This is a genomic window from Amycolatopsis sp. NPDC054798 (assembly GCF_053611505.1).
Genome location: NZ_JBSHAM010000035.1, coordinates 1 through 55,523 on the forward strand (window position 1 = coordinate 1; position 55,523 = coordinate 55,523).

The window sequence follows — 55,523 nt, forward strand, 5'->3', positions numbered from 1 at the left end:
GAGGGAATCAGATTCCCTCAGGGGTCCCCTCACGGACCGCGAACTTGCGGCCGGGTCCGGGCCAGGCAGGGCAAGTCAGGTCAGGGTCGCGCGGAGGGCGAGGATCAGCTCGAACCGGTCGTCCGGATCCCACAGCCGTCCCTCGAACATCGCTTCCAGCTCCTGGGCGCGAGCGCGGACGGTCTGCGGATGGATCGCCAGCCGGTCCGCCACCTCGCGGACGTTGCCGCGCGTTTCCAGCCAGGCGAGCAACGTCCTCGCCAGCCGGCTGTGCTGCTTCGAGGTCAGCTCGGCCAGCGGGGCCAGCCGTCGGCGGGAGACGTTCGCCGGGAGCAGCGGGTCCTTGTGCAGCAACAGCGTCGAGAGATGATCCGCGCACCAGGTCAGCGGCTCGTCCGGAAGCGCGTGGGCGGCGACCAGCTGCAACGCCTCTCGCGCCGCCGTGAGCGAGCGGCCCGCCCGGGGCGGCGGCACCGGCGGCCCGACTGCCGCCCGATGACCTGACAACGCGGCGGCGAGCGCGCCCCGTTCCTCGGGCATCGCCAGCAACAGCCGTGGCGCGGCGTCGTCGAGGTCTTCGAGAGCGTCGAGCCCCGTGATGTCCGCCGGTCCTTCGAGGGCGACCGCCACCAGCCGGTGCGGCAACGGCCACGCGGCGTCCGCAGCGGCTTCTTCGAGGGTTTGGGTGGGGGTCGGCGGGTCGGAGAGCAGCAGGTCGAGCAACCGCCGACGGCGGCGTTCCCGCGCACCCGTCGCCCGGGCCCGCGCGGCCGCGTGCCCTTCCACCGACAACGCCGACAGCTCGTCGATGTAGGCGAAGATCGCTTCAGCCAGCAGGCACAGCGTCGCCGACGGCACCCCGGCGCGCGTGCCCACTTCGGCCATTCGCCGCCAGGTCACGCGCGCGCCGATCCGGTACGCCGCTTGGAGAACGTCGAGATTGCGGCCCTGCTCGAACTCGTGCACGCCCAGTTCGACGAACACCTTCCGGCGCTCGTCCGAAACCGCGCCGCCCGAAGCGATCCGTTCGACGAACTGCAGGATCGCCGTCTGCACGCCGCCGCGCAGCGCTTTGCCGAACGCGCCGTCGAGCGGCTGCGCGTAACCCGGGACGGTGCGCTGGATTTCGCGCAGCACGTCGTCGGCGACGTCCAGCAGCCGGGGCCGGAACACCGCGGCCAGCTCGCGGGGGAGCATCGCCCACAGCCGCCCCGGCCGTCCGTCTCCGCTCAGCATCGGTCCGAAGGCTGTCTCGCCGGACAGTCCTGTCACATGCCTCACCACTTCGCTGGGATGACGGCGGGGGTCAGGAGCCGAGCAGCGCTTCCGCGCGCAGCGCGATCTCCAGGTCGAGCCGGTCGTCAGCGTTGTCGAGCCGGTCGCCGAACAGTTCGGTGAGCTGGTGCATGCGGTACCGGACGGTTTGCGGGTGCACCTTGAGGATCTTCGCGATCTCGGGCGCGCTGCCGCGCGACTGCAGCCAGATCAGCAGCGTTTCGCCGAGCCGTGCGCGCTGTTTGGGGGTGAGGTCGTTGAACGGCTCCAGACTGCGCTCGCACAGTTCGCGGACCAGGAATTCGTCGGCGAGCAGCCACAGCGTCGACAGGTGGTCCGTGCAGTGCGTCACCGGTGCGTCCGGCAGCACACCGCGCTGGACGAGCCGCAGCGTCCGGCGCGCCCAGAGCAGCGAGCGGGGCGCGTCGGTGAGCCGGACGGAGGGGCCGAGCACCGCACGCCAGCCGGGCAGCCGCTCGGCGAGATCGGCCAGCTGCTCGTCCGGGGCTCCGGCGACCAGGCACGGTTCGCTGCCTTCGAGGTCGACGAGGACGTCCGGGTGCAGGTCAGGCGTGACGAGGCGGTGCTGGCCGGAGCGCGGCTCAAGAGCGACGACCGTGACCTCGTCCGGCAGCGCCCACTGCGCGGCGGCGGCCTGCGCCGCGATGGCCTGCGGCGCGGACGGCGGGTCGGCGAGCAGCAGGTCGAGCAGCCGGCGCCGGCGGCGGGCCAGGTTCCCGGCCGCCCGGGTCTGTGCCGCGGTGTAGCCCTCGATCGACAGCGCGGAGATCTCGTCCACGTAGGCGAAAATGGCTTCGGCTCCGGTGCACAGCGTCTCCGCGGGGAGCCCGGCGGTCTGCCCGAACTCCGCGATGTGCCGCCACGCCACCCGTCCGCCGACGCGGTAAGCGGTTTGCAGGCAGTCGAGGCTGCGGCCCTCGGCGAACTCGATCTTGCCGAGATTGCGGAAGATCGCGGTCCAGCCGGCCGAGGGCGCGGCGGCGGGCACGCCCACGCTGTCGAGGCACTGCAGGATCGCGTGCCGGACCCCCTGCGTGATGACCTGCCCGAACGCGCCTTCGATCGGCTGGCGGTACTCCGGCACCGCCAGCTGCACCTCGCGCAGGATGGCCTTCGCCAGCGGGTCGACCCTCGGCGCGAAACGGGTCGCCAGTTCCCGCGGGAGCGACGCCCACAGCCCGAGCGCGCTCGACGCGCGGACGGGCCGGGTTTCCGCGGAGATCCGGGGGACAGGCGGGCGGACTGGTCCGTCCGCCCCGGACTGCGGCCGGACGGACGGCCCGAAAAGGCGTTCGCTGGAATACGGCCGGTAGCCCCGCAGTGCGGGACGGGCGAATCCGGAGTCCACGTCGGTCATGTTTTTATCCTTGCTGGCAACAAAACCGGCCTCTTCGCGGTCGAAGCCGATCCAGATTTTGTGGCACAGGCAACATAATTTCACCGGAACTGCACTGTCAACGGGCCGGTGGCGGACGCATCCATCCCCCGTCAGGACTACACCCGAACGGGTGGAATGGAGTGGGCGCGGGTGATATCTCCGCGGCCGCCGGATGCTACGCGGATGACAATTTTCCGGCGGGCGTTTTCGTGTCGCCGACCGCCGCCTCGAGGCGGGCGGCCACATCGTCGAGGGTGAGCCGGGCGGGCGCGGCCCCGGTGACGAACTCGTTCAGCAGCACGCAAAAACCGTCCGGATCGGACACATGTGGAAAGTGTTTCGCGTTTTCCCGCACGATCAGCCTGCTGTCCGGCAGCAGTTCGGCGGTCCGGTGCGCGTGCGCGACCGGGATGAGCGGGTCGCGTGCGCCCCACACCAGCAGCATCGGCACCGATTCGGCCAGGTACAGCTTCTCCGCGGCGCTCGCGCGCTGGCCGCGCAGGTCGAGCAGGCTGCCCGCGATGGACAGGAACGCCCGCCGCCGCGCCGGATCGGCCAGCGACCCGAAATGCCGGGCCAATTCCCGTGTTTCAGTTTTCAACGAACCGCCCAGGAGACGGCCGAGCCGGGCCGCCCCGCGGGCGAGCGAGAGCGTCGGCCGGTTGACAGTCAGCGCGAGAACGGCGGACGCGCCGGGCAACGCGGCGGCACGGAGCGCCAAGCTCACTTCTGGGCCGAGCCCGGCACTGCTGACCAGCACCAGCCGGTCGCACATTTCCGGGAACTGGTAGGCGAACTGCATCGCGATGCCGCCGCCGAGCGAGTGGCCCGCGACGGTGGCGTGCCGGATGCCGGACACCGCGAGCACGTCGCGCACGATGCTCGCCATCGCGCCGAGGCCGTAGTCCGCGCGAGGCGCGTCCGAACCGCCGTGCCCGGGCAGGTCCAGCGCCAGCACGCGCTGATTTTCGAGTGCCGGGCAGCGCTCGAAAACCGGCGTCCAGGTTTCGATGCTGCCCGCGATCCCGTGCAGCAGCACGATCGCTTCGTCGCCGGTGTCCGCGGCGGGCCGGTATTCGCGCAGCCGGATCCGGCGGCCGTGCAGGGTGCGGAGGTAGGTGTCGAGTGTCATCGGAAGCCTTTCTCGGGAATCCGAAATTAGGGCAGCCGGCTTCTCGCGCGCGCTGTGGCAAACGCCACTTTCCGGGAATCCGGGACGCGAGTGACAGGAAAGGAAAGGAAAAAGTGGGCGCGCGTGCGAGTTTTCCGTGCGGGCGCTACGGCTTGTCGACATGGCGGTGGCACCCGGGTCATCCTCGACGCATGGTCGCAATGAAGCACCGGACGCGCTGATGTCGTGCCGCGCGACGATCCATTTCGCCCGCCTAGGGCACAGCTCGCCTCCGCCGCGACCGGCACGCGGGTCGTGGCGGAGGGTGCTGCCGATGCCGGTGAGCCAGCTGCCGTGCGGGGCGGACAGCCGGTTGCCTCGGACGGCAGCTGCGCGGCCGCTCCGTCAGGCGATCCTCCGGTACTGGCACGGCTGCGCGCGGCGGTCGTCCCGGCGCGGAGTGGCGGTGCCGGTGTCGAGCGCCGCGACGTCCATGTCAGTTCCTGGTGGTGTGGCGGCGGTGCCGGTGGGGAGCGGTGCGATGGCCGGGCCGGTTCCGAGCGCCACGGCGGCAGTTGCGGTTCCGAACGGCGCGCCAGCGGTGCCGGTTCCGAGCGCCGCGAAGGCGATGCCCGCGGTCAGTTCTCCGGCGGCCGATGCGCGCGCATGAGGCGCTGTGCGCGCAGAGCCAGCTGCATGCCGAGACGGTCGTCGGCGTCCTTGAGGCGGTCGCCGAACAGCCCCTCCAGCTGCCGCAGCCGGTTGCGCACCGTCTGCGGGTGCACGCCGAGCCGCTGGGCGATTTCCGGTGCGCCGCCGCGGGTTTCGAGCCAGGCCAGCAGGGTCTCGCTGAGCCGTTCGCGTTGTTTGGCGCTGAGCGAAGCGAACGGGTCGAGGCTCTGCCTGGCCAGTTCGGCGGCGAGGAAGTCCTCGGCGAGCAGCCAGAGCGTGGCCAGGTGGTCGCGGCACCAGATGACCGGGCCGGGCGTCTCCGGCCCGGACAGCTGCAGTGCCCGGCGCGCGGTGCGCAACGCGGCCGGTGCGTCGGCCAGCGGCACGGTCGGCGACACCGCGGCCCGCCAGCCGGCGGGCAGCGCCGCCAGCGACGTCAGGTCGGCGTCCGGATCTCTGGCGAGCAGATGCGGCTCGGCGCTGTCGAGGTCGGCCAGCACGCTGTCGCCGAGCAGGCCGGCCGGGAGGTCGCGGGCGCCGGGACCACGCTCGAGCGCGACCATCGCGGCCGTTTCGGGCAGTGCCCAGCCCGCCCCGCTCGCCAGTTCGGCGATGCTGCTCGCCGCGCCTTCGGGAGCCTGGACGATCAGCTCCAGCAGCCTTCGCCGCCGTCCCGGAACAGCGCCCGCGGCGTCGGCCTGCGCCTGCTGGTAGCCGGCGATCGCGGTGGCGCACAGCTCGTCGACGTAAGCGAAGATGGCTTCCGCGCCGACCGAGATGACGGCCGGGTCGACGCCCGCGTTGAGCACGGCGGGGTGCATCGCCCGCCAGGCGACCCTGGCCCCGGTCGTGGCGGTGTCCTGGAGTGCGTCGAGGTTGCGGCCTTCGGCGAACTCGACGCGGCCGCGCTCGCGGTAGAACTCGATCCACTGCTCGTGCGGCAGGTCCGGGGCCCCCATCGAGTCGACGCAGTGCAGCACCGCGTACTCGACGCTTTTGACCAGTACCTTTCCGAAGACGCCCTTGAGCGGCTGGCGGTAGGCCGGGACCGTGCGCTGGGTTTCCTGGATCATCGCGGCCGCGGCGTGCGCGGCGTGCGGACGCAGGCACGCGCCGAGCGCGCGCGGCAGCGAGGCCAGCAGAGCGAAGCTGCGGTACTCGACCACGAATCCCCCTTCGAGGCGCTTGGGCGGCGGTGAGCGTAGCGGAAAGCGTGCGTCACTAAAAATCAACGAACGGTACCGGAAAGAGCGACGCCAACACGCGCTTTTGACACGGACGAGTGCGAGTTCTACGCTCCGTGGCAGCTGGTACCGGTTATTCCTGAACCGTCAATTTTCGAGTAAGGGATTAAATCGTCGTGCGCAGTTCCGTCGCCTCCGGCAGCTCCGTATGGGCCCGTCTCCCGCGCCGGCTCGGCGACGCGGTGCGCCCGCGGATCCCGGAGATCGCCAGGGCCTGCGTCGACGGCATCGCGGCCGAGGTCCCGGATTATTCCCCGTGCTTCGGCAGCGACCCCGGGCGCGCGGCCGCGATCGAGCAGACGCGGCGGGGGATCGAGCGGGACATCGACCGCGTAGGCGCCCCGGCGATGTGGCAGAGCGACCGGCTGGCCGATTTCCGCGACCACGGACGGGCGGCGTTCCGCGAGGGGCTCAGCCGGGAGTCGGTGCAGGCGGCGGTGCGCGTCGCGAGCCGGGTGATGTGGCGCTGGATCGCCGACATAGCCCAGGAAACCGGTCTGTCCGGCGACGTCGTCTACGGGATGGCCGAAGGCATGCTCGGCGACGTCGAGACGGCGATGGCGGCTGTCGCGGAGGGCTACAGCGCGGCCGAGGCGGCGGCGTCCGACGGCGGCGAGCGGAATCGCCGTGTGCTTCGCGCGGTGCTCAGCGGCCGTCCGCCTTCCGAATCGGACAGTCTGGTCGCGGGGGCCGGACCGCCGGTGCCCGCGCGCGTCGCGGCGGTGGCGTTCCGGGCGCTGCCGGGTGCGCCCAAGTTCCCGCCGGGACTGCTTCCGGAGCACGTCTTCGCGGATCCGTCAGGCGACCCGCCCGCGGCGCTCGCCGCCGACCCGGATGCGGAGCTGGCCGGACTCGACGGCCTGCCCGCGGGCTGGACTGCGGCAGTCGGCCCGCTGGTGCCGTCCGGTTTGGCTCCCGAGTCGTTCCGGGTCGCGCGCCGCGCCGCCGACCTGGCGTCCCGGGGGCTGCTGGACGCGCCGGGCCCGGTGGTGTGGTGCCGCGACCACGTGCCGGCGCTCCTGCTGCTCGCGGACGAGTTCCTGGCGGCGCAGCTGGCCGAGACGACGCTGGCCCCGCTCGCCGGGCTGCCCGAGCGGCGGCGGGGGCACTTGGCGGAGACGTTGCTGGTGTTGGTTCAGACCAGGGGGAGTGCCCCTGAGCTTGCGCGGGCGCTGGACCTGCATCCGCAAACGATTCGCGCCCGGTTGAAGACGCTCGCCGAGTTGTTCGGGGAGCGTTTGACCGATCCTGGCGAGCGGTTGCGGCTGGAGTTGGCGTTGCTGGCGGAACGTGCGCTTCCGGACCGGGAGTGAGTTGAGCGGCCCCGGTCCGGAAACACGCGTTACGCGGTAGCGGAAACCTTGTCCTGCCTAGGGAACTTCGGCGACCTGCTCGCTGCGCGACCCCGGAAGCCGTTCCGCGGCAAGCCCGGCTTCGCCGGTGCAGCGGATTCCGGTCCGCTGCACCGATCGCGGGAACACCCACCGCCGGTAACCGAACCACCGGAAGGCCGTACCCGCCAACGTGCCCAGCACCATCCCCGCGACGAAGTCCGCGATTTCCTGCGTCAGGTAGCCGACATGAGGCTCTTCGATCCGCAGGACGTACCGCGACGCCAGCAGCGGCACGAGGTTCGCCGCCACAGCACCCGCGTTGACGGCAAAGAACAGTGCCGCCTCTCGCCACCGGCCATGGCCCCCTCTGTCCACAAACGACCATCGGCGGGACATCAAGTACGCGAAAGCCGTCGACGCGACAGTCGCGATCGCGAGAGCCGTCACCGGTTTCTCGTGCAACACGGTCAGTTTGAGGCTGTAGTCGACCACCATGGTCACCCCGTACGCGGCCGCTCCGACGACGGCGAAGCGAAACAGTTCTCGCGGCCGGGGCATGGTTCCTCCAGAGGACGCTGGCCGGGGAGAACCACGGTTCAGCAGTTCGACGTGGCCGGTTTGCCCGCGATCCGGTCCTTGATGAAGGACAGGACGTCGGCGTTGCCGGTGTAGACCAGCGTGATGTGGTCGGTGTCGTAGGTTTTCCACGTTTCCTGGACACCGGCGGCGCAATAAGCCTTGTGCAAGCTGTCGGCCTGCGCGAACTGCACCAGCTGATCGCCAGTGGCGTGATAGAGGAACAGCGGTGCCTTCGGCGGAGTGCCGCCGAGCTTGTTCTCGTTCAGCCGCGCGACCCACGCGGGCTGAATGTAGCCCGGACTCGTGGTGTAGTCGGAGATCTTCTGATTCGCGTACGTCGTGAGCAGTTCGAACGTGCACGCACCTTGCTTCATCTCGGCGAACTTCGCGCGGCCGTTGTCGCTGAGGAACGAGTCCAGCTTCAGCTCCGGGTACGCCTGGTCGAGGCCGAGCAGGGCGTAGGCGAAGACCCCGAAACCGAATTTGCCGTCGAGTTGCAGCGTCACCTGGACGAGGTCGGACGGCACGCCGCCGGCGGCTATCCCGGCGAGATTCAGCTCCGGTGCGTACGACGGTTGCAGCTCGCCCGCCCACGCAGCCGCGCCGCCGCCCTGGGAATAGCCGCGGAAGACGACCTTCGCGGTGCTGGACAGTCCGGCCGGGGCGAGCCGCTGGGCCGCGCGGACCGCATCGATCAGGGCCGGGCCTTCGGAGCGTCCCACGACGTACGTCGTCTTGGGGGAGCTTTGGTAGCCCTCATAGTCCGGGACAGTGACGGCGTAACCGGCGTCGAGCAGGTCGTCGAGACCGGGTTGCTCGTAGAAGGCGCCCATGTCGAGCATTTTCGACGGGGTACAGCCGAACGCCGGGCCGTGCGTGCCGGGAGCGAAGGCGACGATCGGCGCGCTCGCGCGGTTCGCGTCCTTCGGCACCAGCACGGTGCCGGTGACCGCGTCGGGCTTCCCGAGTGCGTTGGCGGACAAGTACATCACTTGCCACGCGTCGACGGATGCCTTGCGCGGACCGGCTTTCGACGGCCGCCAGCGGATGACGTCGCCCGGCTTGCCCGCGGGCAGGGGAGAGGGCGGCGTGTAGAAGGAGTCGTCGGCCGGGCCGGGGTCCGGCGCAGCCGAGGCCGCCGGGGCGAACACCGGGACGAGGACCAGGGCGACGAGTACGGCGAGCGCGCGCCGGGCGGTCATGAACTCGTCCCGTAAACGCGCTGGCAGGTCGGGGATTCGCTGAACGCCAGGTTCAGTTCGGGGTTCGCCTTGAGGTCCTTGATCGGGCCCTCCGGGTCGGCGAGCTGGCCCATGGTCGCGTCGGCATCGGCGATCGCCTGCCGCAGGCTGGCCTGGTCGTCCACCTTCGCCTGCTCCATCTTGGACTTCGTCGCGACGATCTTGTTCGTGGTCTCGGCGAGGTTGGCGGCGGCTTTGTCCACTGCGGACTGCCCGTCCGGCACCGGCGGCACGCCGGCCGCGCGGATGCCGCCCGCCATGTCGCCGAGGGCCGAACCCAGCCGGTCGAGGAAGGCGACCATCGCGTCCCGGGTCTTGCCGGGAGCGGTGCTGTCGGCGGCCGGCGGCTGCGAAAGCTTCGCTGAGCCCGCGGCCACGCTGGTGCACACCTTGCCGACCCAGGCCAGCGCGGCGGGATCGGCGTGGCGGCCGGAGGCGGCGGGGGCGTCCGAAGAGCAGGCGGTGCACGACAGGAGCACGGCCGCCGCCGTCGCGAGCACCGCGCTGTGCATTCTTTTCATGGTTTTCGAGGCTACGCAGCACGGTCGAGGGCGGGCAAGAACGGAATGCCGTATTGGCACGCGCGTCAACATTTCCGGGGCAGTGTTTGTCACCTGTGTCAGCGGTGCTTTGCTGGTTCGTGCCAGCGGAAAGTCGCCTGCGCCTGCTAGGAAACCGGGCTGCGCGGCGTGCCGAAGTGACAATTTGCCGCGCCGGCTGCGGGTTTTCCGGAAAAGCTCTTGATCGGTGCCTCCGGGGCTCGCTAGCTTGCTGATCGGTAGCGAATTCCGGTTTAACCGCTCCGCCTTTTCGTATCACTGTTGATACCCGGAAGGACCATCGTGAGTCACCCAAGAGGCAAGAAGAAGATGGCCGCCGCCGCGGCCGCGGGTGCGGCGGGGCTCGTCGCCGCCGCGCTGGTCGTCGGGGCGCAGGCCAGTGCCGCCGACCCGATCTCGCTGACGCTGAACTACCACTGCACTTTCCCGCTCGTGGGCTCGCAGTCGCTGAAGGTGGTGATCAACACCGACCTGCCGCCGGCTGTGAACGCCGGGCAGGCGACCGGGGCCTTCGACATCAAGGCCGTGTCGACCATCAACGCCGACACGGTCAGCGGTCTCGGCCTGATCGGGGCCACGACCCTGGAGGGCAGCGCGACCGCGAGCGCGAAGGTGGCCGCGCCGGGCCTCGACCTGCCGGTCAGCGTCCCGATCGCGCTGGACAAGACGAACATCCCGCCCTCGGGCGAGATGAACATCAACGCGACCGGCAAGACCCCGTCGCTGACGTTCACCCAGCCCGGCCAGGCGAAGATCACCGTGGGCGACCTGGCCCTCAAGGTGACCCCGCGCAAGGCGGACGGCTCGGTCACCGGGATCACCCCGGACGGCACCATCGACGCGCCGTGCACCCAGGACCCGGGCCAGAACAACACCCTCGCCACGATCACCATCAACGGCGGCGGGACGTCGACGCCGCCCCCGTCCTCGTCGTCCGAGACCCCTCCGCCGACCTCCGCGACGCCGCCGCCGACCTCGGACACTCCTCCGCCGACCTCGGCGACCCCGCCGCCGGGCGGAACCAAGTTCGCGTTCGGCATCGACGGCAAGACCTCGCTCAAATCGCTCGGCAGCACCGCGCCGATCAAGGGCGGGTTCGACGCCGACGTGGACATCGCGGCCAAGAAGTTCACCGGCGACCTGAAGCTCGCCCCGACCAAGACCGAGTTCAAGCTGCTCGGGTTCCTGCCGGGCAGCGCGGACGTCAAGGTCGTGCAGAACGGCACGCAGAGCGGCGAACTGGTGGGCACCGGCTTCAAGGCGCACATCAAGTTCGACGTCTTCCTGCCGACGGTCAGCCTGTTCGGCTTCCCGATCAGCACCGACCCGAAGTGCGGCACGGTCAGCCCGTCGACCAGCGAGATGACCACCGGCGACGGCTTCGACCTGCTCAAGGGCGGCAAGCTGTCGGGCACCTACGCGCTGTCGGCGTTCCAGAACTGCGGTTCGTTCAACGACTGGATCAGCGGGTTCGCCAAGAGCGACGGCAACTCCCTCGACCTGAACCTCGCCCGCCAGTAGCCCGATCTGCCGGTCCCCGTCGCGCCGCGGCGGGGACCGGCGCCATGCCCCGGAAAGGGGGAACCCGTGCGGAAAGCCCGGTCGCTCCTCGCGGCAGGTCTCGCCTGCTTCGCCGTTTCCGCGGTCGCCCCTCCCGCGTCCGCGGCGACGCAGGTCGACAAGACGCTGAGCTACACCTGCCCGTTTCCGTTGATCGGGCAGCAGAAGCTGGACGTCGAGGTGAAGGCGTCGTTCGAACTGCCGTCCGCGCCGGGCGGCACGGTCACCACCTCGGACCTCGGGGTCGCGGTGACCGTGCCGGACAAGGCCGTGCGAGGCCTGGCGCTGGTCGGTGCGGCGAGCATCGAAGGGACGGCGTCCGCAGGGGTGACGCTGGCCAACGGCCCGCTGACCCAACCGGTCGACGTGCCGCTGACCGTGCCGAAGACAGCGCTGCCGCCATCGGGGCCGTCCACCGTGCGGGCGACCGGCTCGGTGCCGCCCATCACGGTGCCGAACGCGGGCAAGGCGACGGTCACCCTCGGCGGTTTCAGCACGCGGCTCACGCCGAAGAAGGCCGACGGCTCGTTCACCGGCCTCGGCTCGTTCACCTCGGACTGCACCCTCGATCCGGGACAGGACGCGGTACTGCTGAGCTTCGACGTCGGGTCCGCGCAGAGCGCGTACAACTTCGGCTTGGCTGGAACGACGACGTTGAAGACACTGGGGACGACGGTGCCCCTCGCCGGATCTTTCGCTGTCACCACACAACCATCGTTCAGCGGCGTCCCGGCGTTCGACCCGGCTCGCGCGGAGTTCAAGCTCTTCGGGTTCGTGCCGGGCGTCGTGGATCTGCGCTTCACGCCGGACGGTCAGCAGGCCGGCGAACTCGGCGACGGCGGGTTCGTCACGCACGCGAAGCTCGCTCTCGCATTGCCGCAGGTGTCGCTGTTCGGGGTGCCGGTCGCGGACGCGGGCTGCCGGGCGAGCGCTTCGATCCCGGTCGATTTGCGCACTGGCAGCGGATTCGCGCTGACGACGGGTGGGCCGGTGACGGGGACCTACACGATCCCGCCGTTGACCGGCTGCGGGGCGCTGACCGCTTACCTCAGCTCTCTCTTTCAGGGAGAGGGCAACGCTTTCACCGTCGCGCTGACCGCGCGCTGACCGAGGTTCGCCCAGACCCGGGGGTTCGGAGGCGGGGCACGGTGCTGGCCGGTGATCCCGGCGGCACTGTGCCCCGTTGCGGGTGTTTAGCCTGCGAGGCAGGGATTCCGTCGATCGGGCTGGCTCGGCCAATGTCGCAAGTGCACTGTCTATAAAGGACTGTCTGGGGCGGCGGAAGGCTCGATTCCGAGCGCGAGCCGGGCTTGCAGCGTCCACGCGGCCAGAAAGGCTTCCTCGCCCACGTCGCCGGGAGTGTGGCCGATGAGCGCGTCGAGAATGGGGTAGTAGGTCAGCGACGCGAGCAGTACCGACCCGGTGGCTTCCGGATCCTCGACGCGGAAGTCGCCGCGCCGGACGCCGGACGCGATCCACTCCGTCGCGGCCGTGTAGACGGAGCCGAGCACTCCGTGCCACATCTGCTCCAGCAGGTCGGGAAACGGTTCCAGTTCGCGGAAAACGATGCGCAGTGCGGCCTGGTTCTGGCGCATGTTGTCCCAGACCAGCCGCGCGATCACCGGCAGCGCCTCGTGCGGCGCTTCGGGCAGCGCGGTCGCTCGTCTGCTGCTGTCCCCGACCGTCGCCAGATGCTGCCGCACGATTTCCTCCAGCAGCGCTCGCTTGGACGGGAAGTGCTTGTACAACGCCCCGGAACCAGGGTTGAGCCCGCAGGCTCGCTGGATGTCGGCGGTCGAGGTCTTGTCGAAGCCGCGTTCGGCGAACAGCCGGGCGGCTGCCTCGACAAGGTGCTGCCTGGTCACTCCGGGAGTTGAACGCGCCATAGTGAGAGAGAGTACTCTCTTTCCTATGATCGAGGTTCAGGTGACCGAGACGATCAAGTGCCCGGCCGAGCGCGTGCTCGAATTCGTGATGGATCCCCGTGCCTACGCAGCGATCGACAGCAAGATCGGCGAGATCGACTGGGTGCGTCGCGACGGCGACGTCACCGAATTCCGCTTCGCCAGCAAACTTCCGGGCATGCCCGGGCCCGCGCCCAAGGTGGTTTCGCGGATGAGCCGCACCCCGGGCGAGCGAGTGGACGTGCGGCTGCCGCCGGTCCCGGCGAACCGGCTGGCCAACCTCGTCTCCGAGTTCAGCGCCAGCTGGGTGTGCGTCCCCTCGGGCGAGCGCACCGCGGTCACCCGGACAGTGCGTTGCGGGTTCAAAGGGCCGCTGAAATGGTTCGCGGAGCCCATCCTGCGCCGCACTCTGCGGCCGGACATCGAAGACGAGATGCGGCAGGCCAAGGCGGTTCTCGAGGCCGGTCCGGAGTGAACTAGCAGCCGAAGTCCGGAAAGGACGGTCGAAAAGCGGTGCCGCCCCTAGGCAAGGGACGGCACCGCTGATCGGAAAAGGCGGAACTCAGCCGAAGACGAACCAGAAGAACGTCGCCGTGGCTTTCTTCCCGGAGGCGTCGGCGACGGTGACCGTCACCTGCCTGCTGTCAGCGCGGGTCGGCGTCCCGGACACGACCCCGGAAGCCGGGTCGAGCGTCAGCCCGGGAGCGAGGGCGGTCGACGACCACCGGTACGGGCTGGCGCCGCCGGAGGCCTGCAGCGGCAGGTTCACCGCCTTGCCGGTCCAGCTGGTCTGGTTGCCGGGGTTGGCCAGCGTCAGGTCCGACGTCTGCCCGCCGGTGACGGTCAGCTGGTAGTGGGTCGTCTGCGTCGATTTCGCGCTCTTGCCGGAGATCGTGACGTCGTACGTCCCGGACGGGGTGGCCGCGCTCGTGGAGATCGTGAGCGTCGAGTGGCCGCCGAGGTCGACGCTCGCCGGGCTGAACGCCGCCGTCGCGCCCGAGGGCAGTCCGGCGGCGGTCAGGCTGATCGCGCCGGTCGGCGGCGGGTTGTCGCCGCCGGGCAGGTGCGCGGCGAGGTCCGAGGCGTAGGTGGAGACCCTGGCGTAGACGGCGTACCAGTCGCACGAGGTCGACATCCACGAGAACACTCCGACGACAGTGTTGCCGACGAGGTACGGGCCGCCGCTGTCGCCGACGCACGCGGCCGCGTGGTGGTCGGCGTACCCGGTGCACAGCATCGCCGGGGTCTTGTACTCCTCCTGGCCTTGTGGGTCGGTGAAGCGGCCTTTGCACGCGCTGTCGTCGGCGATCGGGACATCGGCCTGACGCAGCACGTTGCTGTAGGTGTTCGCGCCGGTTTTGCCCCAGCCGATGGAAATCCCCTTGGTGCCGGGGGCGTCGAGGCTCGGGTCGGTGTTGAGCTTCGGGTACGTCATCCCGGCGGGGACCGGCATGTCCTTGTCGAGCGTCACGATCGCGACGTCCGCGCCGACGCTCCAGTCCGTGTAGTCCGGATGCACCCACTGCGAGGCGATTTCCGCGGTGGTGCCGGTGTTCTGGGTCAGATCGTCATCTCCGTAGACGAACCATTTGCGGCCGGATTTCTCCAAGAGGCAGTGCGCGGCCAGCAGCACCGTGTGCGGTCCGAAGAGCGTGCCGGTGCAGGACTGCTGCCCGGGGAAAGCCGAACCTTCGCGCCGCATCGAGATGATGAACGGGTGGTCCGCCGTCGTGGTCGGAGTACCGCCGACGACGCTCGGCGACGAGGCGGGCGAGGCGGCGGTGACGGCGTTGGCGGTGACCGTCGTGCTCGCCGAACTGCCGGCCGCGACGCTGCCCGAGGAAGGCGAGGCGGACAGCGTGAAGTCCTGCGCCGGGGGCGGGGTGTCGCCGCCGGTCAGCTTTCCGGCCAGTGCGTCGGCCTTCGGGGAACCCCAGCCGGTGCACAGGTCGTAGCCGGTGCCAGCGTTGTAGGTGCCGTTGCCGCCCGAGGTGACGTCGTGGAACGTCGAGGCGTAGTCGGCCGAGCCGGCGATTTTGTAGATGCTCGGGTTGAGCTGGCCGAGCCGGGACTTGCCGCCGCTGAGGGATTTCTGGTTCAGCATCGCCGCGTAGCCCGCCCACAGCGGGGAAGACAGGCTGGTGCCGCCGACGTCGAGCCAGCTGCCGTTCAGGTACACCGACAGCGCGCCGGCGCCGTAGTCGGCGACCATCGAGACGTCGGGAACCGAGCGGTATTTGTTCGTGCCGGGCTGCCAATCCGGCCGGTTGTAGATCTGCGAATACCCGCCCCCGGACCGGGTATTGCCGCTGCTGCCCTGGTTCCAGCACGATTCCGACTGCCAGGTGCCCGCGCTGTCGGACGTCCGCAGCTGGGTGCCGCCGACGCCGGTGAACAACGGGTCGCTCGCCGGGTAGTCGGCCTGGATGGTCTTGTTGTCGCCCTGGTAGCCGCAGCCGGTGGCGCCCCAGTCGCCGGACGCCGAGAACATCGAGACGCCCTGCGCGGCGAGCTGCGTGTAGGAATCGTGCGAAGCCGCGATCGGGCTGGATTCGCAGATCTCGCCGTTGAGCCACGATCCGGACAGGATCGTGATCTTGTTGTCCGAGGCGATCTGCGCCATTTCGTGCACCCACGCCTGGTCGGAGTTCGGCGCGGAATAGACGACCTGCTTGGCCTTCGGGGCGGTCGCCGCGACGGCCTGGACGTCGAGGGTGACCTCCATCTGGTCGTTGCCCGGAGCGGAGACCCCGCCGTCCACCTTGACGACTTCCGGCGTCACGGCGGGTTGCTTGAAGTACTGCGTCCAGGCATCGATGTCCGACTGCTTGAACGTGTCGAACTCGATCAGCCCGACCGTTTCGCCCGAACCGTCGTAGCTTCCGGAGACGCCGGTCATGCTGTAGGCGGTGCGCAGCTGCGCCGGGGTGTAGCCACCGCCCGGTCCGGACGGGCCAGCCGGTGCGCTGGCCCGGTGCGCGGCGCGCCGGTTCGTCAGGCCGGTGACTCCGCGGACGACCGCAGCGATGTCCGACGGGACCGCGGTGGCCTTGGTAGCGTTGAAAAACCGCTCGCCCGATGCTGAACGGAAGCCGGAAAGCGAGGTGCCGAAAGCGGTTTCCACTTCGCCCGGGGAGCCGGACGCGGTGACGACCTGCCGGTTGCCGGTGACGTCGTCGATGCGCAATCCCTTGCCGGTCAAGTACTTCCGCACCTGCTCGACCGCGCCGGCGGTGGGGCCGAACCGTTCGGTGTACTCCGCGGCGCTCAGATAATGGTGGTACACCGGCGAATTCGGGTCAGCAGTGTCGGCGACGTACCGCTCGGCTCCCGCTGCGTCTCGGGGTTTGAGCGCGACGGAGACGGTGACTTGGCCGGGCAGGGCGGAGCTGTCCGCGGTGGCGCCCGCGGGGACAGCGGGGGCGGCGTTCAGCGGGACCATCGGCTGTGCCGCCGAGGCTGTTGGCGGGGAAAGTGCCGCTGTCGTCAGAAAAGCGGCTACGAGGAGAGCTGGACTTCGCATGTGCTGCTCCGGAGAGGTGAGGAGGAATACAGCACTGCGCACCGTAAGAACTGTGTTCCCGCCTCGGCCACGAAAAGTGGAAACCACGCCCCGGCGCCCGGGTTTCCCCTGCTCAGCGGGTCGTGTTCACAGAATTGCTACCAGCTCCAGTCGACGCCGATGATGCCAGCGCGAACCTCCCGCGCCGCCAGGGTCACCGCGCCGCTTCCGGTCGCGTGCAGTTCTTCCACCTTTCGGCGGGGCGCGGCGAGATCGCGTTGTTCGAAACGGCGGATGCTTTCCGGAACCCGGGAACCGAATTGCACGCGGCACGTGTACAGGGGAGCGGGCCGGGTGAGCCTGCGGTGGTATCCCTGCACCGGACGGCCGCTGGGAAACACCAATTCGTATTCCGCCGCGGCCACTTCTCCGGCGCGCAGCACGCGGTCGAAGATCAATTCGGCGACCAGCAGCCCGCTGACCGCGTCGACCCGGACCCGGCCCGCCCGGCAGCAGTGCCCGGCGGCGAATCGCGGAGGCTGCCGCGCGCGGTCTTCGGTCTGGTAGTAGGTCGCCATCCGGACGACCCCGTCGACGGCGGCCTCGGCCACCACGCGGACCCTGAGCAGGCGTTCCTGGCATTCGTCGTCCACGACCAGCTCGTCGTGCACCGACCACAGCCGCACCTGGTCCTCCGGCGGCAGTTCGAACTCCAGCGAGGCCGGCCGCACCGACGGCCACAACCGGCGCCGTTCGAGCAGGGGAGCCCGCCGCGCGCGGGAGCACTGCCGGTCTTGCGGTCCGAGCAGCGAGGTGAGGCTGCCCGCGCCCAGCCCGAGCACCCGCTCGAGTTCGACGACCGCGTGCAGCGACGCCTCGCGGCCGGGCAAGGACCGCCCGCTTCGCCAGTACGCCAATGCGCTGCGCGACACCGTCACCCCTCGGGCGGCCAGATGTTCGCGCAGCCGGTCCAAGGTCAGCCCGGCGCCGCTGATCGCGGCGTCCAGTGCGCTGGCGAACGACTGCACGCCGTCCACTGTGGCGCGCGGCGACCCGGCGGACCAGCGTCGTTCGTCGGATCCCGCGAGCGAAGAGCGGACTTTCGTGGGTTCCGGAACCGCCGTCCGCTGATCATGCTGGAACCGTGACTCGGCCTTCCGCGGGCTCGTTCGCGGTCACGCTGGACACCGCGATCGAGGAATCCGGGCTGTCGCTCGATCGGCTCCAGCACCACCTCGCCGCGCGCGGGGTCCGGCTCTCGCGCTCGGCGCTGTCCTACTGGCGCCGCGGCCGGTCGCAACCGGAACGCGAGACGTCGATCGCCGCCGTCGCGCAGCTGGAGTCCGTGCTGAGCCTCGAACCGGGGACGCTGACGTCGAGGCTCGGCCCGAAAGCGCCGCGCGGGCGCTGGCTCGGCGAACCCGCGTGCCGGATCGAACGCCGCCGGTTGTGGCCGCAGCTGCGGGCGTTCGCCGACGAGCTGAAACCGCCGCCGGACGGGCAGCTGTCGTTCTGGTCGATCCACGACCGGATGCTGCTCGACGAGCACGGCAGCGAGCGCGCGCTGCAGGTCCGGATGGTCGCCGAGGCCGCCGTCGACGGCGTGGACCGCCTGATGACCTACTACCAGGCCGATTCGTTCCTGCCCGCCGATCCGGTCTACCGCTACGTGCGCTCGGCGCGGGCCGGCCGGGTCTGCGTCGACCGGGAAACCGGCATGGTCGCGGGCGAACTGCGGCTGGAGCGGACGCTGGCGCTGGGCGAGGTGACGATCGTGGAGTACGAGATCCGGTTCCCGCCCGGTTCGGCGATCGACCACTACCACCGCCGGTTCACCAGGCCGGTCCCGGAGTACGTCTGCCAGGTGAGCTTCGGCGCGCGGGTCCCGCGCCGCGTCCGGTCCTTCGAACAGCGCGGGCTCGGCGGCCCCGAACATCCCGGCAGCCCGCTGTCCGCCGGGGCCACGCACACCGCGACGCTGGCGCTGCGCGACGTCCGTCCCGGCATCTACGGCACGGGCTGGGAATGGTGACGTCAATTCTGTGAACAACCGGTGTCGACCAGGCAAGACTTTCCCCGGCAGGCCAGTTGTCCACAAAGGTCTGGTTCGGAGTCGATCAGCGACTTACCGTCACGGCGCAATCACTCCCCGAACACCGAAAGGCCTCCCCATGCGCCGACCCTCCCGTGCCATTCTGACCCTCGCCGCCGTCGCGGCCTTCGCCGTCAGCGGAACGGCCACCGCGACCGCGACCACCACCGCGGCGGCTGCGCATCCGACGTCGATGGCCGCTCACTACGGCACCGCGCCGGCCTCCTCGACGGCGGGCACCATCGGCGACATCTACCCGTCGAAGTGGCGCAACGTGCCCCAGGATTCCGTCGTCGACGACTGGAACATGTACAACCGCGAGTGCGTTTCGTGGGCGGCCTTCAACATCGCCCGCCACGGCGAAAGCGCGAACAACTACGGCGACGCGAAGTACTGGGACGACAACGCCCGCAACAACGGCTACCGCGTCGACAACACCCCGACCGCGGGCTCGATCGCCCAGACCGACAACGGCACCTACGGCCACGTCGCCATCGTCGACAGCGTGCACGGCGGGACCGTCACCGTCGAGGACTACAACTGGACCGGCGACGGGCACTATCTCGTCCACGACGTCAACGCCTCGTCGTTCCGCTACATCCACTTCTACAACTGATCCCGGAATTCGACAGGCATTCGTTCAGCCGGAAATCCCTCCTGGCGACGACCACGGCGGCGGTCGCGGTCGCGCTGGTGCCGGGGGTGGCCGTGGCGGCTCTGCCGAGCGTCACGGCCACCGCGAAGTACCTGATCGCCGAGAACTCCCGGCAGGGCAGCATTTTCCAGGACCTGTTGGTCAAGACCACATCATCGTCTCTGGGATGTCTTGCACACCAACAAATCCGCAGTCGCGAAGGGGAGCACCTTCCACCCGGGCACCGCTCACGTCGGGGCGGTGGCAAAGGCGGCGACCGCGGCGACCCCAGCAGCGCAGGGAAGCCGGTACGCCGACGACTTCCTAACGCTCCGGTACAGACGCGGCCGTGTCCTCGGATGCCGTCCGAGCCGGAATCGCGTCGGCGAGCCCGTGCTCGCCGAGCCGTTCCGCAGCGAAGTCGAGAAGGGCGGAGGCGCGCGGAGTGAGCTTCATGTCCGCGGGCCAGATCCCCACTACGTGGGAAACCGTGACCGGGGGGGCGAGAGGCCGGATGACGACCGGTCGTCCCTCGATGCTCATGGGGAGCGCGTGGGGCCGGGACATGAGCAGCCCGTAGCCGAGTCCGCGGCCCACCAGGGCCTCGACGAGGCCGATCTGGGAGACCCTGGCTTCGATCTTGGGCTCCAGGCCGCGCGCGGTGAACGCGTCCGCCACATTGCGGACGCCCGGTGTCGCGTCGTACTGGATGTAAGGCTCGTCGGCGAGATCCGCCAGGTCCACTGTTTCGGCTGCCGCGAGCGGATGCCCGGGAGGCAGGTGCGCCTCGAGTTCTGTCGCGTAGATCCTGCGGCGGCGGCATCCGGTCGGCAGCGACACGTCGTACACGAGGGCCACATCGAGACGCCCTGCGTCGAGATCGGAGAGCAGCTCTTCGTTGGTGCCCACCGTGATCCCGATGCTCACGCCGGGATGCCGCTTGGGGAAGCCCTCGAGAAGCTCCGGCACCACGTTCGCGGCGAAGCTCGAGTAGCAGCCGAGCCGCACCGGACCCCTCAGCTCCTGTTCGCGCCCGGCGCTCAGGACGAGTTCGTGCGTGTCGGCCACGATCTGACGAGCCCGTCTGGCGAAATCCTGACCGGTCGGAGTGAGCGTGAGCCCTCTGGCCTTGCGCCGCACGCACAGCTGCTCGCCGACGGCGCTCTCGAGACTCGACACGGCCTGCGACAGCGCGGACTCCGAGATGTGCAGGTGCGCCGCGGCCGCGCTGAGCGTGGGGAAGTTCGGCAGTGCCGCGAACAGTTCGAGTTGCCGCAGGCTCACCTCGGAGATGGCTGCCCTTCCCCTTCTTCAGTTCAACCGAATTACATCCTCACATTACCACGATTTACACGCAGAGGAAGTCCTCGCATCATAAGAGGAACAGCTTCCCGATCCCTCCGAATGGAGGGCTGGCAAGGACTTTGGGGACAACGGTGTGCTCCTCCACGGCCGCAGGCGACTCCGTCTCGCCACGGCGCCGCAGGCTCCGGTGCGAGCCGCGGGTGCCGCGCAAGCCAGTCAAGGAGAGGCGAAGTCAGGCAAGGAGAAGCAGTGGCAAGTGATGACACCCGAATCGCGATCATCGGCGGAGGGATGGGCGGGCTGACCGCCGCGATCGCGCTGCGGAAGATCGCCGGAGTCCGGGCCACCGTGTTCGAGCAGGCGGGCAAGCTGGGCGAAGTGGGCGCGGGGGTCACGGTCGCGCCGAACGCCGCGCGCGTTCTCGAGAGACTCGGCGTGCTCGATCGGATCAGGCGGATCGGAGCGGTCCCGGACGGGCACGGCGTCTACTTGAACGCCATGGGCGGTCTGGTGACCGACGCGGCATGGGAGGACTCGGCCAAGCAGCACCAGAACATCGGCATGTACCGCCCGGACCTGATCGACGCCTTGGCACAGGAGATCGATCCGGCGACCATTCGTCTCGGCCACCGGCTGGTTTCGGCGGAGACATTGGACTCCGGCGTTCGCGTCGAGTTCGAGAACGGCGCGGACGACGTGTTCGATGCCGTGATCGGAGCGGACGGCATCCATTCGGCGGTGCGGGGAGCCGTCGGCCAGTTCCCCGAGCCGGTCTACTCCGGGTACATCGTCTATCGCGGAGTGGTCGACGCGTCCCTCCTGCCTGGCGACTGGCCCATGATCAGCCAGGTGTGGATGGGCAACCGGAGGCACTTCATGTGCTATCCGCTGCAACAGCGGAAGCTGTTCAACTTCGTCGCCGGCATCCCGAGCGACCGGCCGCTTGACGGGGCCTGGTCCGGCCCGGCAGAGGCCGGCGAACTCGCCGCCGAGTTCGCGGGCGCGGACTGGGACCCGAAACTCCAGGAGTTCATCGGGTGCATCGAGCACACCTTCTGGTGGGGCCTCTTCGATCACGAACCTCTCGCCAACTGGTCCCGAGGGCCGATCACCTTGCTCGGCGACGCGGCGCACACGATGCTGCCGCACCAGGGGCAGGGGGTGAACCAGGCGATCGAGGACAGCATGGCGCTCGCCACGTTCCTCGCGGCAGCCGACAGCGTCGGCGACATTCCCGAGGCGTTCCGGCGCTACACCTCGGTCCGCATGCAACGCACGGCGATCCTGCAGAACGGCTCCCGCCGGGCCGGTGCCATGTTCGACGCGCAGTACGAGTTCGCGGACCTCGAGAAGCGCGACGCCGACCTCCGGGTCGGGCGCGACTTCCGGCGCAGCGCGGTATTCGACTACGACGCACAGAAGGTGGCCGAACAGGCGCTCAACCGATTTCAGGGGGTTCCGGTCGCATGACCTCGATCAGCATCATCGGCAGCGGAAAGATGAGCGGGGCGATCGCGGAGGTCGCGACGCGGGCCGGCGCGGGCGTCCAGATCATCAAGCGCAGTGCGGAAAGCAGGTCCGCGGCGCGTCCTGGCCCCGGCTACGGCGTCATGGGCGACAAGCTCACCGGCGACCTGGTCGTGCTCGCCGTTCCCTACGGGGCGTACCCGGGCATCGTCGAGCACTATCGGGACCAGCTCCGCGAAAAGGTCGTCATCGACATCAGCAACCCCATCGATTTCTCCACCTACGACCGGTTGCTCTCGCCCGCTGATTCGTCCACCGCGGCCGAACTCGTGAAGCTGCTGCCCGCGGGCACGGCCGTCGTCAAGGCGTTCAACGTCAATCTCGGAGACACGCTCGTCAGCGGCACGAACGGCACGACGCGCACGACCGTCCTGTTCGCCGGCGACTACGCCGAGGCGAAGATGGCCGTCGCGGCGTTCATCGAGGCGGCGGGAATGCGTGCGGTCGACGTCGGCCCCCTCACCCGCGCAAGGGAACTCGAGGCGATGGGATTCCTCCAGATTGTGGTGGCGGCGCTCGGCAAGACGCGGTACGAGTCGGGCTTCGCGCTGCTGGAGTGACCGGCATCGATTGCCTCCGCGTGATTCGGTGAACGGGGTTCGGCCGACCTGGCGGGGTCAGTGCCGGCAGGTCGGCCGCCCCGTCGCGAGGCGCGGGGGTGCAGGGGCTGTGCGGGGCGAAAATGGCGAGTTCCATCGCGAACGGGGTGTGGTCAGACCGTGCCGTTCTCGTTGAGGTCGTAGCCGCGCGCTCAGCCGAGTTCCTGAGCGAGCCCGACGACGATGTTCTCCGGCCCCCGCACGTAACACAGCAGGTAGATGTTCTCGTATTGCACGATCTCGCCGACCAGTTCGGCTCCGTGCTTCCGCAAGCGGGCGACAGTGTCCTCGAGGTCGTCGACCGCGAACATCATCCGGCGAATGCCCAGCGTGTTCGCCGGGGCTTTCCCCGGCTCCGGGGCGATCGCCTTCGGCTGGTGGAATTTCGCCAGTTCGATCCGGCCGGGACCGTCCGGGACGCGCAGCATGGCGATGTCCTGCCGGACGTCCTCCAGTCCGATCACCTGTTCCGCGCCGCGCCAGTCGAGCGGGCCCTTGTTTTCCAGTTCCAGCCCCAGTTCGACGAAGAACGCGATGACCGCGTCGAGATCCTCGACCACGATGAGGACGTTGTCCATCCGCTTGACCGTCATGCGCCACACCTTAGCCCCGCGCGCGGCCGCCTCCGAAATCTTAGCGGTGCTATTCTTAGTGCAAAGTTATTCACGGGGGTGCCGGATGGCGAAGCGGACCGAACCGGACGAGGTCGACGAGATGCTCGCGCAGTGGCGCGCCGAGGCGCCGGACGTCGACACGTCGCCGCTGGCGGTGTTCGGGCGGTTGCACCGTTCTTTCGACCGCTATCAGCGGCAGCTGACGCGCGTGTTCGCCCGGCACGGGATCACCGTCGCGGACTTCGGGATCCTCGCCGCGCTCCGGCGGGGCGGCGCGCCGTATCGCCGCACGGCCGGGGACCTCGCCGACACCAACCTCCTCACCACCGGCGGCATCACGCAGCGGGTCGACAAACTGGTGCAGGCCGGGCTCGTCCGCCGCGAACGCGACGAGGACGACCGGCGGGTCGTGTTCATCGGCCTCACCGAGGAAGGGCTCGCGGCCACGGACAAGGTGGTGCACGAGCATTTTCCCAACGAAAACCGCATGCTGGCCGGGTTGACCGCGGCGGAACGGGCGCAGCTGGCGAAACTGCTGGGGAAACTGGAACGGTCGCTGGACCAGGCCGAGTTCGGCGGCTGAGCGAGCGCGTTGACCGGGCGTCAATTCTCCTCGTTCCGCGGAGGCGCGTTTTTCGGGCGGCGCGGATAGCACGCGAGAATGAGCCGTTCCAGGTCTGCGGTGGGGATATTCCACTCGCGACGGGCGCGGAGGGCGAGGCGGAAGACGGCCAGCCGCGCGAGATTGAGCAGCACGATCGCCGCGAGCACGGTCCAGGCGTAAGCGGGCATCACGATTCCCTGGACTCGTCGGCGCGCCGATCGGGGTCGGCCGGAAAACCTCTCATGGGCTTACTGGACCGGGTCCGGTTCCGAATGTGACGCGGGTTCGGGGAAGTAATTCGGCGAACCCGCGTCATGGCCCTCTCGACGGCCAGTCCTCCGGGCATCACGACCCGAGGAGGCTGGCGTGCCCGCCAACCAGAGTGACGCCGAGTTGATCGCCGACGTGCGCGCGGGAACGGTCAGCGCGTACGGCATCCTTTACGAACGGCATTGCGAGGCGGCCCGCAACCTGGCCCGTCAGCTCGCCAAGTCCAAGGCGGAAGCCGACGACCTGGTCTCCGAGGCGTTCGCGAAGGTGCTGGACACGCTTCGCGCGGGCAAGGGGCCTGACGCGGCCTTCCGTCCGTACCTGCTGACCGCGCTGCGGCACGTGGCCTACGACGTGACCCGGAGACATCGAGGGATCCAGCTCGCCGAAGACCTGTCCGAACCGATCGGGAAGGTCGCGGAGGCGGTGTCCGTGCCGTTCACGGACACCGTCGTCGCCGGACTTGAGCGGACGCTTGCGGCGAAGGCGTTCGCGCGGCTGCCGGAACGCTGGCAGGCGGTGCTCTGGTTCACCGAGATCGAGCAGCAGAGCCCCGCCGAGGTCGCGCCCCTGCTCGGGCTGACCCCGAACGGCGTTTCGGCGCTCGCCTACCGGGCTCGCGAAGGGCTCCGGCAAGCCTTCCTGCAGGTTCACCTGTCGGAGAACTCTGGTGAAGGCTGCCGGGCGACGGTCGAGCAGCTGGGTGCGTGGACGCGCGGCGGGCTGTCCAAACGGGAACAGGCCAAGGTCGAGAGGCACCTGGACGAATGCGAGAACTGCCGCGTGCTCGCCGCGGAACTCCAGGACGTCAACAGCGGACTGCGCGCGATCGTCGCCCCGATCGTTTTGGGCGGTGCGGCAGCCGGTTACCTGGCAGCCGTCAGCATGAAGGCAGGAGCGGCTACCGCTGCCACGGCAGCTGCGGGAGCCGCGGGTGCGGGTGTCGTAGCGGGCAAGGCAGGCGGGGCCGCGGGCATGGCCGCGGCGGGTCCTCGGCAGTTCGTCGGCGTCGCCGCGTCCGGGACTGCCTTAGCCGCGGCGGTCGCCATCGCCCTCGCCGCAGGCAGCGCACAGCAAATCCCGACAGCCGCACCGCCGATTCCCGCCGCCCGGCCCGAAGCCGACGGTGCGTCCGACGTCGGCGGCCGCTTCGCCGAGGACGGCATCCGCATCCACACAGAACCCAGCTCAACCAGCGCGACAAAGGGCCTCGCCTACCGTAGCCACCCGGTAATCGTGCACTGTCTGGCACCGAAAACCGGCGGCTACGCGTACTTCTCTTTGACCGACAAAGCCACCGGAATCACCGGCTACGTCGCCGAACCCTACGTTGCGCCGGACAGCAAAGTCAGGACTTGCTGACGGCTCCGGCCCACGGGATCGGCTCGTCCGCCAGGCTCAAATACAGGCTCTTCTGCCGCTGGTAACTCCGGATCGCGGTGCGCCCCTTGTCCGTCCCGAGCCCGCTTTCCTTGGTGCCGCTGAACGGCGTCGAAATGCTGAACTGCTTGTAGGTGTTGATCCACACCGTCCCCGCCTCGACGCGGCGTGCCAGGCGGAGCGCGCGGCGGTAGTCGGCGGTCCAGATGCCGCAAGCCAAACCGTAGACGGTCGAGTTCGCCTGAGATACCAGGTCGTCCTCGTTGTCATACGGCAGCAGGACGCCTACTGGGCCGAAGATCTCCTCCTGACATGTCTTAGCGTCCGGGGCGAGGCCGTCCAGCAGGGTCGGCAAGTAGTAAGCACCGCGCGACAGGTGTTCGTCAGAAGGGATTTCGCCGCCGCAGCGGACCACCGCGCCTTCTTCACGGGCGCGGTCGACCATCGCGGCCACCTTGTCGCGGTGGGCGAAGGTCGCCAGCGGTCCGACCTGGGTAGCCGGATCGACTCCCGGGCCGAGCCGGAGGGCCGAAGCGGCGGCGACCAGGCGGGCAGACCATTCGGCATAGTGCTTGCGCGGCAGGAAGATCCGCGACCCGGCGATGCAGCTCTGTCCGGTCGACGAGAAGATTCCGTGCAGGATTCCGGCGACAGTCTCGTCGACGTCGGCGTCCTCGCAGACGATCGTCGGGGATTTGCCGCCCAGTTCCATGGTGACCGGGATGATCCGGTCCGCGGCGATGCGGCCCAGCACGCGTCCGGTGGCGGTGCCGCCGGTGAAGGCGAGCTTGCCGACCAGCGGGTGGCGGGCGATCGCGTCGCCGACGACCGCGCCGGGGCCGGGCAGGACGGACAGCAGCGCGGGCGGGACGCCGGCGTCGTGCACGAGGCGGGCCAGCGCCAGCGAAACCAGGGGAGTGGCTTCGGCCGGTTTGAGCAGGACGGCGTTTCCGGCGGCCAGTGCGGGGGCGATTTTCTGGGCGTCGCTGGCGATCGGCGAGTTCCACGGCGTGATCGCGCCGATGACGCCGATCGGTTCGTGCACGCTCATCGTCAGGTGTGCGCCGCGGCTCGGCGGGAGTTCGCCTTCGAGGGTTTCGAGCGCGGCTGCGTAATATCGGAAGGTGCCGGCCGCGCTCGCGACGAGCGCACGGGTTTCGCCGAGTGCCTTGCCGGTGTTGCGGGTTTGCAGCAGGGCCAGTTGCTCCGCGCGGTCCTCGATCGCGTGGGCGACGCGGGCGAGCAGCCGGGCGCGCTGGTGCGGCAGCAGGTCTCGCCACGCCGGATCGGCGGCAGTTGCGGCGCCGGCGCGGGCTGCGGCGTCGACCTGGGCGGAGTCGGCGGCGTGGATGGAGGCGACCGCCGAACCGTCGGCGGGATCCACGCACGCGGACGCGGGACCGCCGCCGCGCTGCCAGTCGCCGCCGACCGGAATTTCGTCGGGCGGGACGGGGAAGGGCTGCATGGCGACGTCCTTTCGGCGCGGATGACGGGGGTGCGACCGAGGAAACCTTAGACCTAAGGTTTCGTCAACCCCGGGTCCGGCCGAGGTCCGTGAAGGACTCCTTGAGGGAATCAGATTCCCTCAAGGAGTCCTTCACGGCGGGTGAGCCGGGGAGGCCGCGGCCGGAAAGAATTTTAGGGCTAAGGGGTTGTGCGGATCACAGCGCTCGGGGTACAACCCTTATCGGTAAGTCTCTTAGACCTAAGGCATTAGGAGTTGTCCCGCGATGACCACCACCGAAAGCAAGCATCAGCACCTCGAGGAGCTCATCGACTCGTGCATCGCCGCTCGCGAGACGCGGTACGAGGACTGGGACACCCTCGGCTTCCAGGCCGCCGCGAAGGGCGACGAGTTCCGCCGCGCGCAGATCCGCTACATCGGCTCCGGCGCGACCGGCAACCACGAGGGCGACTCGCGTCAGCTGCCCTCGGAGCACTTCACCTTCTCGAACATGCGGCTGCCGGTCGGCGCGATCGGCCCGGAGCACACCCACCACGACGTGGAGGAGGCGTTCTTCGTCCTGGAGGGCACCCTGGAGGTGACCGTGCACGACGTCGAGGACGGCACCAAGACCGCGACCCGCGTGCTCGGCTACCGCGACCTGATCCGCGTGCCCGCCGGGGTGCCGCGCAGCCTGCGCAACGCCGGCGACACGGACGCGCTGTTCTGCGTCATCATCGGTGCGCAGAAGCCGCAGCTGCCGACCTACCCGCCCACCTCGCCGATGCACGGCGTCACTCGCTGAGAAGCGATCGCGATGCCGACGATGCTGCGGGTGCACCGGACGACCTGGCTGGCCGACCGGGTGACGCAGGTGGAACTGCGCGACCCGGAAGGAAAGCCGCTGCCCGGCTGGGAGCCGGGAGCGCACCTTTCCCTGCACCTGCCGAACGGGCTGGTGCGCGAATACTCCCTCTGCGGCGACCCGGCCGACGCGCACACGTGGACGGTCGCGGTGCTGCGGGAGGAATCCTCGCGCGGCGGCAGCGCGTGGGTGCACGAGCGGCTCACCGCGGGGAGCGTCATTCCCGTCGAGGGCCCGCGCAACACCTTCGAACTGCACGACGCTCCGGAGCACCTGCTCATCGCCGGCGGCATCGGCGTGACCCCGATCCTCGCGATGGCCCGGAAACTCGCCGAGGGCTCCGCGCCGTGGTCCATACTCTACTGTGGACGGTCGCGCGGCGGGATGGCTTTCCTGGAAGAGCTTTCCGGGCTCGCCGGGGACCGGCTGGAGGTGCACGCCGACGACGAGCACGGCGGTCCGCCCGATCTGGCCGCGCGGCTTGCCGGGCTCGCCCCGGGCACGGTCGTGCACTGCTGCGGCCCCGAACCGCTGCTCCAAGCGGTCGAGGCGGCCTTGCCCGCGACGGCGAGCTTGCGGGTCGAACGCTTCCGGGCACCCGAGGTTCCGGAAGCCGCGCCGGGAACGGGATTCGACGTCGTGTGCGCCGGTACCGGAACCCGGGTTTCGGTAGCCGCCGACGAGTCCATTGTGGACGCACTTGGCCGTAGTGGGATTTCCGTGCCCACCTCGTGTCGCGAGGGCGTGTGCGGGACTTGTGAAACGAAGGTGCTCTCCGGCGAGCCGGACCACCGTGATTTCGTGCTCGACGACGACGAGAAGGCGAGTACCGGCACCATGATGCTGTGCGTGTCGCGGTGCCGCTCCGCCGAACTCGTTCTTGATCTTTAGGAGCCGGCCATGGCCGGGCACACCCACCGGCAGCTCGCCGTGCTGCGCGCCGCCGCCGCGGGGCACGTGGAAATGACGTGCAGCCGCGAACCGCACCTTTACGTCGACGGCCTCGCCTGCTGCGACCCGACGCTCGGGCATCAGCTGGCCGGGCTGCTCGCCCCCGAACCGGCCGCCCCGCGCGGACCGGGGCTTCGGGTGCCCGCGGTGCTCACCGCCGCCGGGCAGGCCGCGCTCGCCCCGTCCGCCGCTTAACAGCTCGTGCGTGGCAATCCCGGTTCTAACCGGCATCGCCACGCACAACACCTACCCGAAGGGAACGCCCGATGCCGCTGCAGCTGCGGCCGGTGCAGAGCCGCACCGCCCCGCCGACGAGCTACGAGAACGCGCTGGCCGACGAGCTGGAAGCCGTCTACGGCCGGGGCGTGCACGACCTGCCCGGCGTGGTCTCCGCGCTCAACGCGGGCGGCCTGCGCCCCGCGGACGGAGCCGACTGGACCGAAGAGACGTTCACCGCCGAACTGGCGCGGCTGGCGGGGGAGGCGTGATGACGGCCAAAACCGCCGAAGAGCTGCTGGCACTGGGCTTGCGCGACCGCTGGTACCCGCTGTGCCCGTCGGACACCGTCAAACGCGGCGAGCTGACCCGCATCGAGCGGGCCGGCGAGCAGTTGCTGCTCTGGCGCGACTCCGCCGGGGTCGTGCACGTTCAGGAGGACCGCTGCCCGCACCGCGGCGCGCGGCTTTCGCTCGGCGTGCACATGGGCGACCGGGTCGCCTGCAACTACCACGGGGTGCAGGTGGACGGCGACGGTGTCGTCGTGTCGGTGCCCGGCAGCCCGGGGTGTGCGCTGGAGGGCCGTCGCGCGTTGCGGACGTTCCCCGCGCAGGAGCACGCCGGTGCGGTGTTCGCCTGGTTCGGCCTGGACGAGGACGCCGAACCGGCCCCGCTGCAGGTGCCGGACCCGATCGCGGGCGGCGAGTGGGACAACTTCCTCTGCTACGTCGAGTGGGACGCTCCCTACGGCTACTCCCTGGACAACCTGCTCGACCCGATGCACGGCGCGTTCCTGCACCGCAACAGCCACACCATGTTCGGCGGCAAACGCGAGGCCGTCTTCCAGATCCGCGCGATCGACGACGGGTTCGTCTTCGAGAAAACCGACCAGCGCGGCGTCAACTTCGACTGGGTGCAGCTCACCGACGCGGGCGCGCAGTGGGTCACGCTCGACATCCCGTACCCGGACACCGCCGGCCCGGGCGGCGCGTTCACCATCGTCGCCGCGCTGTGCGCGATCAACGAGACGCAGCACGCGGCCTTCTTTTGGCGCTGCCGCAAGGTTTCCGGCTGGGAACGCGACAGCTGGCGCGTCCTCTACCGCAACCGGCTCGAAGCCCGGCACTGGGCGGTGCTGGAACAGGACCGCGAGATGGCCGAGGCGATGCCGCTCGACGCGTGGGACCGCGAAAACCTGTACCAGCACGACATCGCGCTCGTCCGGATGCGCCGGTTGCTGCGTTCGGAAGCCCGCCGCCAGGCCGCAGCGCTCGCCGTTCCCGCCGCCGCCCCGGCTTCGGCCGCACCCGTGCCCGCCCCGACCCGCTGAAGTTCCAGGAGGCCCCATGTCCGCCGAACCCATCGCGCGGCTCCGCGCCCTGCGCGCGGTGACGCTGCGTTCGACGCAGTGCGCCGATTCCGGCGAGTTCTACCGCGAGGTCTGGGGGCTGCAGCAGGTCGAAGCCGACCGCGGCGCCGTCTGGCTGCGCGGTTCCAGCGACGAGCACCACGTGCTCCAGCTCGAACAGGCCGACCAGAACGCGCTGGGCAAGATCGCGTTCGCCGTCGCCACGCCGCGCGAGATCGACGCGGCCGCCGCCCGGCTGGCCGCGCACGGCGTCGGCCTGGTCACCGAACCCGGCAAGCTCGACCAGGTCGGCGGCGGTTACGGCCTGCGTTTCGCCGATCCGGAAGGCCGTCTGGTGGAGCTGTCCGCCGAGGTCGACGCGGTCGTCCCGGGAGATCCGTACGGCCGCGCCGCGGTGCCGCGGAAACTCGCGCACGTCGTGCTCAACACAGTCGACATCGACGCGGCCTGCGAGTTCTACACGCGAGTGCTCGGCATGCGGATCTCCGACTGGTCCGAGCACCAGATGGCCTTCCTGCGCTGCAACGCCGACCACCACGTGATCGCGTTCAACCAGGCCGAATTCGCGTCGGTGAACCACATCGCGTACGAGATGCACTCCATCGACCACTTCATGCGCGGCATCGGCCGGCTCAAGCACAACGGCGTCACGCCGCTGTGGGGACCCGGACGGCACGGCCCGGGCAGCAACACGTTCAGCTACTTCGCCGACCCGGCCGGGCTCGTCTGCGAGTACACCTCCGAGGTCGCGCAGGTCGAGGAAGACGCGTGGCTGTGCCGGGTGTGGCGGCGCACGCCGGAGCTGTCCGACCTGTGGGGCACCGCGGGGCCGCCGTCGAAGGACGTTCGCGCGCACATGCGCGGCGTGCCGGACCCCGGCTACTCGGCGTGGTGGCAGTCGTGAAGGTAGGCGTGCTGGGCGCGGGGTCGATCGGTTCGGTGGTCGCGGAGGCGCTGCGCGACGGGCGGGTGCCGGGCGCGGAGCTGGCCGGGGTCGTCGATCCGGCGCTCGCTCCGGCGGGACTGCCGATGTGCGCGTTGCCGGAGCTTCTGTCCACTTCGGACTTGGTGGTCGAGGCCGCTGGACAGAGGGCGTTGACGGACGCTGGGCCACAGGTGCTGTCGGCGGGTTGTGACCTGCTGGTGGTTTCGGTCGGTGCGCTGGCGGCGGACGGGTTGCTGGAGAAGCTGCTGGCGGCCGGGCCGGGTGCGGTCCATTTGTCGACAGGTGCGATCGGCGGGCTTGATCTGTTGCGCTCGGCGGCGCTTCTCGGGCCGTTCGAGCGGGTGGTCATCGAGACGACGAAGAAGGCGTCTTCGCTGGTCCAGCCGTGGATGTCCGCGGCGGAGGCGGAGGGGCTGCGGCAGGCGACCGAACCGGTCGAGCTGCGGCGCGGGCCCGCGCGGGAGATCACTGCGGAGTTCCCGAAGTCGGCGAATGTGGCTGCGTCGGTGGCGTTGGCGGTGCGGGATTGGGACGTCGTGGAGGCGGCGGTGATCGCCGATCCGTTCGCGCCGTTGACCTCGCACGTGATCACCGCGACCGGACCGGCGGGGGAGTACCGGTTCGAGATCAAGAACCGCCCTTCGCCGCAGACGCCGACGTCGAGCCAGGTCGTGCCGTACGCGGTGCTTTCCGCGCTGGAAGCTTTGGCGTCGCCGAGGGCGGTGTTCCGGTGACCATTGTGGACGGAGTGCAGGTACGAACCGCTGGCGACGGCAGTCCAGTGCTGTTGCTGCACGGAATCGGCGGGTCGAGTGCGTCGTTTGACGCGCAGCTGGCCGGCCTGGCATCGAAACACCGCGTGCTGGCCTGGGATGCGCCGGGGTACGGAGGTTCGGCCGATCCGGAAAAGCCGTTGGGCATGGCGGGATACGCGGGGCTCGTCGGACGGTTACTGACCACTTTGGACGCGGCACCCGCGCATCTCGTGGGCGTCTCGTGGGGCGGCGTGATCGCGACCCGCGTCGCGCTGGAGTACCCGGAGGCCGTGCGGTCGCTGGTGCTGGCCGATTCGACTCGCGGCTCCGGCATCGACTCCGAGCGGGCCGCGGTGATGCGAGCCCGGCCGAGCGAGCTGAACCGGGTGGGCGCGGCGGAATTCGCTCGCCGCCGCGCGCCTCGGCTGCTCGCGCCCGGCGCGGATCCCGCAGTGGCACAACGGGTCGAGGGCATCATGGCGAGCCTTCGGCTAGCCGGGTACACGTCCGCCGCCGAGTCGATGGCCGAGACGGACCACGGTCCGCGGCTGTCCCGGATTTCGGTGCCGACGCTGGTCCTCGTCGGCGAGCACGACCAGGTCACCGGCGTCGCCGAGGCTCGGCGGCTCGCCGCGTCGATCCCCGGCGCGCGGCTGGAGATACTGCCCGGCGGGCACGCGGCGAATCAGGAGTCCCCGCGCCGGTTTTCCGCCGAGGTACTGGACTTCCTGTCCGAAGTGGACTCGGTGGTGGCGCGATGAAAGACCGGCTGTATGTGGTTACCGGCGCTGGCCGGGGTCTGGGCTGGGCGATCGCCCGCGAGATCGGCCGTCAAGGCGGCCGGGTCGTGGTCGCCGAACGGTCTCCGGACCGGGCAGCGGACGGTGTCGCCAGGTTGCGGGCAGAAGGCGTTGAGACACACCGGATCGACACCGATGTCGCGGACCCGGATTCCGTCGCGGCTTTGGCGGACGCGGTCGCGAAGCTCGGCCCGTTGCACGGCTTGGTGAACAACGCGGCGATGGCCGACGGCGTGGGCGGCAAGCATTTCGCCGAACTGGACGTCGAAGCGTGGGACACGCTGATGACTGTCAACGCTCGCGGCCCGTGGCTCGTCGCCCGCGCGCTGTATCCGCAGCTCGCGCAGACCGGCGGACGGATCGTGAACCTCGCGTCGGACGCCGCGCTGTACGGCTCGCCGCGGCTGGTCCAGTACGTGGCGTCCAAAGGCGCGGTGATCGCGATGACCCGCGCGATGGCCCGGGACGGCGGCCCGGACGGCGTGACCGTCAACGCGGTCGCGCCCGGACTGACCGAAGTCGAAGCCACCGCGGGCATTCCGCGGGAACGGCACGAGCTGTACGCGATGAACCGCGCGCTGACTCGGCCGCAACAGCCGGAGGACGTCGTCGGTTCGGTGGCGTTTCTGCTGTCCGACGCGGCCTCTTACATCACCGGCCAGACCCTCGTGGTCGACGGCGGATTCGTCTGCAGCTGAAGGGAAAACCCGTGGATTTGGGATTGAAGGGCCGCGCGGTGCTCGTCACCGGGGCCAGCTCCGGCGTCGGGCTCGCGACCGCCGCCGCGCTGCTGGCCGAGGGCGCGCACGTCGCCGCCTGTGCCCGGGACAGTGTCCGGCTGGAGAAGGCCCTCGCCGATCTGCCCCGCGCCGAGGGAGCCCGGCTGTACACCGCGTCCTGCGACGTGCTCGACCAGCCGCAGGTGGAAACCTTCGTCGCCGACGCTGCCCGCGAGCTGGGCGGGCTGACCGGGGTCGTGAACAACGCGGGCCGGTCGCTGATGGCGCGGCTCACCGAGACCACCGACGACCAGTGGCGGGAAGAGTTGCAGCTCAAGATCTTTTCGGTGCTGCACGTCGTGCGGGCCGCGTTGCCCTGGCTGCGCGCGGCTTCTGATCCGGCTGTGGTGAACGTGAACGCGATCCTCGCCCGGCAGCCCGAACCCCGGTTGGCGGCCACGTCGGCGGCCCGGGCAGCGCTGCTCAATCTCTCCACGACCTTGGCGACTGAGCTTGCTGAGGACGGTGTGCGAGTCAACTCCGTCTGCCTCGGCTTGGTCGACACCGGACAGTGGCGGCGCCGGTACGAGGCTTCCGGCAGCAAGCTGTCCTTTGTGGACTGGTCGGCGGAGCTGGCCGCTGATCGCGGAATCCCGCTGGGACGGCTCGGCACCGCGGAAGAGGTCGCTTTCCCCATCGTCACGCTGCTTTCGCCGCGTGCCTCCTACGTGACCGGCGCGACGATCGACGTCGGCGGCGGCATCGCCCGCTATGTCTAGAAGGGACGGACCCATGAATCACGGTCACGGAGGCGAACTGCTCGTTCGCCTGCTGTCCGAAGCCGGAGTGGACACCGCCTTCGGCGTGGTGAGTGTGCACAATCTGCCGCTGGTGGAAGCGGTTTCGCAGCACCTGCGGTTCGTGCCCGTGCGGCACGAAGCGGCCGCGGTGAACGCCGCCGACGGGTACGCCCGCGCCAGCGGCGGCCTCGGCGTCGCGATCACCAGCACCGGCACGGGTGCGGGCAACGCGGCGGGTTCGCTGGTCGAGGCGCTCACCGCGGGCAGCCGCGTGCTGCACGTGACCGGCCAGATCGACTCCGAATTCCTCGGCAGCGGCCGCGGCGTCATCCACGAGACGCGCGACCAGCTCGGCATGCTGACGGCGATTTCCAAGCACGCGGCCACGGTCACGTCGGTGGAAACCGCCGAGGACACCCTGCGCGCGGCGATCCGGCACGCGCTGTCGGTGCCGAGCGGTCCGGCCAGCGTCGAATGGCCGATCGATCTGCAGTACTCGCGGCACGAGTTCCGTACTGGCACGGCAGAGCGGCCGGTTGAGATCCCACCGCCGGATGCTGCTGTACTCGCCGAAGCCGCTGAGCTGCTTGCCGCCGCCCGCCGCCCGGTGTTCTGGCTCGGCGGGGGAGCGACCGGTGCCCGCGACGAGGTGCGCGCGCTCGCGGAACGGTTCGGCGCGGCGGTGTTCACCAGCAACTCCGGCCGGGGCACGGTGCCGGAGAACCACGAACTGGTCGTCGGGAATTTCGCCGCGCACGAGTCCGCGGCCCCGCTTCTTGCCGACGCCGACCTGCTCGTCTCGATCGGCACGCACTTCCGCTCGAACGAAACCAAGCACTACCACCTGGCGTTGCCCGAACGGCATCTGCAGATCGACGTCGACGCCGAAGCGCTGGGCCGCGTCTACCCGGCCACTGTCGGCGTGCAAGGCGACGCGGCCGTGGTGCTGGCTGCCTTGTCCACTGTGGAGCCCAACACCGAACCGGGCTGGCGCGAACGCGTCGTCGAAACCCGGAAATCCGTGCGGGACAAGCTGAACGAGGCGATCGGCCCGTACGCCGAGATCTGCGCCGCGCTGCGCGAAGGACTCCCGGCCGAGTCCGTGATCGCCCGCGACGTGACCATCCCGTCCAGCCAGTGGGGCAACCGGCTGCTGGACATCCACGACCCGCGCACCAACGTGTTCCCGGTCGGCGGCGGCATCGGCCAAGGTCTCGCCACCGGCATCGGTGCCGCGCTCGCGACGCCCGACGCGCCGACCGTGGTGCTGGTCGGCGACGGCGGGCTCGCGGTGCACCTCGGCGAACTGTGCACGCTGGCGCAGGAACGGCCGTGGCTCGCGCTGGTCGTGTTCAACGACGGCGGATACGGCGTGCTGCGCAACATGCAGGACCACCACCGCGGCCAGCGCGCGGGCGTCGACCTGTACACGCCGGACTTCGCGCGCCTCGCGCAGTCGCTGGACCTGCCGCACGCGCTGGTGTCGAAGCCGGGCCAGTTCGCTGACGCGCTGGCGAAGGCAGTGGCCCAGCAGGGCCCGTTCGTGATCGAGGTGGACGTGACCGCCTTGCCCGCGACGCCGCGGCCGTTCGTGCCGCCGGTGCCGGTCCCGGAGAGCTGAGACGTGGGAGGCATCATCGAAGCTGCCGAAGTCCACCACCATCACGGGCACGGACCCGCGAACCGCCGACGCCGGGTGGTGCGGACGTCCGCGCCGCTGCTGGTGCGGCATCCGCCCGGCCGCGTGCGCGGCGCGGTGCTCGTGCTGCACGGCGCCGCCGGGCTCGACGAGCCCGTCGAACACTGCTGCCGCACGCTCGCTAGCTGCGGTTACCTCACCGTCGCGCCGCTGTTCTACTACGAGACCGGCGGCCACACCTTCGGTCCAGACAAAGCGGACGCCGCCTTCGCCGCGCTCGAGCTTTCCGACCTCGAAGCCGACCTCGCCGGCGCGCTCGACTACCTCGGCGCCCGCTTGGGAATGCCGCGCCACCGCGTGGCCGCCGCCGGTTTCGGCTCCGCCGCCCACCTCGCCGAACTGGCCGCGGTGGACCTCGCCGCCGCACTCGGACCCGAGCCGCCACCGTGGCCCGGTACGCCCGAATTCGACCCGCATGCGCCCGATCGGCTCGTGCTGCCCGCCGGACCGTCCGCCGCGGACGATCTGGTCCGGTTCCTGGACGCCGAGCTGCCGGACTCTCCTCCGGCCGCCCCCGCTTCAAGTCCGTGAGGGGAACCCTGCGGGAATCTGACTCCCGCAGGGTTCCCCTCACGGACCGCAGGCAGAGCGCCGCCTCGAGTTCCTGGCATCGCGCCTGAAACCCCCTACGATCGACTGCACGCTCCGGCTCCGAGGAGGGCCCATGAGTATCGCCGCCACCCCCGAGGTGACCCAGCGGGACATCGCCGCCCGGCTGGAACGGCTCCCGATGTCGCGATGGCAGGTGTCGATTCGCCTGATCATCGGCATCGTCACGTTCTTCGAGGCGTTCGACCAGCTGCTGATCGCCTACACGCTGCCGGTCATCGGCCGCGAATGGCACCTGACGACCGCGTCCAGCACCGCGACGCTGACCGTCGGCTCGATCGGCATGCTGCTCGGCGCGCTCGCGTCGGGCTGGGCCGCCGACCGGATCGGCCGCGTCAAGGTGATCACGCTGTGCGTCGCCCTCACCGCGTTGTGCAGCCTGGCGATGACGTTGTGCACGGCGCTGCTGCCGTTCCTGATCCTGCGGTTCGTGCAGGGTCTCGCGATCGGCGGCGAAGTGCCGACCGCCGCCGCGTACATCGCGGAGATCAGCCGGGCTCGCCGTCGCGGCCGCTTCGTGCTGATGTACGAGATCGTCTTCCCGGCGGGTCTCGCGGTCGGCGCGCTGGTCGCCGCCTGGGTCATCCCGCACTGGGGCTGGCGTCCGCTGTTCGCGCTGGCCGCCGTCCCCGGTCTCGCCGCGGTGCTGCTGCAGCTGCGGATCCCGGAATCGCCGCGCTGGCTCGCCGCGCACGGGCACACCGAGAAGGCCGAGCAGACGATGGCGCTGATCGAGCGCCGCGTCGAGGAATCCCTTGGCCGTCCGTTGCCTCCTCCGGCGGTTTCGGCCGCACCGCCAGCGCCCGTGCCCGCCAAACGAGGTTCTCTCCGCGACCTGTTCGCCGGTCGCTACCGGCGGCGCACGCTGATGGTGTGGACGATCTGGTTCGTCGGCTACCTCGCCAACTACGGCATCACCTCGTGGCTGCCGACGTTGTACAAGGGTTCGTTCCACCTCTCGATCGGACAGGCGCTCTGGTACAGCACGGCCACGTCGGTCGCCGGTCTCGTCGGCTGCCTGATCGCCGCGCTGGTCGTGGACAAGCTCGGCCGCCGGGTGGTGCTGGCCGCGGGACTGGGCGGGACCACAGCGATGCTGGTCGTGCTGGGCGCGCTCGGCGCCGGGACTCCGTTGCAGCTGCTGGTGTGGTCGTCTCTCGCGGCGATGTTCAACTTCGCGGTGAACGTCTGCCTGTACCTGTACACGCCGGAGCTGTACCCGACGCGCAGCCGTGCGCTGGGCGTCAGCCTCGGCGGCGTGATGAACCGGTTCGGCCTGATCCTCGGTCCGATCCTGGTCGGCGCACTGTACGCCGGCGGCAGCGGACTCGCCTCGGTCTTCCTGGTGCTCGGCGGGATCTGCTTCGTCGGCGCGCTGGTCGCCGGGTTCTTCGCCGAGGAGACCAAAGGCCGCACGCTGGAAGAGGTTTCGCCGTGACGGACGCGCTGCGCGTGGTCCTGCTCGGCACGGCGGCCGGACCGTACCCGGCGCCGGGCAGGCAGGGCTGCGCGAACGCGGTGGTGGTCGGCGGGCGCGTGTACCTGGTCGACGCGGGCTACGGGACGCTCGGCAAGTACGTCGCCGCCGGACTGTCGCTGCGCGATCTGGCCGCGGTGTTCGTGACGCACCTGCATTCCGACCACGTCGCCGAGCTGTTCACGCTCTTCCTGCTCGGCTGGGGCCCGGCCAACCAGGGCGTCGTCGATCCGGTGCGGGTCTACGGCCCCGGTCCGGACCCGACCGATCCCGGCCCGCCCGCCGCCGGCACCGAGGGTCTGGTGGCGGGCAATCTCGCGGCGTTCGGCCAGGACGTCGCGGTACGGCAGCGGACGAGCAACCGGCCGCCGCTGGCCGGACTAATTCGCGCGACTGACATCTCAGTGGCGGCCGGTGCGGAAATCGTGGTGTACGAGGACGATCGGGTGCGCGTCACCGCCCGGGCCGTCCCGCATCCGCCGCTGCGGCTGGCGCTGGGCTACCGGTTCGAGACCGAGCACGGCGTGGTCGCTTTCTCCGGCGACACCGCACGCAGCGACGCGGTCGGCGAATTGGCCGCAGGTGCCGACTTGCTGGTCCACGAGGCGATGGAGCCCGATTTCTACCGCAGCATCGGCTATTCGCCGCAGCTGCTGGAGTTCCTCGCCGCCTCGCACACCTCCCCGGCGGACGTCGGCAGGGTCGCCTCGGCGGCCGGGGCCCGGCGGGTCGCGCTGTCGCACCTCGGCCCGGCCGATCCGGCCCGCCTCGACGACGAGGGCTGGCTCCGGCGGGTCCGTCCGCATTACTCCGGCCCGGTCGTCGTGGGCCACGATCTGCTCGACCTCACTGTCTGAAGGAGCTTCGCTGTGCCCGAAATCGGGATCGTGGGCGGCGGGATCGGCGGACTCGCCGCCGCGGCCGCCCTGCGGAAAGCCGGATTCTCTCCGGTCGTGCACGAACAGGCGGCCGGATTCGGCCGCGTCGGCGCGGACATCAACCTCACGCCCAACGCCGTCCGCGCCCTCGACGGCCTCGGCATCGGCGAAGAACTGCGCGAAACCGCGGCGCGGCCCAAGTACCGGATCAGCCGAACCTGGGACACCGGCGAAGAAACCTCGCGGCTGCCGATGGGCGACGAGGCCGAACGCCGCTATGGCTCGCCGCAGCTCACGATGCACCGCGCGGATCTGCTGGCCGCCTTGGAAGGCGCGCTGCCCGACGACGTCGTCCACTTGGGACACAAGCTGACTGGACTGTCCACAACGGACCGGATCGAGCTGGACTTCGGTGGTTCCAGTGCTGCCAGGGCTTCCGTGGACGTGGTGATCGGCGCCGACGGCATCCACTCCGCCGTCCGCACCGCCCTGTTCGGCGCGGAACACCCGGAGTTCACCGGTGTCGTCGCGTATCGCGCGGTGCTGCCCGCGGGCTCGGTCGACGTGCCGAACCTGGACTGTTTCACCAAATGGTGGGGCCCGGACCCGGACACGCAGTTGGTGACTTTCCCGCTCAACCGCGGCGCGGACGTATTCGTCTTCGCCACGACCCGGCAAAGCCAGTGGCGGCACGAATCCTGGACGACACCCGGCGACGTGGCCGAACTGCGCGAGGCGTACCGCGGCTTCCACCCCGAGGCCCGTGCACTGCTGGAGGCGTGCGATTCGGTGCTGCAATCGGCACTGTACGTCCGCGATCCGCTGCCGACTTGGTCGTCCGGCGCCGTGACGCTTCTTGGCGACGCGTGCCACCCGATGATGCCGTTCATGGCGCAAGGCGCGGGAATGGCCATTGAGGACAGTGTGGTCCTGGCGCGGGCACTGGCGGCGTATCCGAACCCGGAGGTCGCGCTGAAGGCGTACCAGTCGGCCCGGCTGGACCGGACCCGCGAGGTGCAACTGGCGTCGCGGAGCAACAGCTGGCTCAAGCAGAGCGGAACCAGCTCGGCCGCGGCGGACGCGATCTACGGATACGACGCCTGGCACACCGCCGTATGACTCAGGTCATAGTTCCAGGTTCGGGTGGCGTGTCTGATCGGGCCGGTTCCGTTCGACGCGTAGATGAACAGGCACTACCCCGAACCAGGAGCTGACCCCATGCGCACCCTCATCGCCACTGCTTTCGTCTCCCTCGACGGCGTCGTCGAAGCCCCCGGTGGCGAGCCCGGCTACCGGAACGCCGGCTGGACCTTCAAGGACATCGAGTTCGACCCCGCCGCCTACGCCCTCAAGGGAGCCGAGCAGGAGGAGGCGACCGCGCTGCTGCTCGGCCGGGTCAGCTACGAGGCGTTCTCGCCGGTGTGGCCGGACATGACCGAGGAGTTCCCGCACTACAAGGTGATGCCGAAATACGTCGTGTCGACCACCCTGCGCGACGAGGACCTGGTGACGAATTGGGGCGAAACGACCATTCTTCGCTCTCTTGACGACGTCGCCGCGCTGAAGGAAACCGAGGGCGGCCCGATCATCGTCAACGGCAGCGCGACGCTGGTCCGCGATCTCGCCGACGCCGGTCTGGTCGACCGTCTGCACCTGCTGGTCTTCCCGGTTCTGCTGGGCGCCGGGAAGCGGCTGTTCAGCGAGACCGACAAGGAGAAGCAGCCGCTGAAGCTGATCGAGAGCGAAAGCTACTCGAACGGGATCCAGAAGCAGATCTTCGAGTTCGTCCGCTGAGCGAGGAATCTAGTCACTGACAAGTCGGTGGCATACTCGAAACCATGGCCCGTCGTTACCATCACGGCGATCTGCGGCAGGCGGTGCTGACCGAGGCCGTCGAGGTGCTCGGCGAATCCGGCCCGGCCGCGGTCAACCTGCGCGACCTCGCCCGCCGGGTCGGGGTCTCGCACGCCGCCCCGGCGCACCATTTCGGCGACCGGTCCGGGCTGCTCACCGCCGTGGCCGCACAGGGATTCGACCTGCTCGCGGACGCGCTCGAGGAGCTGCCGCCGTCGTCGGACCTGCTCGAAGCCGGGGTCGCCTACGTCTCGTTCGCGGTCGCGCGCCGGGCGCATTTCGAGGTGATGTTCCGGCCGGAGCTGCTCCGCGGCGACGATCCGGACCTGCGGGCCGCGCAGGAGCGCAGCGTCCAGGCGCTGGACTGGGCCGTCGCCGGTTTCCGGGACGGAAGCGTCGATCCGGTGGTGGCCGGTGCGGCGGCCTGGTCTCTCGTGCACGGGTTCGCGACGTTGTGGCTGCAGCGCGCGCTGCCCGCCGAACTCGGGGACGACGTCGAGGCGGCGGCCCGTGCGGTGGCCGAATTGCTTGTCCGGGGCGCGAATCCGGGCTGACTCCCGCCAAACGGCGCAGCCTCGTTGCGCCGTCCGGGTGCTCCCCGGAACCGCCCCTGAACCCTGGAACCACAGCCCCGCCCCAGCCGTCTCATCGCCGACTTTCCCGAACCGGATGCCTGCGGTCCGGACGGCTGACATACTGGTGCGCGCGTCCGATGAGGACGCCTGCTGGGAGGTGGACTGGGGTGAGTTCGCACCGGGTTTCGGACTGGGCAGACGTCCGCGCGCTGCACCGGAAACAGGCCAGGGAGACCCATCGTTCCGGACGGCCGGAGACCTCGGATTCCGTGCCGGGCCCGTCCGGCGCGGGCACCGCCGAGATCGTCGCGGACACCGGCGTCATCGAACTGGACCCGGCCGAGATCGCGGCGGCCGACGCGGAGCTGGAGAAACGCCAGCAGGAGCTGACCGCCTGCCTCGAACAGGCCAAACAGCTCGCGCATCCGCTCAAGGACGGCACCAGCCCGGTGGCGGGCCATCTGCGGCAGGCGTTCGGCGTGCGCGGGTCCGCGGACGGCGGAGTGCAGACAATCCTGCAGCAGTACCTCGACGAGCTGTCGTCCTTGCGGGAGGCCATCCGCCGGGCCAGCGCGGGCCACGTCCAGCAGGAGAGCGACGCCAAGGATTCGCTCGACGCGCTGCACCGCCGGGCGGAAGACGGGGGAGGAGCGTCGGCATGAGCCGGACACCGGGCTACGAACGGCTGCCGTACGAGAAGCATCGCAAGCACCGGTTGTGGAGCGAGGACCACCCGCCCACCGCCGCGCAGCGCCGGGTCCTGCGGCGCACGAAGCTCGCCCAGCGGGCCAATCTGAAGGACGCGTCGTTCGGCAAGATCAACTGGAACGCCTGGGCGCACACCACGCTCTACGACATGATCATGACCGCGGACCCGGTCGAAATGGGCGCGTCCGCGCATCAGTGGGGGAAGCTCGCCTACGACGTCGACTCGGCGACCGCCGCGGTGCACAAGACGGTGCAGAAGCTGCTGCTGTCCTGGCGCGGCGGTGCGGCCGGGACGGCGGCGCAGTCGGCGTCGAAGCTGACGTCCTGGGGTGCGGGCGCGAGCGAGACGATGCGCTCGGTCGGCGAGAAGCTCGACCACTACACGAGCGCGGTCGAAACGGCCAAGCACAAGATGCCGGAACCGGTGTTCTACGCGGCAGAGAACCAATTCCGCGACGGCTACGACCTCAAAGCGGCCAGCGGTCCCAGCGGCGCGGTGATGGTCGACCAGCTCCTGGACGACCACCTGCCCGCCAAACGCGCCGCGTCGCAGGCCAAGGCCGAGGCCGTCCGCGTGATGGAGAGCTACGAAACCTCTAGCAAGGGCGTGCACGACAGGCTGCCGCACTTCACCGGCGCGCCGAAGACCACGAACATCGATTCCGGCGGCAGCGGTGGCACTGAAGGCGGGGGGCGGTACTCGCCTGGTTCCGCGGGATCGGGCAGCGGCTCGGCGGGATCGGGCAGTGGCTCCGCGGGATGGGGCAGCGACGCGACCACGGCGTCGTCGTCGGTCGTGCCGGGCACTGCGGGACAGCCCATCGGCGGTCCGTTCGGCGGGACGGCCGGAATGCCGGGTTCGGCAGGTGCGCTCGGGGGAGGTTCCGCCGGCGCGCTCGGCGGCAGCGGTTCCGGCAGCGGCGCTTCGCTGCCCGGCGGGTTGCCCGGCGGGACGGCCGGGTCCGTCGGTGCGGTGGCCGGGGCGGCCGGCGCGGCCGGGGCCGCGGGAGGCACGCGCGGCGGCAGCCCGATGTCCGGCGGGTTCCTCCCGCCGATGGCGGGCCAGCGCGGCGAAGGCTCGGAAGACCACCAGAACCGTTACACCAAAGGCAGTTCCTTCGACTTCCTCGAAGACCTGCCGGACGCGTACCCGCCCGTGCTGGGCGAGTGACGGCGCGGATGGCCAGACATCTCCCCGAAGTCGACGGGGTCGCGCTCTCGCACCTCGAATTCGACCTGCTGTGGTCGGATTTCGACCTCGGCCCTCTGCCGTATCCGCTGGACGTCCCGTCGCACGGCGCCACGATGGACGAACGCGACCAGCTCGGCGCGCAGGTCGCGGATAGCCTCGCCGCGGCCGGGCTGCTCGACGACGAGGACGAACCGCACCCGAGGCTCGGCCAGGTGTTCGCGGTGCTGGCCGAACCGGTGTTTTCGGTCGACCTGCTGGTGTTCCGCGATCCGCCGCTGCGCGCGCTGGTCGCGGCCGGACGCAAACTGGGCGTGCTGGCGGTTCTCGACGCGGGCGAACTCGCGCTGCGACCGTGCCTGCCGGATGACGTCCCGCAGCTCGCCGCGGGCGTCGTGGGTGCCGCCGAACCCGGGCCCGGCAACGCGGTGCGGCTGCCGCGCGAGGCGTTTTCCGAAGCTATGCAAGCGTTTGCGGAGAACGGGCATGCCGCGTTCGAGCGAGTGCTCGGCCGGGCCGGTCTCTCCGGTCGCGATCTGCGCGCGATTTCGACGCTCGTCACCACGCCGCGCGTCGCGTACGGCCAGTTCGCGGTCAACGGCCCGGGCGGCCGTTCGCCGGTAGTCGCCTGGTACGACACGGAAGCCGGGCGGTACGGCGCGGTCGTGCGGGAAAGCGCGGGCACGCAATGGGTCACGGTCACGCCGGCGGACCACGCGTGGCTCGCCGACCGGATGCAGGAACTCGGGCGCCAGGTGTCGTCCGTTCGGGGGACTAGGGAACCTGAACGCGAAGGGTTCCGTCTCACTTAGGGCAGCGGCGAAGCGCCCTGCTGAAGGGGGCAGGAGATGAGCAAGTTGTCGGCCGAGGAAATCGCCCAGCACGCGTACCGGGCCGGGTTCCGCGGGCACGCGCTGACCACCGCGGTCGCGGTGGCACTGGCGGAATCGGGCGGGAACACCCGTGCGCACAACGGGACCCCGCCGGACAATTCGTACGGGCTGTGGCAGGTCAACATGCTCGGCTCGCTCGGCCCCGCCCGCCGCCACGAGTTCCATCTGCGCTCCAACGACGAACTGTTCGACGCGGACGAGAACGCCAAGGCCGCCTGGGCGATTTCGGGACACGGCAAGAGCTTCCAGCCGTGGTCCACCTACACCAACGGCGCGTACAAGAGCCATCTCGCCGCCGCGCGCAAGGCCGCCGAGGACGTCACCCGCCACCACGGCAAGGGCGGGCACCACCCGCACAAACCCGCGAAGCCGCACCACCCCGGCAAGGGCGGCAAGGACGGCGGGTTCAAGGCCGATCTCGAACAGTTCCTCGCCTACGAGCGCACTACCGAGCACGTCGCGAACGAACTGGTGTCGGTCGGCCGGAAAACGGTGCACCGCGTCACCGGGATCGCCAAGGACAGCTTCGGGAAGGTCGGCCAGGAAACCGGATTCTCCGACGCGCTGGGGGATTTCAGCCGTTCGCTGGAATCGCAGGTGCGGGCCACCGGGGCGCACGCGCGCACGCTGAGCGCCTCGGTTTTCCGGGCGCGGCAGGCCTATGCGGGCGCGGAGGCGGACGCCGGCGCGGCGATCAGCGCACACGACATCAAGGGCATTCTGGGCTGAGGGGGAATCCATGGTGGACACCGCAGGGGTCGCGACGCTGTTCGCGGACGAGATGAAAACGCACCACGGCAAGCTTCAGGGCAAGGCCGCGGACTCGCAGGCCGCGCAGCACGCGCTGCAGCAGGCGGCGCGCGAGATCACCGCGCAGTACGACGCGCAGCGCAAAGCCGCGCACGCGCTGCTGAACACCTGGCACAGCAAGGCGAATCCGGCCTTCGAGCACGACACCGGCAAGTTCGGCCGCGACCTCAAGGTCACCGCGCAGGCGAGCACGCACGGGGCCAAGGTGGTCAGCGAGGTCACCGACGCGCTCGCCGGGCGGCACCAGGCCACCGGGAAACTGATCGACGAGTTCGTCGCGAAGGCACGCAAGATCATCGACGCCGGATATGTCCTGGCGCGCAACGGAAGCCCGGCGGCGCTGCTGATGGCGATCGGCGACGTGGCCGACCTGGCGGGCAAGTACCTGAAGGAATCCGGCGGGCATCTGAAGAACGCCCGCGCGGAGATGGAGGAGGCGGCGCGCAAGCTGCGGGCGCTGCAGAAGGACCTGAACCACGACGGGGTCGCCGACCCGGGCGGGACGCACCGCGCCAAGCCCGGCGACCACCGCAAGCACGAGCAGCACAAGAAACACGAAGCGCACAAGAAACACGAGCAGCACCACGGAAAGACGACTGTCAGCCACAGCAAGAAGGTCGACAAGATCCTCGACCACGCGCGGCACAACCTCGGCTACCACGAGGGTCCGAACAACCGGAACAAATGGGGCCCGACCGGACAGCCGTGGTGCGCCTACTTCGCGACGTCGATGTGGCGTTCGGCCGGAGTGGACATCCCGAAGTACGGCTTCACCGGCGACGTCTACAAATGGGGCCAGCGCCACCATCTCGCCTACGACCGAGGCGCGCTCGCGCACAACGCTCGCCCGGGCGACACGATCCTGTTCGGCGACGGCCCCTCGTGGGGGCAGAGCCATCACATCGGGATCATCGAAAAGGTCGAGGGCAACAAGATCACCACGATCGAGGGCAACGCGAACGACCAGGTCGAGCGCTTGACCTACACGCTGCCCCGCGACCTGCACAAGTTCTACGGCGGGGTGCACCCGAAGTGAGCATCACCGGCACGGCACGGCAGGCCGGGGTGACGGTGGAGGTCGCCCCCGGCGGAGCACTGCGCACCCTGGAACTGACCGCGGACGCCCTGCGCGGCGGCGGTCCCCGGCTGGCCGACGCGATCCTGCGCGCGGTACGCGAGGCGGCCGCCGAGGCCAACGAACGCGCCCGTCGCGCCCTGGAAGCCGAACTGGGCGATCTCGGCGGGCTCAGCGACGGCCAGCTGAGCAGTCTTGGCCTCGGCACGGAGAAAGACCTGGCGGACCGCGCCGAAGACACCACACCGGACACCTGGAGAGTGTGATGACGGAGGTGTACGGCGCGGCTGGACGGCTCGGCGGCGGGCACGCGGGCGGCAGCGGCGGGTTCGAGGACGCGGGCGAGGAACGCGCGTTCGACTCCGACGAGCGCGAGCCAGCCGGGCAATTCGACAGGCCTCCAGCCGAGGCTGATGAGCAAGACGGACCCGAGGAACCCGATGGGGACGAACGCGGGATCGACGAGCTGATCGAGATCGCCGAGGAGATCCCGGAGCAGCTGGGCCTGTCCGAGGGCTTGGCCGGCATCCGCGTGACGGCCAGCGGCGAGGGCCTGGACGTCACGGTGGACGTCCACGGCATGCTCGTCCATCTGGACATCCGCGAGGCCGCGCTCGAACTGGGCCCGGCCGCGCTCGCGGCGGAGATCTCCCGGCTCAGCACCGAGGCCGGTACGCGCGCGTTGCACCAGGGCCTGCGTGCCGTCCGCGCGGGATGCGTCCCCGCGGTCGCGGCGGCCGTCGAAGACGCGCTGGGGCTGGACGACGTCCCGGAGACGGAGCCGCCCGCGCCGAAGCCCGAGCCGGACGTCCGGCCGGAGGCCGCCCAGCCGCCCGCACCGCGGCGGCGCGCCCCGGCCGAGGACCACGACGAGGAGGGCTTCGTGCTCAAACCGGTCAGGGACTGAGCGGCGCCCGAACGCCCCGGTAGCGGCGAGTGTCCTCACCCACTCGCGGTGCGCCGTCCGGGCGCCTGCCCGCGGCCGGTGCCATCCTGGGAGGCATGACCCACTACGCACTGACCCAGTCCGTGGCGATCGCGACCGACCTCGAGGCCAAGGGGTTCCTCGGGACGGTCGGCAAGATCGCCGCCGCCACGATCATCTTCTTCATCGCGATCGGCCTGATCGTCGGGCTGATCCTCGGCTACTTCATCGGCCGTTCGGTCGGACGGCGCCAGGGCAGCGGCGGCTGATCGGGGCAACCCGGCTGTCCGGAACGGGACAGAACCTCGCGCGGGGCTTCACCAGTGCCCGCGCGAGTTCCTATTCTGGACGGAAATTCACCCTGGCGAGGGGACGAGTCCATGCGGACCGTGCTCGTGATGCTGCTCGTGTTCGCCTCCTTGACCGTCCCGCGCGCGGCCGCCGCGGTTTGCGCGCTCTCCTGCGACACCCTCGATCCGTCGCGGGCCGCGCAGGAGAGTTTTCCGTTGCCGGACAAGGATCTCAACGGCCGGGTGCTGCGGCTGCACGTCTCCGATCCCGACGGGATGGCGTGGGCCAGCATCGACAACGGCCGCACCGGTGACGCGGTGTGGCTCGACCGGTCCTGGGACGGCGGCAGCACCTGGGACGGCCTGCTCGGCAAAGCGAGCGTCCCGGACACGTGGACCGGCACCCGCACGCTCATGTACAACCTCACCGACCCCGTCGGCCACCGCCGCGGCCTGCTCCGGGCCTGCGGGGACGCACAGGCGGTCGCGTGCACGGCCTGGATCTACCCGACCGTCTGCGATGCCGCCTGCGACGGTTCCGCGCCCGGGACCGGCGACAGCCAGCCGGTGCCGTCCGCGACGATCTTCGGCCGGGCCGTCCGGCTCCACTTCGACGAACGCGGAATGGCCTGGGCCGGCCTCGATTCCGGCGGTCCCGGCGATGAAATCTGGCTGGACCGCTCGTGGGACGCGGGCGCGACCTGGCCTGACGGCTCGTCGCTCGGCCGCACGACTGTCCCCGCCGGTGCGACAGCGGCACAGACCGCGACCTTCGCCACCCGGGATCCACGCGGACGGATGAGCGGCGGCGCCGTTCGGGCGTGCGGCCGGGAAGCCAACCACCAGGAAGGCGCTTGCACCGAGTGGGCGCGTCCCGTCCAGTCGCGGGTCGCTGCCGCGGTCGACGCCTTGCTGTTCTCGCAGGATGTTTACCGCGCTTGGTGGCCGTCGAGCTGGTGGAATTCGGCGGTCGCGGTGACCGCACTGGCGGATTCCGGAGTCTCCGGCGTGGATCCCGTGCTGGCGCGGGTCTTCGACGTGAACCGGTCCGCGTTTCCCGCCGGGGCGCGGAGTTCCGACCCGATCGCCGGCGACTTCATCAGCCGCGCGATCGACGACACCGCGTGGTGGGGCCTGGCGTGGCTCGCCGCGTACGACCGCACGCACGACGGACGTTATCTCGCCGAAGCCGCGAAAATCGCCGATTACGTGCACGGCTTCTGGGATCCCAGCACCTGCGGCGGTGGAGTCTGGTGGGACCGCGAACGGACGTACAAGAACGCTGTCACCAGCGGGTTGTACCTGCGTCTCGCCGCCGCCTTGCACCGCCGCCTCGACGGTGACACCGAATGGCTCGCGCGTGCCCGTGCGGCCGGGGACTGGTACCTGCGCAGCGGTCTGATCAACTCGGCGGGGCTGGTCAACGACGGTCTCACCGCGGGTTGCGCGAACAACGGCCAGACCGTCTGGACCTACAACCAGGGCCTGGCGATCGGCGGCTTCACCGAACTCTGGCGGGCGACCGGCGACCAGTCCTATGCGGACACCGCCCGGCGACTGGCGGACGCGGCGATGACCGGCCTCACTTCGGAGGGTGTCCTGGTGGAGTCGTGCGATACCGGCTCGTGCGACGACAACCAGAAGCAGTTCAAAGGCATTTTCCTGCGGTACTTCGGCGATTTCGCTTCGGCCGCCGATCAGAAGTACCGGGATTTCGTGCGCCAGCAGGCGGATTCGGTGTGGCTGCGGGACCGTGATCCGCTGAACCGGATCGGCGAGCGGTGGGCCGGCGGCACGCCGAACGCGGTGGATTGGCGGACTCAGACCTCCGGGCTGGAGGCGTTGATCGCTGCTGCCGCGCAGTAGGTTCCGTTGCGCCAGACGTGCCGGATCGAGAGGGTGTCGCCGATGGCGGCCGTCGGATCGCCGGTGACCAGCACGAGGTCTGCGCGGAAACCGGGCTTGATCCGGCCGCGGTCGGCCAGCCCGAAGCGCTGAGCCGGGATGGATGTCGCTGCTCGAAGGGCTTCGGTCGGAGTGAATCCCGCCGTCGTCAGCAGGCGCAGTTCGTCGTGCAGGCTGGCGCCGTGGGCCATCCCGGGTGCGCCGAGGTGCGCGGCGTCCGTTCCCGCGAGGATGTCGACGCCGGCTTTCTTGAGCGCAGCCAACGTTTCCAGCGCGTAGCCGAAGTGCTCGCGGGGGCTGGTGGCCATCGCTCCGGACAGGTTCTCCCGCCATTCCGGGCCCAGCTTGGGGTAGACACGCGGATCCTCGGCGAGCCGTCGACCGGCAGGCTCACCGGTGATCGACGCGATCACCGTCACCGTGGGAATCACGAAAACCCCTGCGGCGGCGATCTTTTCGATCAACTCCGCGGTGTGCGGACGGTCGAAGAAGAGATGGGTGAGCCCGTCCACTCCGGCGTCGACGACTTGTTCGACGGTCTCGACGGTCATCGCGTGGGCCAGCACCATTTTCCCGCGTCGGTGGCTTTCGCGAACCGTCGCCGCGACCAGTTCCGGAGCGAGACGGGGCAGCGGGTCGCCTCCGAAGAGCTGACCGTCTTCCACCAGCACTTTGAGATAGTCGGCTCCCTCAGCGATCCTGGCCTCGACAAAGGCCGGTACGTCCTGCGGGCGCGCGGCAGTCGGCCACGGCGGGTCGCCTTCGCCCTTGCGCAGCTGCTGCGGATGCCCGCCCGCCGGAGTGAGCCCGATGGACGGAGAACGCACGTCGGCAAGGCCATCCGAGGCGGCGACCTTGCGGCGCAACGGAATCATCTGCTGTGGCATCGAGAGCATGTCGAATTCAGTGGTGACCCCGAACGTCAGCGCCTGGCGGAGCGACTCCGCGTCGGTGTGCGTGTGCGCGTCGATGAGGCCGGGCAGCAGAGTGGCCCCGCTGGCGTCGACGAGGTCGACCCCTTCGGGACGGCGGCCCGCGACGCTCGCGATCCGTCCGTCGGCGACCTCGACGTCCACGATTCCCAGCGAGTTCTCACCGTCGAAGACGCGTGCGCCGGTAATGACGAAGTGGTTCACGGAGAACTCCCGGCAGGTTGTGCGGTGGTGACTCCGAAACCGTAAGCAGCGATGATCTTGGTGCCAAGAGGGCACTTTCCGGCTAGCTGGTGAGGTCGAGGTGACCAGGTCGCCTGGGCAGCGGAAGGCCCGGACGTTCCGCCGGAACGCCCGGGCCGGTTCGGGGTCAGTGCCAGCCGTGCCAGTCAGGCAGGGGTGTTCCACTTCTGGTCCGCGGATCCCGTGCAGTCGCGCAGGGCGAGGCGGGTACCTTCGGCGCTCGCGCCGTCCTTGGTGCCGAGGCAGCGGCCCGAACCGGGGTTCAGGATGCTGCCGTCGCCGCGGATTTGCCAGTTCTGCGCGGCGGAGCCGTCGCACTCCCACAGCTCGGCGAGATCACCGGACGTGCGCAGGCATTTGCCCAGCGACCGGAGCGTCCCGTCGCGGACGGTCCATTGCTGGGCGCTGGTGTAGTCGCATCCCCACAACTGGACGGCGGTTCCGTTGTCCCGTCCGGAAAAAGCGACGTCCACACACCTGTTCGCCACGCCGGTGACGGTGCCGACCGCGTACGGCCGATCGCCGCGGATAAGGAATTCGCTGCTGGCGACATTCCAATGCGTGGCGAGGTAGGTTCCTTCCGGCGGCCTGGTGTTGAAATAGTCGTCGCCGTTGCAGTCGATTTGGTTTTCCGGTGCTCCGGGACACGATTTCACCAGCTGGCCCGGCGGATTCGGCAATCCGCCGTCGTCGTAGCACATGATGTCTTCGTCGTCCCAGCAATGGCCGTTCCTCGACGCGTGCGGGGCGCTCGAGTTCACCGCGCCGAGGGTGTGCAGCAGTTCGTGGCCGCTGGCCTGCCAGGACCAGCACCCGGTGCCGACCGTCGCGTAATGCGGGCCGTTGTTGTACTGGTTGTCCGCGCCAGGGCGGTCGTCTCCGCCGCTGCCGAACGCCAGCCCGCAGCCGTCCTTGTCGTACCAGACCAGGTACTTCCGGTCGGCTCGGTTGTACCCTTGCTCTCCGATGGCGTCCGCTATCGCCTGCGGATCGCTCATTCTCGCCGGATCGACGGCGACGTCGTCGATCGTGGCGCGGCAGTTCGCGTCGGTCACGAACCGTACGTGCCGGATTTCGCCGCCGAGGCGCAGTCCCGCTTCGACGAAATCGTCGTCGATCTGGTCGGCGAAAGTGCGGAACTGCTCCGCCAATTGGTCGTGCCGGTCGGGCTGATTGGTGGCGTGCACGTAGACTGCTTGGACGCGTTTTCCGCTCTGCCCGTCCCCGTCGCACGGGGTGGAATGGGGAATCGCTCGTGGTGCGGGGGAGGCCGTGGCGGTCGCTGGTGCTGGTGCTGAAATCGACAACGCCCCGGCAAGTAAAGCGGCTACGATCGCTGCGGCGCGGGTTCTTTTTCTCACGGGATTTCGCCTTTCCTCGGAAAATCCACTGTGGAATGCCGGATGACCGCGGAGGAAGTTGCGAGAGCGAAGGCCATTCCGCTGCCCGGCGTGGTTGCCAGCGTAAAGACAGTGAGTGATTCGTCAACAGCGGTGCGGCCGCTTGACCGGTTTTCTGTCTCGTCGGGGCGCCGGGTGCGGTGCGCGCGGGCATTTCCGGGGTCCGGCCGGGCATTTCTGTGGCGGAGATTCTCGGGGAGGGGCTGACTCTCGGCGGTGCGGGACTGCGGCTGCGCCGAACTTCACGGTTGTCCTGGCCGGGCGCCCGGTCTCACCCACGTTGCCCGGCCGGGGGTGAGTGGCGGTTTCCGTCGGCGAGGAGGCCGTGCTCAAACAGCCCGGCCAGGAGCGGACAGCCGTTCTCGTCGGCGGGGTGGCGGTGCTCGGACCGTGCGCCGGGGGTGAACGGGTGTTCTCATCGGCAAGGCGGCGGTGCCCGGATCGCCCGGTCGGGAGTGTGCGGCTGTTCCGGTAGGCGAGGGGGCGGTGCTCAGACCGTCTCGTCGGGAGTAAGCGGTTGTCCTCGTCGGCGAGGCGGCAGCGCACTCCCGGCCGTCCAGGAGCCAGCAGCCGTTCCCGTCAGCGAGGCGGCAGTGCCCAGACCTCCGGCAGGGAGAAAACGCTCATCTCCCACCCGTTACGCGGCACCGCTCGAACCGCCCTCGCCCCACCCGGCGGCCGCGCCCAACCCGGCAGCCCCGCCCAACCTGGCGACTGCGCCCCAACCTGGCAGCTCCGCCCCACCCGGCAACTGCGCCCCACCCGGCGACTGCGCCCCAACCTGGCAACTGCGCCCCAACCTGGCAGCTCCGCCCCGCCCGGCAACCGCGCCCCAGCCCGGCAACCCCGCCTAACCCGGCAACCCCGCCCAACCCGGCCCAACTCCGCAACCCGGCCGACCACCTCATCCCAGCCACCCCGCCCACCCACCACACCCGCTCAACCTCGGCAAACACCCCTTGTCCGCCTGCCATGCGTGATGTATACATCTTGTCCATGAGCAGTGTACGACAGGCTGGGCGGGCCGGGTCCGCGCAGGACGTCACCTATCGGTTCCTCAAGCAGCGCATCGCCGAGCTGCCGCGCGACGGCGGGACTTTCCTCACCGAATCGGAGGTCGCCGAGGCGGCGGGGACGTCCCGGACGCCGGTGCGGGAAGCGCTGTTGCGGCTCGAGGCGGAGGGGTTTCTCGAGATCGTGCCGAAGAAGGGCGCGTTCGTGCCGCCGATTTCCGATTCGGAGGTGCGGGCGGTGATGGAGGCGCGCGAGCTGGTCGAGGACTGGTGTGTCCGCAAGCTCGCCGAGCGCGTCGACGAGGCCTTCCTCGCCGAGCTGGACGAGATCCTGCGGAAGCAGCGCGAAATGGTCGGCGAGCCGGTGCGGTTCATCGAGTTCGACCGCGCGTTCCACCGGGCGATCGTGCGGCGGGCGGGGAATCCGGTGCTGGCCGAGTTCTACGAATCGTTGCGGGAGCGGCAGGTCCGGATGGGCCTGCGGGCGGTCGCGGGGAGTGAAACCCGTGCGGAAACCGTGCTGGCTGAGCACGCGGCGATCGTCGAAGCGCTCCGCGGCGGCGAACCGGAAGCGGCCGGGGAAGCGCTGGCGCAGCACTTGTCCAGCACGATGACGGCGTTGCGGGTCGGGGAGCGGCTGTGAAAGTCGCGCTGGTGCAGCTGGCCAGCCCGCCGGACGAGACGGCCGCGGAGCGCCGGGTGCGGGCCGGGCAGCTGGTGGAGTCGGCGCGCGGGGCCGAGCTGGTCGTGCTGCCGGAGTTGTGGGCTGCCGGGTACTTCTCGTTCGACGCGTATCCGGACGAGGCGGAAACGCTGGACGGGCCGACGGTCGCGGCGGGGCGCGAGTGGGCGCGCAGCCTCGGCGCGTATGTGCATCTCGGCAGTGTGGTCGAGAGGGACACGGCGGGCAGGCTGTTCAACACCGCGGTGTTGCTCGCGCCGGACGGCACGATCGCGCATACCTATCGCAAGGTGCACGTCTTCGGCTACGCCTCGCGGGAAGCGGAACTGCTCACGCCGGGCGACACGCTCAGTGTCGCGGAGACGGAGCTCGGGCCGATTGGGGCCACGACCTGTTACGACTTGCGGTTTCCCGAGTTGTGGCGCGGGCTGGTGGACCGCGGAGCGAAGACGGTCGTCGTTCCGGCGGCATGGCCGGCGGCGCGGCGCGAGCACTGGCGGATGTTCACCTCGTGCCGTGCGGTGGAAGAGCAGGTCGTGGTGATCGCGGTGAACGCGGCCGGCACGCAGCACGGCGGCGTCGAGCTGGCCGGTGCCAGCCGGATCGTCGATCCGTGGGGGACCGTGCTGGCCGAGGCGGGCACGGGCGAGGAAGTGCTGCGCTGCGAAATAGACCAATCCATTGTGGACACCGTGCGGGCGGAGTTCCCGGTGCTGGCCGATCGCCGGTGGCCGGTGTCCACAGCAGACTGCACAGGAGCGGGAGTATGACCACGATTGCCCTGCACGTCGCGGGAAGCGGGGAGGAACTGGCGTTCACCCCGGCGCGGCTGGTGGTGGCCGGGTACACCGGCAGCGACGAGGCCGCGGTCGAGGAGCACATCGCCGAGCTGGCGGCGATCGGCGTGCCGCGGCCGGAAACGGTGCCCGCGTTTTACCAGCTGGATCCGGAATTGCTGACGACGGAGCCGGTGGTCGGGGTGACCGCGCCGGGGACGTCGGGCGAGGTCGAGCCGGTGCTGATCCGCCATCAGGGGCGGTATTTCCTCGGCGTCGGGTCCGATCACACTGACCGCGACCTGGAGCGCGACGGCGTCGCACTGTCCAAAGCGGCCTGTCCGAAGCCGCTCGGGGAAGTGGTCGCCGAGCTCGGCTCTGAAGTGTCCATTCCGGACTGGGACCACGTCGTCGCGGACTCCAGTGTGGACGGATGCCCGTACCAGAAGGGGGAACTGGCCGCACTGCGGCACCCGGCGGATCTGCTCGAACGGCTCGGTCCGATCGAGGGCGATTTCGCGCTGTACTGCGGCACTTTGCCGTTGCTCGGCGGCGAATTCGTGCCCGGCGCGTACTGGCGCGTCCACCTGGAGCTGCCCGGCGGCCCGACCTTGACCCACGCGTACGAAACGAAACAGAGGAGCGAGTGATGCGCAGCGGAGCCGACTACCTGGCCGCACTGAAAGGCCCCCGGCGGATCTACCTCGACGGCGCGCCGGTCGAGGACGTCGCCCACCACCCAGCGTTCGCCCCGATCGCGAAGACCATCGCGGAACTGTTCGACCTCGCGGCCGACCCGGAGTCCGGCATCTCGGTCGCCGACCCGGCGACCGGGTCCACCGTGAACCGTCTCTTCACGCCGCCGCGCAGCAGGGAAGACCTCAAGGCGTACCGCGAAGCGGCGACGACTTGGGCACGGCACACGCACGGCTGGGTCGGCCGCAGCCCGGACCACGTCGGTGCGTTCGTCGCAGCCTTTTCCGCGCACCCCGAGGCGTTTTCGCAAGGGGAGCGCGACTTTTCCGCCAACATCGCCGCTTATCACAAGCGCGTGCTGGAGGAGAACCTGTATGTCTCCTACGCGATCATCCCGCCGCAGGTGTCGCGGGCGACCACCGCGCACGCCTGGGAAGGCGACTTGATCCAGGCGGGCGTCGCGGAGGAGCGCGAGGACGGCATCGTGATCCGCGGGGCGCAGATGCTCGCGACCGGCGGCGCGGTGGCCGACGAGATCTTCGTGTCCTGCATCAAGCCGCTCGGACCGGAGGACGCCGACTTCGCGCTCGGCTTCGCGGTTCCCGTTGACGCAGAAGGACTTA

55 protein-coding genes and 1 pseudogene (1 of these 56 running past the window's edge) are annotated in these 55,523 nt (G+C 70.0%); 40 read left to right on the forward strand and 16 right to left on the reverse strand.

The window, feature by feature from the left end:
* Window positions 1-75: 75 nt before the first annotated feature.
* The 4 genes from ACWGIC_RS22045 to ACWGIC_RS22060 all read right to left on the reverse strand — a co-directional run bounded on the left by ACWGIC_RS22045 (window position 76) and on the right by ACWGIC_RS22060 (window position 5,623).
* A complete protein-coding gene (locus ACWGIC_RS22045) occupies window positions 76-1,236 on the reverse strand; it encodes a PucR family transcriptional regulator (RefSeq protein ID WP_452077825.1) in 1,161 nt (386 codons plus the stop codon).
* Between the two features lie 70 nt (window positions 1,237-1,306).
* Window positions 1,307-2,653 carry a PucR family transcriptional regulator gene (locus ACWGIC_RS22050; RefSeq protein WP_452077826.1) on the reverse strand — a complete coding sequence of 449 codons (1,347 nt, stop codon included), beginning with the start codon at window positions 2,651-2,653 and terminating at the stop codon, window positions 1,307-1,309.
* 196 nt (window positions 2,654-2,849) lie between these two features.
* Entirely contained in the window at window positions 2,850-3,806 is a 957-nt protein-coding gene (locus ACWGIC_RS22055; RefSeq protein WP_452077827.1) for an alpha/beta fold hydrolase, read from the reverse strand.
* Between the two features lie 617 nt (window positions 3,807-4,423).
* Window positions 4,424-5,623 (reverse strand): PucR family transcriptional regulator, encoded by a 1,200-nt coding sequence (locus ACWGIC_RS22060; RefSeq protein WP_452077828.1) that lies wholly within the window; start codon window positions 5,621-5,623, stop codon window positions 4,424-4,426.
* A 194-nt stretch (window positions 5,624-5,817) separates the two neighbouring features.
* On the opposite strand from ACWGIC_RS22060, the gene ACWGIC_RS22065 reads away from it, so the two are divergent.
* On the forward strand, window positions 5,818-7,014 hold the full coding sequence (locus ACWGIC_RS22065) for a PucR family transcriptional regulator (RefSeq protein WP_452077829.1): 1,197 nt from the start codon (window positions 5,818-5,820) through the stop codon (window positions 7,012-7,014).
* 57 nt (window positions 7,015-7,071) lie between these two features.
* Here the strand turns inward: ACWGIC_RS22065 and ACWGIC_RS22070 are convergent, their stop codons facing one another.
* The 3 genes from ACWGIC_RS22070 to ACWGIC_RS22080 are packed head-to-tail and all read right to left on the reverse strand — an operon-like array spanning window position 7,072 to window position 9,376.
* Window positions 7,072-7,593, reverse strand: a complete 522-nt coding sequence (locus ACWGIC_RS22070) for a GtrA family protein (protein WP_452077830.1) — start codon at window positions 7,591-7,593, stop codon at window positions 7,072-7,074.
* Window positions 7,594-7,631: 38 nt separating this feature from the next.
* Entirely contained in the window at window positions 7,632-8,816 is a 1,185-nt protein-coding gene (locus ACWGIC_RS22075) for a lipase family protein (protein ID WP_452077831.1), read from the reverse strand.
* Window positions 8,813-9,376, reverse strand: coding sequence for a hypothetical protein (locus ACWGIC_RS22080; RefSeq protein WP_452077832.1), 564 nt, complete (start codon window positions 9,374-9,376; stop codon window positions 8,813-8,815). The genes ACWGIC_RS22075 and ACWGIC_RS22080 overlap by 4 nt, the downstream gene beginning before the upstream one ends.
* 321 nt (window positions 9,377-9,697) lie before the next feature.
* Here ACWGIC_RS22080 and ACWGIC_RS22085 point away from each other — a divergent pair, with 321 nt between their 5' ends.
* Together ACWGIC_RS22085 and ACWGIC_RS22090 are read left to right on the forward strand one after the other, a co-directional pair.
* Window positions 9,698-10,936 (forward strand): DUF6801 domain-containing protein, encoded by a 1,239-nt coding sequence (locus tag ACWGIC_RS22085; RefSeq protein WP_452077833.1) that lies wholly within the window; start codon window positions 9,698-9,700, stop codon window positions 10,934-10,936.
* Between the two features lie 66 nt (window positions 10,937-11,002).
* On the forward strand, window positions 11,003-12,082 hold the full coding sequence (locus ACWGIC_RS22090) for a DUF6801 domain-containing protein (RefSeq protein WP_452077834.1): 1,080 nt from the start codon (window positions 11,003-11,005) through the stop codon (window positions 12,080-12,082).
* A 149-nt stretch (window positions 12,083-12,231) separates the two neighbouring features.
* Here ACWGIC_RS22090 and ACWGIC_RS22095 read toward each other — a convergent pair whose 3' ends face one another.
* Complete coding sequence (locus ACWGIC_RS22095; RefSeq protein ID WP_452077835.1) at window positions 12,232-12,840, reverse strand: TetR/AcrR family transcriptional regulator; 609 nt, start codon at window positions 12,838-12,840, stop codon at window positions 12,232-12,234.
* A gap of 46 nt (window positions 12,841-12,886) precedes the next feature.
* On the opposite strand from ACWGIC_RS22095, the gene ACWGIC_RS22100 reads away from it, so the two are divergent.
* Window positions 12,887-13,354, forward strand: coding sequence for an SRPBCC family protein (locus tag ACWGIC_RS22100; protein WP_452077836.1), 468 nt, complete (start codon window positions 12,887-12,889; stop codon window positions 13,352-13,354).
* Between the two features lie 87 nt (window positions 13,355-13,441).
* Here ACWGIC_RS22100 and ACWGIC_RS22105 read toward each other — a convergent pair whose 3' ends face one another.
* Entirely contained in the window at window positions 13,442-16,321 is a 2,880-nt protein-coding gene (locus ACWGIC_RS22105; protein ID WP_452077837.1) for a trypsin-like serine protease, read from the reverse strand.
* Window positions 16,322-16,539: 218 nt separating this feature from the next.
* Entirely contained in the window at window positions 16,540-17,409 is an 870-nt protein-coding gene (locus tag ACWGIC_RS22110) for an XRE family transcriptional regulator (protein WP_452077838.1), read from the reverse strand.
* A 116-nt stretch (window positions 17,410-17,525) separates the two neighbouring features.
* On the opposite strand from ACWGIC_RS22110, the gene ACWGIC_RS22115 reads away from it, so the two are divergent.
* Window positions 17,526-18,413 (forward strand): XRE family transcriptional regulator, encoded by an 888-nt coding sequence (locus ACWGIC_RS22115; RefSeq protein WP_452077839.1) that lies wholly within the window; start codon window positions 17,526-17,528, stop codon window positions 18,411-18,413.
* A 139-nt stretch (window positions 18,414-18,552) separates the two neighbouring features.
* Complete coding sequence (locus ACWGIC_RS22120; RefSeq protein WP_452077840.1) at window positions 18,553-19,089, forward strand: CHAP domain-containing protein; 537 nt, start codon at window positions 18,553-18,555, stop codon at window positions 19,087-19,089.
* Between the two features lie 342 nt (window positions 19,090-19,431).
* Here ACWGIC_RS22120 and ACWGIC_RS22125 read toward each other — a convergent pair whose 3' ends face one another.
* Window positions 19,432-20,391: a LysR family transcriptional regulator gene (locus ACWGIC_RS22125; RefSeq protein WP_452077841.1), complete on the reverse strand. Its 960-nt coding sequence runs from the start codon at window positions 20,389-20,391 to the stop codon at window positions 19,432-19,434.
* 270 nt (window positions 20,392-20,661) lie between these two features.
* Here ACWGIC_RS22125 and ACWGIC_RS22130 point away from each other — a divergent pair, with 270 nt between their 5' ends.
* Both ACWGIC_RS22130 and ACWGIC_RS22135 read left to right on the forward strand, forming a co-directional pair.
* On the forward strand, window positions 20,662-21,882 hold the full coding sequence (locus ACWGIC_RS22130; protein ID WP_452077842.1) for an FAD-dependent monooxygenase: 1,221 nt from the start codon (window positions 20,662-20,664) through the stop codon (window positions 21,880-21,882).
* A complete protein-coding gene (locus tag ACWGIC_RS22135; RefSeq protein ID WP_452077843.1) occupies window positions 21,879-22,499 on the forward strand; it encodes an NADPH-dependent F420 reductase in 621 nt (206 codons plus the stop codon). The genes ACWGIC_RS22130 and ACWGIC_RS22135 overlap by 4 nt, the downstream gene beginning before the upstream one ends.
* Window positions 22,500-22,690: 191 nt before the next feature.
* Here the strand turns inward: ACWGIC_RS22135 and ACWGIC_RS22140 are convergent, their stop codons facing one another.
* Entirely contained in the window at window positions 22,691-23,131 is a 441-nt protein-coding gene (locus ACWGIC_RS22140; protein ID WP_452077844.1) for a VOC family protein, read from the reverse strand.
* A gap of 85 nt (window positions 23,132-23,216) precedes the next feature.
* On the opposite strand from ACWGIC_RS22140, the gene ACWGIC_RS22145 reads away from it, so the two are divergent.
* Window positions 23,217-23,735: a MarR family winged helix-turn-helix transcriptional regulator gene (locus tag ACWGIC_RS22145; RefSeq protein ID WP_452077845.1), complete on the forward strand. Its 519-nt coding sequence runs from the start codon at window positions 23,217-23,219 to the stop codon at window positions 23,733-23,735.
* Window positions 23,736-23,755: 20 nt separating this feature from the next.
* On the opposite strand, the gene ACWGIC_RS22150 is transcribed toward ACWGIC_RS22145, so the two are convergent.
* A complete protein-coding gene (locus ACWGIC_RS22150) occupies window positions 23,756-23,944 on the reverse strand; it encodes a hypothetical protein (RefSeq protein WP_452077846.1) in 189 nt (62 codons plus the stop codon).
* 178 nt (window positions 23,945-24,122) lie between these two features.
* On the opposite strand from ACWGIC_RS22150, the pseudogene ACWGIC_RS22155 reads away from it, so the two are divergent.
* A pseudogene (locus ACWGIC_RS22155) lies at window positions 24,123-25,242 on the forward strand (sigma-70 family RNA polymerase sigma factor); the annotation flags it as partial.
* 132 nt (window positions 25,243-25,374) lie between these two features.
* Here the strand turns inward: ACWGIC_RS22155 and ACWGIC_RS22160 are convergent.
* On the reverse strand, window positions 25,375-26,871 hold the full coding sequence (locus ACWGIC_RS22160; RefSeq protein ID WP_452077847.1) for an aldehyde dehydrogenase family protein: 1,497 nt from the start codon (window positions 26,869-26,871) through the stop codon (window positions 25,375-25,377).
* Between the two features lie 265 nt (window positions 26,872-27,136).
* On the opposite strand from ACWGIC_RS22160, the gene ACWGIC_RS22165 reads away from it, so the two are divergent.
* From ACWGIC_RS22165 to ACWGIC_RS22290, 26 genes are all read left to right on the forward strand, one after another.
* Entirely contained in the window at window positions 27,137-27,655 is a 519-nt protein-coding gene (locus ACWGIC_RS22165) for a cupin domain-containing protein (protein ID WP_037360475.1), read from the forward strand.
* A gap of 12 nt (window positions 27,656-27,667) precedes the next feature.
* Complete coding sequence (locus tag ACWGIC_RS22170) at window positions 27,668-28,606, forward strand: PDR/VanB family oxidoreductase (protein WP_452077848.1); 939 nt, start codon at window positions 27,668-27,670, stop codon at window positions 28,604-28,606.
* 9 nt (window positions 28,607-28,615) lie between these two features.
* Window positions 28,616-28,861 (forward strand): hypothetical protein, encoded by a 246-nt coding sequence (locus ACWGIC_RS22175; RefSeq protein ID WP_452077849.1) that lies wholly within the window; start codon window positions 28,616-28,618, stop codon window positions 28,859-28,861.
* A gap of 71 nt (window positions 28,862-28,932) precedes the next feature.
* Entirely contained in the window at window positions 28,933-29,154 is a 222-nt protein-coding gene (locus ACWGIC_RS22180) for a recombinase-like helix-turn-helix domain-containing protein (protein ID WP_452077850.1), read from the forward strand.
* The gene (locus ACWGIC_RS22185) at window positions 29,154-30,212 is read left to right on the forward strand and encodes a Rieske 2Fe-2S domain-containing protein (RefSeq protein ID WP_452077851.1); all 1,059 of its coding nucleotides are present in this window, start codon (window positions 29,154-29,156) and stop codon (window positions 30,210-30,212) included. The genes ACWGIC_RS22180 and ACWGIC_RS22185 overlap by 1 nt, the downstream gene beginning before the upstream one ends.
* 16 nt (window positions 30,213-30,228) lie before the next feature.
* Window positions 30,229-31,155 carry a VOC family protein gene (locus ACWGIC_RS22190; protein WP_452077852.1) on the forward strand — a complete coding sequence of 309 codons (927 nt, stop codon included), beginning with the start codon at window positions 30,229-30,231 and terminating at the stop codon, window positions 31,153-31,155.
* A complete protein-coding gene (locus tag ACWGIC_RS22195; protein WP_452077853.1) occupies window positions 31,143-31,931 on the forward strand; it encodes an aspartate dehydrogenase domain-containing protein in 789 nt (262 codons plus the stop codon). The genes ACWGIC_RS22190 and ACWGIC_RS22195 overlap by 13 nt, the downstream gene beginning before the upstream one ends.
* A complete protein-coding gene (locus ACWGIC_RS22200; RefSeq protein ID WP_452077854.1) occupies window positions 31,928-32,713 on the forward strand; it encodes an alpha/beta fold hydrolase in 786 nt (261 codons plus the stop codon). Before ACWGIC_RS22195 ends, ACWGIC_RS22200 begins: the two co-directional genes overlap by 4 nt.
* Window positions 32,710-33,450, forward strand: a complete 741-nt coding sequence (locus ACWGIC_RS22205) for an SDR family oxidoreductase (protein WP_452077855.1) — start codon at window positions 32,710-32,712, stop codon at window positions 33,448-33,450. The genes ACWGIC_RS22200 and ACWGIC_RS22205 overlap by 4 nt, the downstream gene beginning before the upstream one ends.
* 11 nt (window positions 33,451-33,461) lie before the next feature.
* A complete protein-coding gene (locus tag ACWGIC_RS22210) occupies window positions 33,462-34,250 on the forward strand; it encodes an SDR family oxidoreductase (RefSeq protein ID WP_452077856.1) in 789 nt (262 codons plus the stop codon).
* Window positions 34,251-34,263: 13 nt separating this feature from the next.
* Window positions 34,264-35,892, forward strand: a complete 1,629-nt coding sequence (locus tag ACWGIC_RS22215) for a thiamine pyrophosphate-binding protein (RefSeq protein ID WP_452077857.1) — start codon at window positions 34,264-34,266, stop codon at window positions 35,890-35,892.
* Window positions 35,893-35,895: 3 nt separating this feature from the next.
* Window positions 35,896-36,501, forward strand: a complete 606-nt coding sequence (locus ACWGIC_RS22220) for a dienelactone hydrolase family protein (RefSeq protein WP_452077858.1) — start codon at window positions 35,896-35,898, stop codon at window positions 36,499-36,501.
* 133 nt (window positions 36,502-36,634) lie between these two features.
* Window positions 36,635-38,017 carry an MFS transporter gene (locus ACWGIC_RS22225; RefSeq protein ID WP_452077859.1) on the forward strand — a complete coding sequence of 461 codons (1,383 nt, stop codon included), beginning with the start codon at window positions 36,635-36,637 and terminating at the stop codon, window positions 38,015-38,017.
* Window positions 38,014-38,913, forward strand: a complete 900-nt coding sequence (locus ACWGIC_RS22230) for an MBL fold metallo-hydrolase (RefSeq protein WP_452077860.1) — start codon at window positions 38,014-38,016, stop codon at window positions 38,911-38,913. The genes ACWGIC_RS22225 and ACWGIC_RS22230 overlap by 4 nt, the downstream gene beginning before the upstream one ends.
* A gap of 12 nt (window positions 38,914-38,925) precedes the next feature.
* On the forward strand, window positions 38,926-40,053 hold the full coding sequence (locus ACWGIC_RS22235; protein ID WP_452077861.1) for an FAD-dependent monooxygenase: 1,128 nt from the start codon (window positions 38,926-38,928) through the stop codon (window positions 40,051-40,053).
* Between the two features lie 99 nt (window positions 40,054-40,152).
* Complete coding sequence (locus ACWGIC_RS22240) at window positions 40,153-40,728, forward strand: dihydrofolate reductase family protein (protein ID WP_452077862.1); 576 nt, start codon at window positions 40,153-40,155, stop codon at window positions 40,726-40,728.
* 44 nt (window positions 40,729-40,772) lie between these two features.
* Window positions 40,773-41,342: a TetR/AcrR family transcriptional regulator gene (locus ACWGIC_RS22245; protein WP_452077863.1), complete on the forward strand. Its 570-nt coding sequence runs from the start codon at window positions 40,773-40,775 to the stop codon at window positions 41,340-41,342.
* A gap of 188 nt (window positions 41,343-41,530) precedes the next feature.
* Entirely contained in the window at window positions 41,531-42,025 is a 495-nt protein-coding gene (locus ACWGIC_RS22250) for a hypothetical protein (protein ID WP_452077864.1), read from the forward strand.
* Complete coding sequence (locus tag ACWGIC_RS22255; protein WP_452077865.1) at window positions 42,022-43,242, forward strand: WXG100 family type VII secretion target; 1,221 nt, start codon at window positions 42,022-42,024, stop codon at window positions 43,240-43,242. Before ACWGIC_RS22250 ends, ACWGIC_RS22255 begins: the two co-directional genes overlap by 4 nt.
* Before the next feature lie 8 nt (window positions 43,243-43,250).
* Window positions 43,251-44,072, forward strand: a complete 822-nt coding sequence (locus ACWGIC_RS22260) for an ESX secretion-associated protein EspG (protein WP_452077866.1) — start codon at window positions 43,251-43,253, stop codon at window positions 44,070-44,072.
* Window positions 44,073-44,108: 36 nt separating this feature from the next.
* Window positions 44,109-44,882 carry a transglycosylase SLT domain-containing protein gene (locus ACWGIC_RS22265; protein WP_452077867.1) on the forward strand — a complete coding sequence of 258 codons (774 nt, stop codon included), beginning with the start codon at window positions 44,109-44,111 and terminating at the stop codon, window positions 44,880-44,882.
* A gap of 10 nt (window positions 44,883-44,892) precedes the next feature.
* Complete coding sequence (locus tag ACWGIC_RS22270) at window positions 44,893-45,999, forward strand: CHAP domain-containing protein (protein WP_452077868.1); 1,107 nt, start codon at window positions 44,893-44,895, stop codon at window positions 45,997-45,999.
* Window positions 45,996-46,304: a YbaB/EbfC family nucleoid-associated protein gene (locus ACWGIC_RS22275; RefSeq protein ID WP_452077869.1), complete on the forward strand. Its 309-nt coding sequence runs from the start codon at window positions 45,996-45,998 to the stop codon at window positions 46,302-46,304. The genes ACWGIC_RS22270 and ACWGIC_RS22275 overlap by 4 nt, the downstream gene beginning before the upstream one ends.
* A complete protein-coding gene (locus ACWGIC_RS22280; RefSeq protein WP_452077870.1) occupies window positions 46,304-46,945 on the forward strand; it encodes a hypothetical protein in 642 nt (213 codons plus the stop codon). The genes ACWGIC_RS22275 and ACWGIC_RS22280 overlap by 1 nt, the downstream gene beginning before the upstream one ends.
* 95 nt (window positions 46,946-47,040) lie before the next feature.
* Complete coding sequence (locus ACWGIC_RS22285) at window positions 47,041-47,232, forward strand: hypothetical protein (RefSeq protein ID WP_451994384.1); 192 nt, start codon at window positions 47,041-47,043, stop codon at window positions 47,230-47,232.
* Between the two features lie 111 nt (window positions 47,233-47,343).
* A complete protein-coding gene (locus ACWGIC_RS22290) occupies window positions 47,344-49,119 on the forward strand; it encodes a glycoside hydrolase family 76 protein (RefSeq protein WP_452077871.1) in 1,776 nt (591 codons plus the stop codon).
* On the opposite strand, the gene ACWGIC_RS22295 is transcribed toward ACWGIC_RS22290, so the two are convergent.
* Together ACWGIC_RS22295 and ACWGIC_RS22300 are read right to left on the reverse strand one after the other, a co-directional pair.
* On the reverse strand, window positions 49,074-50,294 hold the full coding sequence (locus tag ACWGIC_RS22295; RefSeq protein WP_452077872.1) for an amidohydrolase family protein: 1,221 nt from the start codon (window positions 50,292-50,294) through the stop codon (window positions 49,074-49,076). The two genes, ACWGIC_RS22290 and ACWGIC_RS22295, sit on opposite strands and share 46 nt — an antisense overlap.
* Before the next feature lie 185 nt (window positions 50,295-50,479).
* The gene (locus ACWGIC_RS22300; protein WP_452077873.1) at window positions 50,480-51,520 is read right to left on the reverse strand and encodes a ricin-type beta-trefoil lectin domain protein; all 1,041 of its coding nucleotides are present in this window, start codon (window positions 51,518-51,520) and stop codon (window positions 50,480-50,482) included.
* 1,209 nt (window positions 51,521-52,729) lie between these two features.
* On the opposite strand from ACWGIC_RS22300, the gene ACWGIC_RS22305 reads away from it, so the two are divergent.
* The 4 genes in view from ACWGIC_RS22305 to ACWGIC_RS22320 are tightly spaced (each overlapping or abutting the next) and all read left to right on the forward strand, a layout consistent with a single transcriptional unit that may run on beyond the window.
* On the forward strand, window positions 52,730-53,389 hold the full coding sequence (locus ACWGIC_RS22305) for a GntR family transcriptional regulator (RefSeq protein WP_452077874.1): 660 nt from the start codon (window positions 52,730-52,732) through the stop codon (window positions 53,387-53,389).
* Window positions 53,386-54,198 (forward strand): carbon-nitrogen family hydrolase, encoded by an 813-nt coding sequence (locus ACWGIC_RS22310; protein WP_452077875.1) that lies wholly within the window; start codon window positions 53,386-53,388, stop codon window positions 54,196-54,198. The genes ACWGIC_RS22305 and ACWGIC_RS22310 overlap by 4 nt, the downstream gene beginning before the upstream one ends.
* A complete protein-coding gene (locus tag ACWGIC_RS22315) occupies window positions 54,195-54,854 on the forward strand; it encodes a DUF2848 family protein (RefSeq protein ID WP_452077876.1) in 660 nt (219 codons plus the stop codon). The genes ACWGIC_RS22310 and ACWGIC_RS22315 overlap by 4 nt, the downstream gene beginning before the upstream one ends.
* On the forward strand, window positions 54,854-55,523 hold the start of the coding sequence (locus ACWGIC_RS22320; RefSeq protein WP_452077877.1) for a 4-hydroxyphenylacetate 3-hydroxylase family protein. It continues 791 nt past the right edge of the window; the window shows 670 of its 1,461 coding nt (coding positions 1-670); it begins with the start codon at window positions 54,854-54,856; its stop codon lies off the right edge, out of view. Before ACWGIC_RS22315 ends, ACWGIC_RS22320 begins: the two co-directional genes overlap by 1 nt.

What these genes read in the sequence shown, in the direction of transcription:
- ACWGIC_RS22045 (WP_452077825.1), bottom strand. Translation starts at nt 1,236, where the DNA reads ATGCTGAGCGGAGACGGACGGCCGGGGCGGCTGTGGGCGATGCTCCCC.
- ACWGIC_RS22050 (WP_452077826.1), bottom strand. Translation starts at nt 2,653, where the DNA reads ATGACCGACGTGGACTCCGGATTCGCCCGTCCCGCACTGCGGGGCTAC.
- ACWGIC_RS22055 (WP_452077827.1), bottom strand. Translation starts at nt 3,806, where the DNA reads ATGACACTCGACACCTACCTCCGCACCCTGCACGGCCGCCGGATCCGG.
- ACWGIC_RS22070 (WP_452077830.1), bottom strand. Translation starts at nt 7,593, where the DNA reads ATGCCCCGGCCGCGAGAACTGTTTCGCTTCGCCGTCGTCGGAGCGGCC.
- ACWGIC_RS22075 (WP_452077831.1), bottom strand. Translation starts at nt 8,816, where the DNA reads ATGACCGCCCGGCGCGCGCTCGCCGTACTCGTCGCCCTGGTCCTCGTC.
- ACWGIC_RS22080 (WP_452077832.1), bottom strand. Translation starts at nt 9,376, where the DNA reads ATGAAAAGAATGCACAGCGCGGTGCTCGCGACGGCGGCGGCCGTGCTC.
- ACWGIC_RS22100 (WP_452077836.1), top strand. Translation starts at nt 12,887, where the DNA reads ATGATCGAGGTTCAGGTGACCGAGACGATCAAGTGCCCGGCCGAGCGC.
- ACWGIC_RS22105 (WP_452077837.1), bottom strand. Translation starts at nt 16,321, where the DNA reads ATGGTCCCGCTGAACGCCGCCCCCGCTGTCCCCGCGGGCGCCACCGCG.
- ACWGIC_RS22120 (WP_452077840.1), top strand. Translation starts at nt 18,553, where the DNA reads ATGCGCCGACCCTCCCGTGCCATTCTGACCCTCGCCGCCGTCGCGGCC.
- ACWGIC_RS22135 (WP_452077843.1), top strand. Translation starts at nt 21,879, where the DNA reads ATGACCTCGATCAGCATCATCGGCAGCGGAAAGATGAGCGGGGCGATC.
- ACWGIC_RS22140 (WP_452077844.1), bottom strand. Translation starts at nt 23,131, where the DNA reads ATGACGGTCAAGCGGATGGACAACGTCCTCATCGTGGTCGAGGATCTC.
- ACWGIC_RS22145 (WP_452077845.1), top strand. Translation starts at nt 23,217, where the DNA reads ATGGCGAAGCGGACCGAACCGGACGAGGTCGACGAGATGCTCGCGCAG.
- ACWGIC_RS22150 (WP_452077846.1), bottom strand. Translation starts at nt 23,944, where the DNA reads ATGCCCGCTTACGCCTGGACCGTGCTCGCGGCGATCGTGCTGCTCAAT.
- ACWGIC_RS22160 (WP_452077847.1), bottom strand. Translation starts at nt 26,871, where the DNA reads ATGCAGCCCTTCCCCGTCCCGCCCGACGAAATTCCGGTCGGCGGCGAC.
- ACWGIC_RS22165 (WP_037360475.1), top strand. Translation starts at nt 27,137, where the DNA reads ATGACCACCACCGAAAGCAAGCATCAGCACCTCGAGGAGCTCATCGAC.
- ACWGIC_RS22170 (WP_452077848.1), top strand. Translation starts at nt 27,668, where the DNA reads ATGCCGACGATGCTGCGGGTGCACCGGACGACCTGGCTGGCCGACCGG.
- ACWGIC_RS22175 (WP_452077849.1), top strand. Translation starts at nt 28,616, where the DNA reads ATGGCCGGGCACACCCACCGGCAGCTCGCCGTGCTGCGCGCCGCCGCC.
- ACWGIC_RS22180 (WP_452077850.1), top strand. Translation starts at nt 28,933, where the DNA reads ATGCCGCTGCAGCTGCGGCCGGTGCAGAGCCGCACCGCCCCGCCGACG.
- ACWGIC_RS22185 (WP_452077851.1), top strand. Translation starts at nt 29,154, where the DNA reads ATGACGGCCAAAACCGCCGAAGAGCTGCTGGCACTGGGCTTGCGCGAC.
- ACWGIC_RS22190 (WP_452077852.1), top strand. Translation starts at nt 30,229, where the DNA reads ATGTCCGCCGAACCCATCGCGCGGCTCCGCGCCCTGCGCGCGGTGACG.
- ACWGIC_RS22205 (WP_452077855.1), top strand. Translation starts at nt 32,710, where the DNA reads ATGAAAGACCGGCTGTATGTGGTTACCGGCGCTGGCCGGGGTCTGGGC.
- ACWGIC_RS22215 (WP_452077857.1), top strand. Translation starts at nt 34,264, where the DNA reads ATGAATCACGGTCACGGAGGCGAACTGCTCGTTCGCCTGCTGTCCGAA.
- ACWGIC_RS22225 (WP_452077859.1), top strand. Translation starts at nt 36,635, where the DNA reads ATGAGTATCGCCGCCACCCCCGAGGTGACCCAGCGGGACATCGCCGCC.
- ACWGIC_RS22240 (WP_452077862.1), top strand. Translation starts at nt 40,153, where the DNA reads ATGCGCACCCTCATCGCCACTGCTTTCGTCTCCCTCGACGGCGTCGTC.
- ACWGIC_RS22245 (WP_452077863.1), top strand. Translation starts at nt 40,773, where the DNA reads ATGGCCCGTCGTTACCATCACGGCGATCTGCGGCAGGCGGTGCTGACC.
- ACWGIC_RS22255 (WP_452077865.1), top strand. Translation starts at nt 42,022, where the DNA reads ATGAGCCGGACACCGGGCTACGAACGGCTGCCGTACGAGAAGCATCGC.
- ACWGIC_RS22260 (WP_452077866.1), top strand. Translation starts at nt 43,251, where the DNA reads ATGGCCAGACATCTCCCCGAAGTCGACGGGGTCGCGCTCTCGCACCTC.
- ACWGIC_RS22265 (WP_452077867.1), top strand. Translation starts at nt 44,109, where the DNA reads ATGAGCAAGTTGTCGGCCGAGGAAATCGCCCAGCACGCGTACCGGGCC.
- ACWGIC_RS22270 (WP_452077868.1), top strand. Translation starts at nt 44,893, where the DNA reads ATGGTGGACACCGCAGGGGTCGCGACGCTGTTCGCGGACGAGATGAAA.
- ACWGIC_RS22280 (WP_452077870.1), top strand. Translation starts at nt 46,304, where the DNA reads ATGACGGAGGTGTACGGCGCGGCTGGACGGCTCGGCGGCGGGCACGCG.
- ACWGIC_RS22285 (WP_451994384.1), top strand. Translation starts at nt 47,041, where the DNA reads ATGACCCACTACGCACTGACCCAGTCCGTGGCGATCGCGACCGACCTC.
- ACWGIC_RS22290 (WP_452077871.1), top strand. Translation starts at nt 47,344, where the DNA reads ATGCGGACCGTGCTCGTGATGCTGCTCGTGTTCGCCTCCTTGACCGTC.
- ACWGIC_RS22305 (WP_452077874.1), top strand. Translation starts at nt 52,730, where the DNA reads ATGAGCAGTGTACGACAGGCTGGGCGGGCCGGGTCCGCGCAGGACGTC.
- ACWGIC_RS22315 (WP_452077876.1), top strand. Translation starts at nt 54,195, where the DNA reads ATGACCACGATTGCCCTGCACGTCGCGGGAAGCGGGGAGGAACTGGCG.